Source organism: Woodsholea maritima DSM 17123, from assembly GCF_000382325.1.
Taxonomy (GTDB): Bacteria; Pseudomonadota; Alphaproteobacteria; order Caulobacterales; family Maricaulaceae; genus Woodsholea; species Woodsholea maritima.
Genome location: NZ_KB908060.1, coordinates 54881 through 111812, shown reverse-complemented (window position 1 = coordinate 111812; position 56932 = coordinate 54881). Strand labels below are relative to the sequence as shown.

Below are 56932 nucleotides of genomic sequence, written 5' to 3'. Positions count from 1 at the left end.
CCACGGTTCAAAGGGTTAAGGTTGGACAAGACATCACGAATGGCCTCATCCAATTCGGTGTCCCCGGTTGAGGACATCAAAAGTGCAGAGGTAAAACTCCCGTTGGGATCAATGCGTAAGGAAACTTCAACCCGTCCCCTGGCACTGCGCGTTCGCGGATCACGCTGTAAAGCGCGTGTAATGTGCAAGGTCAGGAAGGCTTCCCAACTGGTCCCCCCGCCGCCGCCCGTACCGAACAAGCCCCCGCCCTGGCCCGCGGCCAAATGAAAGCTATCACTCCCCGCATCAGCATCGCGATTGAGACCAGCAAGGCGTTGGGTGGGCGGGCTCGGCGTTTCGCTGATCACTGGCGTCGGCTCCGGTGTAGGCTGCGGACTAGGTTGCTCGACCTCCTCAACAGGTTCAGGTTCTGGTTCTGGTTCTGGTTCAGGCTCCGGCTCAGGTTCAGGCTCTTCCTCAGGCACTTCGGCCAAAGTGATTTCGTGAATGACGCGCTCGGTCTGGTCCGCCTCTTCAAGGCTTCGCAGCCAAAGGAATGCGGCAATCGCCACCGCGACCAATCCTGCTGCGAAAAGGATCAGTAAAACGCGGTCAAGAAGGCTGGTTTGCGGCTCTTCCATCATGGGTTAGCTTCCCCTCGGGCGTTCACTGACCAGCCCGATTTGGGTAATACCCGCGCGCCCGCACGCGTCGAGCGCTTCCATGATTTTTCCGTACTGCGAGACCCTGTCACCCTTGATCACAACCGGCAGATCAGGCGTTACAGCTTTCAAAATGCGTAACTCCTGCTCAAGCTGCTGCGCGGTCACAGGAAAAGTATCGAGGTAGATCTGCCCACGACTGTCCACCGTGATGGCTTTCGTCGTCGGTGCGGCCATGCTTTGTGCTGAACTCGCCTTAGGCAGATTGATCCGTATGCCCTCAATCGAAGCCGTCGTCATCAGGATGAAGATCACCAACAACACGAAAGTCAGATCGACCATCGGGGTAATGTTGATATCGTCATAGGGTTTGCGTTTTTTCTGAACCTGCATGGCGGCCTCCTATTGCACCGAGCCGTCAAGCTCGGCCCCGTCACGGAAGCTTTCAGCGATGTTCTTCTCCAGCTGATCGATAAAGACCTGATTATCAGCAAGAATATTGTCGAGCTGACCTGTGAGATAGTTGTAGCCAAACAAGGCCGGGATCGCGACCGCCAGACCGGCAACCGTGGCCAGCAAGGCCGCGGCAATCCCCGGGGCAATCGCGGTGACATTCACTTCACCGGCCGCGGCGACGCCTGCGAAGGTGATCATCACACCAAGCACTGTCCCAAGCAGACCAAGAAAAGGCCCGCCGGAGATAGCGATCGTTAGCAGGACCATCCAACGGCCCAAGCGGTGATCTTCCTTCACGGCGCGCGCATTGATTGCCGAGCGAATAGCCGCAACAGACTCCGGAGCTATGGAAAAAGTATCGCAGGTTTGGCCGGTCTGGGTGATGCGATAATTGAGCTCGTCCTGTCCCACGCTGAACAAGCGCGCTAAAGATGAAGACGCATTTTTCTTGGAAAGCTCTAGCCCCGTCAGACCGGCCCGGGCCTTTTTTCCGCGAGCGTGCTCACGATAAACAGTTAAGAAGTGCTGATTTAAACGGTGCGTGCGACCAAACAACAATCCCTTGGAGAACATAATCATCCAAGAAATTAGGGACATAAACCCCAAAAGAATGATCACCGCCCAAGCATCCGGGGTTAGCGCGCCGATCAAAATCCCAAAATAATCATGCTGGGCGGCGTGGGTTTGTTCTGGCTCTGCGCTAAACCCGACAAAGTTAGAACGCGCGCCCTGATTATTGGCCATTAAAGCGATATGGGACACCGAGCGAGCTTGATTGGCGCGATAGATCTCATCGATAGCCCCGATAAAGCCGGATTGACCCTGATATGCGCCGAAATACTCAGCGCCTGAAAAGGCAGGCAGGTCAAACTCAGTTTCGAAAACCACCTCACCGTTGATCTGAAGCCGCAAAATCGTGTCATCGCCCACCAGGGCCAAATGTGACCATTGCCCGACACTGAGTGTTTCATCGACCACCCATTCTTCATCGCCCAACTGCACAACAGGAGAATAGTCGCGCAGAACCAAGCGCAGTGCGCCCTGCTCATTTTGAGTATTTTTGGAGAAGATAAGCTGCTCGCGCGCTTCACCATTCACCTGCGAGGAGGGCTGAGCCTGGATTGAGGGTTCAGCAATTTCATCCGCTTGAGCCGGAGCTTGCGGACGCAGCCACATCGCTACGCTCAACGCGCCTGCTTCGTCATTGATGGCCAAAGTCGGATGGGACTGAACCGCGATCACACTTTGTGACGTTAGCTCCATGCCAGCACCGACCATCCCGGTGAGAACCGGTTGGAGGCCCTGGGCACGAAAAACGATGTCGTTAGCACTTACATCTTGCGGGATACCCGCTTCATCTTCCAGATGCAGGGCATAAGACACATAGCCATCATAAGTTTGGCGCGCACTTTCAACAGAAACGGCCTCATCATTGCCGTAATAAACCCAAAAGTTTTCAACCTGGCCGGGCAAGATCTCTGGCACTTTGACCCACACATAAGCAATTTCGGCCACCCGATCAAAGCGCTCAAAATGATAATCCAACGGCGTGCCATCACTTTGACGTACAAAGCGCAAATCACGGCCATCGGCCTGGGTTTGAGTAAAATCGAGATTACCCGAATGCAAACGCACCAGAACCGTGGCACCATCAACGCGCTCTGACACAGCTTCGATCGCACTGGCATCAAAGGTCATAGCTCGTTTATATGTCCATGCTTCATCCCAGGGGGCCTGCGCCGAAGCACATGCCGCGCCCATGACCCCCAACACACCAGCCATGACAAAAACATTACGTGTGGACATGTTTTTTTCCTTTTTTATCATTGATTTGGCCTTAAAACTCATTCCACACGCGGAATTGGAGACGGAAGTCACCAACATCACGAAGGGTGGTTTGTTCATTTAAGAAAGGACGCGCGAGGGACATCTGGGCGTTAAAGCCCTCAAAGGCGCGCAGCTTCACCCCCAGCCCAAGACTGTAGAGCTCAGAGCTTTCATCCTGGACACTCAGTGGTTCATGAATGCGGACATATCCGCCATCTGCGAAGGCATAGACCCGCAAATCCTGAACCTTCTCCCCAAGACGCTCCGCAAAAGACGGCGTTGTCACTTGAAGTTGAGCGGCAACGCCATCATCGCCGATTTGGAAACTTTCATAATAGCCGCGAACGCTATCAACGCCGCCGATGGCAAATTGCTCATTAGAAATCACAGGCTCACCTGCGTATTGCCCAGATAAAGAGCCTCCCAAGTGCCAATCATTGTCCAGTTTATGGAGATAAGAGATATTGCCGCGCAACGCTGACCAGTTGGCGTTCGCCCCATAGCGTTTATTGCCAAATTCATCGTCACGCGAGCTCAGCCCCCGAAGACCGACTGCCGCTCCAATGCCGAAGGAAAATTCATATCGCGCGGTCTGTTTGGACTGACCATATTCAACCATTAAAGGGAAATAATCGATCGGCGTGCGCGAAGGATTGCCCTCTTCTGCAAAGAGATTTTCTTCAAAATCTTTGTAATCAATGCCGAAAGTGAACTGATGAATGCGCGGCGATGTAGGCTCCCCGCTCACAAGAGAATAAATCCCGCGAAGGCCGAATATATTGCCTTTACCCAGCACATTAATCCCGCCGATAGCAGCCACATCACTGTCGGTATGCACCGCATACCCAACAAAGGTCAGCGGAACGGTCTGTAGCGGGACGACGTATGAGGCCGAGACCACCCAGGATTCTTCGGGTTTTTCCGGACTGAACTGACCTTGAAGATTTAAGCTGTGCCCACGTTGGAACAGATTGCCATAGCTGATCGATCCGGACACTTTATGGCGTTTAGTGTTTGAACTGGCGCGGTCATTAATCTCAATAGACCCATGTAACGGCAGCTCATCTTCTACCAATAAGTCCACATCAACTGTATTCGGCTGCGTACCTGCACGTAACGTCGGAGTGACAAGGCGGTCACGAGACCGATTTAAACCGGCCAACTGAGTAGATACATCATTATAGTTAGGAACTTCACCTTCGCTCAGCGCTGGGATATCTTCGCGAATATCCTGAGGCGAGTGATATTGCGCACCCGCCACGCGCAAACGCCCAACCCGCATTTCAACGACCTGCAGGCGAACAATTCCCCCCCGCACATCCTGGGCAGGAATGATAACATTAACCGTTTCAAATCCCTCAGCGTGATAGGCGTCCATCAAAGATTGACGCGCCGCATCCACATCGCTGACCGGACGTTGAGGCCCCAGATAAGGCATGACAGCCTGCTCCACCTGGGTCCGCGATAAAACAGTATTGCCCTCAACTTGATAATTGAGGATGTCCAAGCGACGTTCTGACTGAACCTCACGAGAGGCAGGCACCTGCCCCCCCTCACCAGATTGAGCCTGGGCGAGCGGGATCGAAAACACACATAAGGCGGCCATGCTGACACAGCTTGCTGCGCGCAAAATCATTTAATTACTCCGTTATCGGATAACTCATTCCACGCAGAATCCTGCGCCAGGGCACAAATGTCCCTACGGATTGAAACGGCGCACCCGCGCCCGATGATGGTGATGATTTAAAATTACTCGGCGTTCGCTTGAGCTGTGCCTATGAACATCGATTCCCCCAGAACTGGCATAACCCGAACACGCTAAGCGGTTCGGATACGACACCGATTTCTCTGTCTCCCCCGAGCCAGAGGACCTTCATTTTCGCAAGGTCAGTCCAAGGACGCTGGCGGGTTGACAATCCACATCACACCAGGCGCAATTTCAAAAAAGCTTCATAAAAAAAAGTCGGAACGAGATCGAAAACCACCTGCCATCCAACATTAACACTATGAAGTTTAATACTAAAACCCCATTGCACGTCCACCGCGTCACAATTGACGCTGAAAGGGGCTATTGCAAAGTGTGGCGTGGCTCCAAGATCAACGCCTCAGACTCTTCACTGATTTCCAAATTATAAATTTCAGCCAAGCTCTGAGCGAAGAGATGGGCTTCGGTGACGCGAAATACGCCACTTAACCGCGCATCCTGCAAAGCCCCCCCCTTGAGCCGGATGGGACGATAACTGTAACGGTTCATTTCCGCCAAGGCTTCAACAAGGGGAGTATTCTTCAAAATCAATTGACCATTCTTCCAAGCCGTCACGACATCCAAAGCTGGGCGGTCCATGGCCAAGCTGGAATGTTCAATATGGCGACGCAAACGATCGCCTGGCTCTAAGGCCACCCGGTCAACGCCCTCTTCACCGCGTGTAACCTCAACAATCCCGCTCAATAAAGTCACGTCAACGCGGTCAACTTCGCGGCGAACAATAAAGGATGTTCCAAGCGCACGGATCTGACTATCGGCGGCATGAACAATAAAGGGGCGCATTTCATCATGAGCGACATCGAAGAAGGCTTCACCGCGTATGACATCTAAACGCCGCTCTGCACCTGAATAAGCAACTTCGATCGCTGTATTGGTATTCAAAGTCACCAAAGTGCCATCTGCTAGGGCGATCTCGCGCTGCTCTCCAATATGAGTGTGATAGCTCTGCGGCTTATCCAATTGCACCAGCCATAGCACCGCCACCACACAGGCCAACAAGGCTAGTCCCGTACGCATGACCAACGGTGAAAACAAAGCCTCGCTCAGTCTGAAGCCCCATCCTGACCATAAAGGTCTTTGAACGTGCACGCGGGACGTAAATTGCGCCTCACCTAGATCAGACCAGACTTGATGAACTTTCGCATAGGCTGGATCATCTTGGCATTTCGACTTCAGAACGGAATCAAATGTCGCCTTATCCGCACGCAAGTCATGCATGCGAACACTCCACAATGCAGCATCATAGAGGTCATTACGCGTTGGGTTATCTGTACGATTACCGCTCACCAGCCATCCATCCATTCCGCAAGAAAGGCAACGCCTTTTGCAATTCTTTTCTCTACCGCACTCACGGAGAGGTTGTGCCTGCGCGCAATCTCTGACAGCCGATCCCCATCCAAACGCTGCGCGCGGATCATATCTTGCGTTAAGGGGTCCAGCCTTTGCAAGCCTGCATTCAGTCGCTCCAGGCGGCGCTTCGATGCATACACTTCATCAGGGCCGGGCGTATCATCGGCAATCGCGTAATCTTCTACCGGATGTCCGGCCATCCCCATGCGTGCTTTTTGTCGCGCCTGATCAATGGAAAGATTAACCGCGGTGCGAACTAAAAACCCTTCGGGTCGTTCTACAATATTGGTTTTTTGATAAACTTCCAGGCGCTCGTACGATTCTTGTACCAGATCTTCTACGGCATCCGCCTCCAGCCCACGCCGAAAAAGGGCGCGGCGAATGCGCTGTAAAGCAGCATCAAGCGAAGACGGCAGGGCCATAGAACGGTCATCCTTAAATTCATGGCCCTGTAATCAGATCACGATGTAATTTTTATGACAACGTATGATATTTAAAAGATCGCTTATTGATTGTCGATTGCATAGGCACACCACCTTTTACTGAAAAAGGCATAAACTACAAGTTGTTATCAAATAAGCTCAAGATAAAAACCCCTCAATGCCTTATAAAAGCACATCGCATTGTGAACGCATATATTTGACAGGTCGCCCGATATCCCCCCTAAGCTTAATCCTGCCTTGCGCACACGCCCACACAAAAGCCCCCAAAGGGCCGTATCTTGTTCAATCTAGACCATTATCCTAGTGCGCATGCGCGTTTAATCTTTTCAGATTTCGCAAACACCCACTAGATACAAAACATGAACATTTTTATCTTTGTTTAGCGAATCACTCACTTCTCAAATCAAGGCATGATCACTGCTATGAAACGAGACGATGACTTAATCAGAAGAATTTTACTAGAAGTCGAAAAAAGTATAGATGAGGGAAGCCCTCCCTTAATGGAAATTCAAGGCGTTAGCAAAGAAGAATTCTCAGGGCATACACGATTGCTGGTCGATGCTGGTTTTGTAGAGGCTAGCGTATATGAAGTATTATCAGGCCCAAGCCCCTTTGCCATCAAAAGATTAACATGGCGCGGACATGAATTTTTAGATTCAACACGATCACCAGATATTTGGAATAAAACAAAAAAAGGCGCGGAAAAAATTGGCGGACTAGGCTTAGATCTCATGCTCGATTTATCAAAAGCCTATGCCAAAGACCTCATCGCCGAGAAACTTGGAATTCAATTATAAAAAACCGGGGCAATGCCCCGGCTTTTTAAATCTCTTATTCCCACTCGATGGTTCCGGGCGGTTTTGAGGTGACATCATAGACGACGCGGTTAACGCCCCTGACCTCGTTGATGATGCGCGTGGCGACCCGGCCCAGGAAGTCATGATCAAACGGGAAATAATCCGCCGTCATACCGTCCACGGATGTGACCGCGCGCAGAGCCAAGACATTATCATAGGTGCGCGCATCGCCCATCACGCCCACAGTTTGCACGGGCAGCAAGACGGCAAAGGCTTGCCAGATCGTGTCATACAGCCCGGCCTTTTTGATCTCTTCGATATAGATCGCATCGGCTTTACGCAGGATATCGGCTTTATCCTTGCTGACCGCGCCGGGAATACGAATGGCGAGGCCCGGCCCGGGGAAAGGATGGCGGCCAATAAAGCTGTCAGGCAGGCCCAGCTCGCGGCCCAGGGCGCGCACTTCATCCTTGAAGAGCTCACGCAGAGGCTCCACCAGCTTCATATTCATCCGCTCGGGCAGGCCACCGACATTATGGTGCGACTTGATCGTCACCGAAGGGCCGCCATCAAAGCTGACGCTTTCGATCACGTCGGGATAGAGCGTGCCTTGCGCGAGGAAATCAGCCCCCCCGGCCTCTTTGGCGTAATGCTCGAACACGTCAATGAACAACTTGCCAATGGTTTTACGCTTTTTCTCAGGATCGCTTTCACCGGCCAGCGCGCTGAGGAAGCGCTCTTCTTCATCGGCATGAACCAGCGGAATATTGTAATGCTCTTTAAACAGGCTGACGACCTGTTCCGCCTCGCCCTGACGCATCAGGCCGGTATCGACAAAGACACAGGTCAGCTGATCGCCAATCGCTTCATGGATCAAGACGGCGGCGACAGAGGAATCCACCCCGCCGGATAAGCCACAAATCACCCGGCCAGTCCCGACTTGCTCGCGAATTTTGGCAATGGCCTCTTCTTTGAAGGCCGCCATGGTCCAATCCCCCTTCAGCCCAGCAATGGTGTGGGTGAAGTTACGCAGGAGCAGCGCGCCACGCGGGGTATGCACCACTTCAGGGTGGAATTGCACCCCATAGAAACGCCGGCTCTCATCCGCAATCGCCGCGAAAGGCGCATTTTTGGACGTCGCAATGGCCGCAAAGCCCTGGGGCAGGCTGGCAACACGGTCGCCATGGCTCATCCAAACGCGCTCTTCATGGCCGATATCGCCAAAGCCCTCAAACAGCGGGCTCTCTTTGACCAGCTGAATATCGGCGCGGCCAAATTCGCGCTCTTCTGAAGCCTCAACCGAACCGCCTAGCTGGGCGCACATGGTCTGCTCGCCATAGCAAATACCCAGCACGGGCAGCCCGCGCGTAAACACGCTGGCATCGGCGCGCGGGGAGTTTTCCCAATGCGTGGAATGGGGCGATCCCGACAGGATGATCGCTTGGGGATTAAAATCGTCAATAAAGGCCGTATCGGCTTTATTATACGGGTGGACTTCGCAAAAGACGCCGCTTTCGCGCAAGCGTCGGGCGATGAGCTGGGTCACCTGACTACCAAAGTCGATGACCAGAACTTTTTCGTGGTGGGAATCTATCTGAGCCATAGCGTGATCTATCCTAAGCGTGCGCAGATGACTAGAGGGGTTTGGCGTTAATATCAAACTTCACGCAGGGACTACCCCCGCCCCAACACGCAGACATAAAACCCATCGGTGCCGGTGCGCGCCGGGGTGAGTTGCAGCGCACCGAAGCGGCCTTCACATGCGGCGATATCCAGATCGCCTTGCTCGGTCAGTTCACCAGTTTCGCGGATTGCCGCTATGGCGGGACGGGGTTTGAACTCTGGATGGGCTTCTAGAAAGCGCGCGATAGGTTCTTCATTTTCCTGCGGCAGGACCGAACAGGTCACATAGACCATGCGCCCGCCCGGCTTGACATAGCGACTGGCCTTTTCAAGCACTTCACCTTGCTCTTCCATGCGGCGCTCAATTGCACGCTCGGTCAGTTTCCACTTGGTATCCGGGCGCCGGCGCCAGGTGCCGGAGCCGGAACACGGCGCATCGACATAAACGAGATCCATCTTACCGACGAGCTCGTTCAAAACCTCATCTTCCTTGCCATCACGGACCTGAACATTGCGCACATCGGCGCGTTTCAGGCGCGGCCAGATGGCGCGCAACCGGCGCCAATCATAATCCCAGGCATAGATCTGCCCGCCCTCCCCCATCAGGCTGGCGAGCGCGAGGGTTTTACCCCCCGCCCCGGCGCAATAATCGAGCACTTGCTGGCCCTGACAGGCCCCAGCGGCAAGCGTTACGATCTGGCTGCCCATATCCTGAACCTCAACCCAGCCCCGGCCATAGGCGGGAATGGCATCGGCGGGCGCAGCCTTGGCGGTGGCATCTTTAGGTACAATACGGATTGCGCCCTTGATCAGCTCACCCGGATCGGCATTGAGTTTTTGGCGCACAGCATGAAGCGCTTTTTCTGGCTCAACCTTGGCCTGATTAACCCGCAGATCCACAGGCGCGCGCGTCGTCATGCCCTGACCTTCGCGCGCCGCATCCGCGCCATAAGCCGCTTCAAAAACCGGGGCCAACCATTCAGGAATATCCGCGCGCGCATACAGCGGCGCATCCTCACCCATGGGCGTATCCATGGCGGTTATTTCCGCTTCGCTTAACGCCTCGGGCGCATGCTCATCGCCTTCAAAGGCACCGGCCAGCTTGGCGCTATCATAGCCCCAATCGCGGCTCAACGCCCCCAGCACCCAGGCGCGCGGCGTATCAGCCCCAAAGCGATAGGCACTGGACGCACGATAGCGTAACGCATCTAGAACCAGCCCAGAAATCCACGCCCGGTCGCCCGATCCGGCAAAACGGTGGGTCTTACCCCAATCGCGCAGCGCATCTTTTGCGGGTTGATGATGGGTATGGATGGCGCTCAGCACCTCCATGGCGGCGGCAATACGCCCAGCCTCACGCATGTTATTAGATCCCGAAAACGGCCCAGACTGCGATCCGCCCGGCCATGACCATCAGGGCGATGATGCCCCCGAAAAAGGCCAAAAACCGCGCCTGCAGATAATTGCTGGTCACGTAAATATAAGTATGAACCAAGCGCAAGATCACATAGATCCAGGCCGCGCCCAGCATGATCAGATCTTGAATGCCCACCACCATGGCCATGATCGCCAGGGCGAAGAAATAGGTGGGGGTTTCAAACTGATTGTTAAAAGCGTTGGAAATCTGCTGGGTCTTTTGGGGATAGTTTTTCTGCCCCAAAAGAATGTCCTTGAGCGGGGCTTCGCCAGAGCGAATCGCCTTTGTGCGGGCGCTGACAGTAATCAGGCCCATCACAAAGAAGAACAAGCATTGTGCCAGCATCGGAGCCAGCAGCGGATAGCGCTCAAGGATCAACATAAACCCACCTTAGCCGATTATGAGGGCGTTGGATAGTTGGGAGCTTCGCGCGTGATCGTCACGTCATGAACATGGCTTTCACGAAGACCTGCATTGGTAATCCGCACAAATTGGGCCTTTTCTTGGAAGTCCTTGATGGTCTTGGCACCGGTATAGCCCATGGCCGCACGCAGCCCACCCACCATCTGGTGCAAGATCGGACCGACAGGGCCTTTATAGGGCACCTGGCCTTCGATCCCTTCCGGAACCAGCTTCATGGAATCTTTGACTTCTTTTTGGAAATAACGATCGGCAGAGCCGCGCGCCATCGCCCCGACCGAGCCCATGCCGCGATAGGATTTGTAAGAGCGACCCTGATAGAGGAAGACCTCACCGGGGGCCTCTTCAGTACCCGCCAACATCGAGCCCATCATCACGCAATCGGCCCCGGCGGCAATCGCCTTGGCAATATCGCCGGAATATTTGATGCCGCCATCGCCAATGATGCAGCCCTCAAAGCCTTCGGCGGCGCGGCGCGCTTCCATAATGGCGGTCAGCTGAGGCACACCCACACCGGCAACCACGCGCGTCGTACAGATCGAGCCCGGCCCGATCCCCACTTTTACCGCATCCGCCCCGACATCAAACAGCGCACGCGCGCCATCATAGGTCGCGATATTGCCGGCAATGATTTGGGTTTCGTTAGACTGGCGTTTAATGCGGGCCACCTGATCCAACACCGATTTGGACATGCCGTGGGCGGTGTCAATGACGATGACATCAACACCGGCATCCATCAAAGCCTCAGCGCGTTCAAAGCCATTATCGCCCACGGTTGAAGCGGCCGCGACGCGCAAACGCCCCTGGGCATCTTTGGCGGCATTGGGATAGGCCTGGGCCTTTTCCATATCCTTCACGGTCAACAGACCGACGCAGCGATAGTCTTCATCCACCACGAGCAGGCGTTCAATACGATGCTTGTGCAACAAGCGACGGGCTTCATCCTGGGTATAGTTGAGGCCCACCGTGACCAGATCGGTCTTGGTCATCAGATTGAAGACCGGCTCGGACATATCCTCGGCAAAGCGTACATCGCGGTTGGTGACAATGCCCACCAGCTTGCCCGGTTGCCCTTTGCTTTCGCCCTCAACCACCGGAATGCCGGAGATTTTCAGACGGTCCATGATCGCGCGCACATCGGCCAGCGTCGCATGGGGTGCGATGGTGACCGGATTGACGACCATGCCGCTTTCATAACGCTTGACGCGGCGAACCTCTTCGGCCTGCTCCTCAATCGTCAGATTGCGGTGAAGAACACCGATACCGCCCGCCTGCGCCATCGCAATGGCCAGGCCCGATTCACTCACCGTATCCATGGCGGCTGATAACAGCGGGGTGTTCAAGGGGATGCGTGGCGTGACGTGCGTGCGCACATCCGCGTCAGCCGGTAAAACCTCAGATGCGCCGGGTTGCAAGAGCACATCATCGAAGGTAAGCCCTTCGCGAATCTCCATGGGGAGACCTCCTTTTCTCTTGCAGCGCCGCAATACCAGACTTTCAGAATTAGGCAAGGGGGCAATTGGATGAAGGACTGCACGCCCCCCCGCAAGCGTGTTAGTTCGAACCCACCAAATACAGGAAAACGAACATCACCGGCACCATGACAAAGGCATAGACGGCCGCAGCGGCGATCCCGAACAGCCAGATCATCAGCGCCATAAAAAGCCCGACATTCAAACAAAATAGCGGCAGGGCGCGATGAGGATCACGGCCGACTTCGCGCAGCATGCCCCCCAAAATCGGGATATGACGCATGAGACGCAGCAGGGTCGGTGTTTTGATCGTGTGTGCGAACATGGCAAGCCTTTCATCAGGTATAAATATGGCCGACCATAGCTACACCAAACCCGATGAAAGTTAGGGGGTAAGAGTGTCGCAGGGCCCGTTAAGCCCTGATTTTACGCCTGTAAATATATGCGCACGACACTCAGGTATTTCGCCCGCTAGCGCGTCAAATCCTGCGCCAACATCAAGGCATTGCCGTCCGGGTCATAAAAAGTCGCGGTGGAGACCATGCCCTCAATCGTTTGCGTTGGGCCGTCAAAACGAACCCCCTCAGCCTCCAGCGCCGCACGCCCGGCCGCAATATCACCAATGCCAAAGACCGGCACGCAATTGCCCGGTGAGGCTTCACTCTGCTCGCCCAAGCCCAAAGTGACGCCTTCCGTGAAGGTTTTCAGCTCACTCCAGCCTGCTTCATCGGCGTGATACAGCACCTCAAAGCCCAACATCTGCCCATACCATTGCGCGCTGGCATGACGATCGCGCACCGATAGCGCGAGCGTGATCGTTTTATCCAATGAAACCACAGCCATCTGACTTCCCTCCATCTGTGAAATTATATATACTATACTTTATGGACATTGATCTTCTTGTCAAGCTGACATCCAGGGCCTGGGCGTTCAAAGCGCTAGCCCTGATCCATGAGGGGATTCCGGCCCGCCAGGCCCCCTTGCTGGCGGCCTCAGGGGCCAGTCGCACGACCTTTGTCAATTCATTGAGATATTTAGAGGATTTGGAGCTGTTGGAGCGCAATCCCGGCCATGGCCACCCCCTGCGCCCGGAATTTCGCCTGACCGCGAAAGGCCTAGCCCTCGCCCCCCTCGCCCATCAGATTGAGCGCCAGATCAAGGATGAAGCCGATGCGGCTTTGATCAGAAAAACCTGGACCCTGCCCTTGCTCGCCGTCACGCACGCGCCCAAAGCCTTCAGCGTCATCAAACGCGATTTAGGCGCGATCACCGACCGCGCCTTGTCCCACACTTTGCAAGAATTATCCGAGCATCACTGGATCGAACGGCATGTGGAGGCGCAGGCGCGCCCGCCGCGCCCCTATTATCACGCGGTTGAGACCGGCGCGAAGATCAGTAAATTGATCAGCCTTCGCGCTTGAAATTCAAGGCCACCAGATAGGTTTCTGAGCTTTCAGAACGGCTTGATTGCGGCTTCCAATGGCGCACTTTTTCAAAGCGGGATTTGAGCTTGGCCAGCAATTCATCCTCCGCCCCGCCTTGGAACACTTTGGCGACGAAGGCCCCGCCGGGCTTCAACGTATCAAAGGCGAAATCCGCCGCCGCCTCAACCAGACCCATAATGCGCAAGTGATCGGTGGATTTATGACCCGTCGTCCAAGGCGCAAGGTCGGACATGATCACATCGGCAGGCCCACCCAGGGCCTCTTTGACTTTGTCCGGTGCGCCCTCTTCGGTGAAATCCAGGGTCATCATAATCGCCCCGTCAATAGGATCCATCTCCAGAAGATCAACGCCCACAACATGGCTAGCCCCGCGCTTTAGCGCGATCTGCACCCAGCCGCCGGGCGCAGCGCCCAGATCGGCGACCCGCGCGCCGGGCTTTAAAAACTTGAACTTATCGTCCAGCTCTTTGAGCTTATAGGCCGCACGCGAGCGATAGCCCTCCATCTGGGCCATTTTGACGTAAGGATCATTCAGCTGGCGCTCCAACCATAATTTGGAGGAGTATTTGCGCCCGCGCGCGGTCTTCACCCGCTCGCGAAATTGCTTGGCCGCGCGCTGATCTCCGCCCTTAGTGACCGGGCCAGACCGCCGACGGCGGCGCTCCTCGCCATCCTCCTCACTCATGCTTCATCCTTCGCTTCACCCTTATCGGTGCCCTTGCGCCGACGTTTGCGCCTTTTGGGTCGCATCAGGTTTAATAATATGCCTTCTCTTAACCCGCGGTCACCGACCCGCATATAAGTGCTGGGCCATTCATCCAGAACCGCTTCTAAAATCGCACAGCCCGCCAGCACCAGATCGGCACGTTCCGTCCCGATACACGGCTCAGCCGCGCGCCCGTCATAATCCTTGGACAACAAGCGCTGACACGCCGCGCGCGCATGCTCAACCGTGAAGACAAGTCCATCAACCTGCGCGCGGTCATAACGTGGCAGATTAAGATGCACGCCCGCCACCGACGTTACCGTGCCTGAGGTGCCGACCAGATGGGCCTTGCCCTCTTCAAACAGGTGACGCATCCGGCGTGCGCCGCGCGGCGGCTTTAACGCCTTGCGTGCGGCCTGGCGCATGGTGTCATACCAAGCTTCACGGTCTTCACCTTCAGGAAATTTCTCCGCCATCGTCACCACACCATAGGGCATGGTCGACCAGCCGCGCATGGGCGGGCGCCCGCCACTATCGGGTCCACCGCGCGCGCGCCATTCAGCCAGATCGACCCAGCACAGCTCGGTCGAGCCGCCACCAATGTCAATGACCAGTGCGGCCTCTTTATCCGTATCAAGAAGATCAATACTGCCCTGAACGGCCAGGCGCGCTTCTTCTTCGGGTGAAATCACTTCCAGCTCGATGCCGGTGGCCTCTTTCACGCGCTTTAAGAAGACATCCCCGTTCGAGGCACGCCGACACGCCTCGGTCGTGACCCAGCGCATCTTGGTGACTTTGCGTTTATTGACGCGTTCCGCGCATACGCTCAGTGCGGCAACCGCACGTTCCATAGCCGGGCGCGACAGCGAGCCATGCGTGGCCAGCCCCTCACCCAGTTTGACGATACGTGAAAACGCCTCAACGACCCGAAACCCCTCTGGCGTACGCCGCGCCAGCAGCATACGACAATTATTCGTGCCCAAATCCACCGCCCCGTAAATGGGATCATTGGACTTGGCACCTTTGGGTCGCCGATCTTTACGACCGGATCGGGCTGTGGACGCGTCACCCGGCGCGTGGCCGGTTGGCTTGTGGCCCATGGCCTGTCACATCCTTCATCCTCACACCCGGCCTTTTAACGCGCAGCAACCCTCCTATATCAAGGCGCGCAAGCGTTTAGTCGGACCCGATGCGAATTTCCATTTGGCCTCAGCTTACGCGCGCTCGGATGATTTAGAAAGGTGGCCTTACCAGACTTTTACAGCCCCGAAGCCCGACCTGGCCCAGATCGCTTGAGCCATAACGGTTTTTACCTCTGTCTAAGATGTGTTTGCTAGAATGACAAAATGATGACTATGAAACAGGCCAAATTTTCGATCGGCGATGTGGTGCGTCATCGCCTCTTCCCGTTTCGCGGGGTGATTTTTGACGTCGACCCAGTCTTCGCCAATAGCGAGGAGTGGTGGCTGTCCATCCCTGAAGAGGTCCGCCCGCGTAAAGACCAGCCCTTCTATCACGTGCTCGCCGAAAACGAGGAGAGCTATTATACCGCCTATGTGTCGGAGCAGAATTTACTGCCCGATGCCGAACATGGCGCGGTCGGTCATCCTGGCACGGCGGAGCTTTTCGAGGGCTTCAATGGAGAGCGTTATCAATTGCGCGCGCGAAACATCCCCGCGCAACATTAACCATCACTGCTGAGTTTATACGGGCCTAAAAGTCTTTCGGGGAGATGGATTAGGTCTTCAGCCATTGATTTCTGGACAGGATACCTAAGCGTGCATGACAGATTGAGTCTAAAAGCCCCAGAAGACCAATGAGGGCCAGCATTTTTCCAGATCTCTAATCCCCGCTCTGGGCGCTAAACCCCGACACGCAGAATAAAAAACACCCCGCCAAGCACAGCCTGGCGGGGTGTTTTTCATAACCACATACGCCTTAAACGTCGGACAAACGCCGCGCGAGATCGGCTTCGGGATCCACCGGATTGGCGGCCGCAGAGCGCAAGGCTTCGCGTAGCTCAAACTCGGTCATCTTCAATAGCTTGGCCATCAAGGGGATATCGGTCGATCCGTCCCCGCGATCAAAGGCCGGCGCGACCAACTCAATCACCCGAAGGTCAAGATTGCGCTGGGATGTCGCGCCATAGCCACTATCCAAATAGGCCTGAAGATAACGTCGCCCGAAACCTTCAAAATCAAACTCGCTCGGTAATTCAGCCATAAGGGCCTCCCTCAATCCACGACACCGTTAGGAGAACCAATACAGCAAATACGTTTAGCCTTCGTAACGCACGACTTCCTGCTCAATCGCGCCAAAAATCGAATGGCCATCCTTATCGAGCATTTCGATGCGAATTTTATCGCCAGGCGTCATGAAACGGGTCTTGGGCGCGCCATCGTAAATCGTTTCAATCATACGGATTTCTGCGATACAAGAATAACCCTTACCGCCTTCGTTGACCGGTTTGCCCGGACCATCATCCAGCTTGTTAGAAATTGTCCCTGAACCGACAATCGTGCCGACGCTCAAAGGACGGGTCTTGGCCAAATGGGCCACCAATTGACCAAAATCAAAGGTCATATCGACATGGCAATCGGGCTTACCAAACAACTCACCATTTAAAGTCGACAACAATGGTAAGTGGACTTTGCCTTCATTCCACGCCTCACCCAGCTCATCGGGGGTCACCGCAACGGGAGAGAACGCGCTCGGCGGCTTAGACTGGAAGAAGCCAAACCCTTTGGCGAGCTCGCCCGGGATCAACCCGCGCAGCGACACGTCATTGACCAACATCACCAGGCGGATCTGATCGCGTGCGGCCTCAGCGCTTAAACCTTGCGGGCCTTCACCGGTGATGACCGCAACTTCGGCTTCGAAGTCACAGCCCCAGCTATCATCGGCAAGCGGAATATCCTCGCGCGGCGCCAGGAAGGCGTCAGACCCACCCTGATACATCAAAGGATCGGTCCAGAAGCTGGGCGGCAATTCCGCACCGCGCGCTTTGCGCACCAATTCGACGTGATTGACATAGGCCGAGCCATCCGCCCACGCGAAAGCACGCGGCAGAGGCGACAATGCATCATGTTCGTGGAAGCGTTCACGCGGGATCGTCTCGCGCTCCAGCTCTTGCGCTAAAGTGCGCAGCTTTGGCTCGCTTAGCGCCCAATCATCCAGCGCAGCCTGTAAAGTGGGGGCAATATGACTGGCGTCGGTGCACCAGGCCAGATCCGTTGAAACAACGACCAAACGGCCATCGCGGGTCCCATTTTTCAAACTTGCTAGTTTCATGGACACATACCTCTTTTCATGACGCGTGAGAGTAAGGGGGCGATGCCGACTGACACCGCCGATTTAAGGACTTTAAGCGACTTCACTGGGGGCGACACGATCAAATGCGCCCTCCGGTGACATCCATTCCAATTCCCCCGTAGCGATGGAAAACCGCGCACCGTGCAAGGTCAAGCCCCGCTCAGCAATCGCTTCAGCCACAAAGGGAAACTCTTTCAAACGCGCGACGGAATACTCCACCGAACGCAATTCCAAATCATTCGACAAGGCGTCGATATCGCTTTCCCCCAAAGCCTCTACACTGGCTTCGCGCGCGGGCAACATCGGCTCCAGCCAAGGCCCGACGAATTCAAAATCCAGCTTCTCAATACCATGGGCACAGGCCGCAACCCCGCCGCATTGGCCATGACCCATAACGAGAATGTTTTTCACTTTCAGGGCCTTCACCGCAAACTCTAGCGCCGCCGACACCCCGTGGCGCCCGCCATCGTGATCATAGGGCGGGACCAGATTGGCCACATTGCGCACAACGAAAAGCTCGCCAGGACGCGCATCAAAAATCTCAGCCGGATCCACACGGCTATCCGAGCACGCTATAATCAAGGTGTGGGGGCTCTGGCCCTTTTCCAACTCTTCATACAGCTCACGTTGTTTGGTAAACCCGTGAGCACGGAAACGACGAAAACCCGCAATCAAGGCCTTCGCGGCATCTGACATAATACGCTCGTTCATAGGTCAGATGTGCCGTATTTTCTCAGATGCCACAATGCGTAATTCACTCAGTCCAGGCTTAGGCCTGGGTGCCCTTCCAAGAATTGACATAGTCAATATTTTCAACCTGGCTTGCCCCCTCACCGATTTCCAACGGATCACGGGTGTCGATCATCACCGCATATTCATCGGTCGCAGGCTTGGACTGGGTCATCATATTTTTCAAGGCTTTTGGATGCGGCCCGTGGGTAAAGCCCGTCGGGTGGAAGGTCATCATGCCCGCATCAATATTATCACGGCTGAAGAAATCACCGGCGTGATAGAACAGCACCTCATCAAAATCGTCATTATTGTGGAAGAACGGCACTTTGAGCGCACCTGGATCGGTCTCAAACGGACGCGGCGCGAAGGTGCAAATCACAAACCGATCCGACAAGAAGGTGGTGTGGGCGCTCGGCGGCAAGTGATAGCGATGGCTCATCAAAGGCCGGATATGGCGCACATTCAAACGCACGGGGTGCAGTTCGCCATGCCAGCCCACAGCATCCAGCGGATTGAACGGATAGGTTATGCGACTAACAGCGTTGCGCTTTTTAACCTCGACAACCCATTCATGATCTTCATCGGCTTGTTGCGCTTTAAACGCCTCATCAATCGCCGGCACATCGAACATCGCCGGATCAAAGATCGCATGCGGACCGACCAAGCCTTTATCGGGCAGGGTATAATGGGTATTCGTTGCTTCGACCATCAAAACAGCCGTCGGCGCGCTGGGGCTCAAGCGCCACATCGTACCGCGCGGCAGGACGATGTAATCGCCCGCCTCATAGGCCAGATGACCGAAGTCGCAATACAGCGCGCCTTCACCCTGGTGGATGAATAATAATTGATCACCATCACCATTGCGCGCCAGCGTGGTCATAGGGCTAGCCAGCTTCCAAAAGCGCATATCCACGGAGTTGTTATATAAGACACGCGGCGCGGCCCAAGGCGAGGTTTCCGCCTTATTCAAAAGGTTCAGATCAAAGGCGCGCGGGCGCAGATCGCCTTCAAAATTCACCCAACCCGTCGGCGGATGTTTATGATGGAGGAAGGCGGCAGGACCGAAAAAGCCCTCTTTGGACATTTCACGCTCATAGGGGCCTTCAGCGGGAAAATCAGCATGGGCCTGACGTGAGGCGAGACCTTCATGACGCGAGGCGTAAATCCATTTGCGGCTCATAGTAATGCTCCTCCAAATCCCGTGTTTGCGACCCATGATGAAGGGCCGTCAGCGATATGAAAGGCAATTTAGTTACATTTGAAACTAATTGGAAGCACTCTTTATACATAAAAAATGCACGAAGGGCAGTCGGGGCCCTTCGTGCGGGGTCAAGCGGCCCAATAGGCACCGCACACGACCAAGATGGAGGAATTTACCGGGCGCGATTAGGCCCCGGCCTTGCAAGCCAAGCTTGCAAGATTGGCTTTCAGAACGCGGTCATCCCCATTAAGGCGTGCTGCGATCTGAAAATCTCGTCGGGCACCGCTCCAATCTTCACGTTGGGCGGCTAAAATGGCGCGGTTATTCCAGGCCTGCCAGCTGTCAGGATTGATAGAAACCGCCGCCTCACAGGCCTGCCAAGCGGCTTGCCACTGGCCTAGCGCGCCATAGCTGGCACACATCGTCGTCCAGGCGGCCGCATCATGATGAGACGCGCGCGAGCCCTCGACAACCTGGGTGGCAAAATGGATCGCTAAATCATAATCGCGATGGGCAAAGGCATTGGCGGCCCCGCGGCTATCACTATCTGCGCTGCGTCGGGCCAGAAATTGCATGTCTTGAGTGGGCGCACAGATGGCGTCTGAGGCCGCATCGGCAGACATCGCCGCCCCCAAGGATACAAGGATTAGACATAAGCTCAAAGACATAACAGCCTCCATAGGTTGCATGACCCATACATATTCATAATTCGGAAAAGAATGAATTGCTGTTTTTTTTAGAGATGCTATTCATAAATGAATGGAAAACTGGTCAGACTACCGCATCTTCTTAGCAATTGCACAAACCGGCAGTCACAGCGCGGCCGCACGCAAGCTGAGTTTAAGCCAGCCCACTGTGTCGCGCCGCCTCGCTCAACTGGAAGACACCCTGGGCGATAATCTGTTTTTGCGCGATCGAAACCGATTGGAACTGACCCCCCTGGGCGAAATCGTCCAAGATCATGCCTTGCGCATGCAGGCTGAGGTCGATGCGATTTCACGCCAGATCATCAGTCAGGACACGCGCTTTAATGGCCCCATCGTTATTGCCGCCTCAGATGGGGTGGGCGGGGATTGGCTACCCTGTGCTTTAAAAGGCTTTCAAGACGCCAATCCGGGTGTGACCCTGCATATCGACATCCAGAACGCCACAACCAATCTGGCCGGGCGCGAAGCGGATATTGCCCTGAGATGGAACGGCCCTGGCCAACAAAACAGCTTAATCGGGCGCAAGATCGCCACCGTGAAAGGCGGGCTCTATGCCGCGAAGGCCTATCTCGATCAAGCCCCCCCGATCGGCGATATTGAAGATTTGATGGTGCACAAGGGGATAGGCTGGCGCACCCATGGCTTCTTTCCCTGGCCCAAAGATGAGGAGAACCATCTGTGCATGCCGCAAACCCTGTCACTGTTGACAGACAACCCCATCACCCATGTCTGCGCCCTGGCGCGCGGCTTTGGCATCGGCGTGACATCCCACCGCAATGCACGCCGATATGGCCTGGTTCATCTGTGCCCCGCCTATACGATTTCACATGATCTGTGGATCGTGGCCCATGATGACGTACAACGAAACCGCCGGATTCGCGCTTGCTTTGATTACTTAATTGAACAAAGTCATAAAGATGCCCCGCACTTTCGTGACGGGGCCCCCTCAATCTTTGCGCCGGATTTTAAACCTTATGGTTCATCAGAATAGATAGAGACCACACGGCCCGTCTGCGCGCTCCACGCGGCACGATACATGCCAGCGGTATTGTAGCTCCACCCCGGCGCGCCATCATAAAGGATGATGATCCCGCCATCCCCGCCCATAACGCCTAATTCATCTTGGATGACGCCATCGGCTGCGGCCTGCATATCTTCACCCGCCAAGGCAATGCGTTGACAGATCCGCGCGGCCACATTCAAGCGAATGAAATATTCTCCTGTGCCCGTTGAGGATACACCGCACGCCCCTTCGGCATAGGTGCCTGCGCCAATGATCGGGCTATCCCCGACCCGGCCCCATTGTTTCGCGGTTGTCCCGCCCGTAGAGGTGCCAGCTGCGGTTAAGCCCGCTTGATCACGCGCGACAACGCCCACCGTGCCAAAGGCATGCTCGCGCTCCATAATGTCCAGCGCGCCCTCTTGGACAGGCATGGGATCAGGCGCACCTTCAGGACGCATTGGGCGCTCTAAGCCCAGCTGATCAACCCGGCGCAGCATGGAGGCCCAGCGCCGCTCGGTAAAAAAATAACTCGGCGCAACAATTTCAAGATCTTGAGATGCAGCAAAATGCTCTGCGCCCTCCCCCATCAGCATAACATGAGGACTTTGCTCCATCACAGCACGCGCGAGTGCGATGGGATGACGTACGCGGGTGACACCCGCCACCGCCCCAGCCTGGCGGTTATCGCCGCGCATAATCGAGGCATCGAGCTCATTATGCCCCTCAGAGGTAAAGACCGCCCCGCGACCGGCATTGAATTTTGGGTCATCCTCTAAATAGCGAATGACGGTTTCAATCGCATCAAGGGAAGAACCGCCTTGGGACAGCACCTCACCACCCAGATCCAGCGCATGATTGAGGGCATCGCGGTAGGCCGCCTCGGTGGCCTCATCCATTTGGCCACGCTCAATCACCCCGGCTCCGCCATGAATGACGATGGACCAGCTTTGCTCCTGGGAATTCTGACCATAGGCTTTGCTAGAACAATGGCCCAGCGCCAAACCGGCCGCCAAGCCCGCAGCGATGGCTATCTGAGTATAGGCTGACATCTGCACTCCCCTCTTATCATTAAAAGAAGAAGAGCACGAAATTCAGGCCACGCCTAGTGCGAAGCCCGGCGCAGTTAAGCGCGCCGACTTACAGAGCTTTGAACTTCACCCAACTGGCCCGCAAAATCAGCCTGAGAGACCAAGCGGTTAAGTTTTTGGGCTGTGGCCAAGCACAATTCGCGGGTGTGATCGGCATCCCACTCACCAACCTCAGTAGAGCCACACGCCTCTCGAAGCAGGCTTACTTTATGACCCCGGTCAACCGCATCATAAAGTGTGGTGGTCAAGCTCATCGGACCGCTAAAGCCGATCATCACGGCCCCATCCGGCCCGCCGCCCTCTAACACACCCTCTAAATCAGGGTGCGCATAAGCAGAAATGCCCGCACGCTTCAGCACCACTTCACCCGGGCGCGGTTCACAGCCTTTAATGGCTTGGGGCAAACCCTCGCCATCGATCAACGGACCGCCGCGGTGCAATTGGGTGTGAACCACAAACCAGTCATGGGCCCGCGCCGCTGCAATCACCTGTCGGCAGGTTTCAGCAATCGCCTCACCGCGCGGATCGGCCCAAGGGCGATGCGGGGTGATAAATTCCTTTTGCAGATCAACGCACAACAAGATCGGAATGTTGAACATCACTTTGCTTATCCTCTCCCTGACGGGTCTTGTGCCCGCTTTTGCGCCCGCTGGCGGCTTGAACGCTGCGCTCAATACTGCCACGGTTCACAGAGCGATCCAAAGGTCCGGGCTTATCCCACTCACCTTCAGGTCGATCTAAGATCAACGCATCTGTGTCCATTGTCAAAGCTTTTGGATGTAAATCGAAGCGTCCCTCAACCTCAAGATAAGCTCTATCCGAGAAGACAAAGGGGGCGCGATGTTCACGATGATGCAAGCCAAAGCGTTTCCAATAGGCTTTCAAATGCTCCTGGATATGCCCTAAAACACGTTGATATCCCTTACGGCGTATGACTTCATAGCCATATTTGATCATTTTGCGCGTAATCCGACCCGAGCGTTCACGCGGCAACATCGTCACCCGCTCTAACTTAGCAAACCCCGCAAACCAGCGAATGCGAAGGGTTCCAACAGGCTCCCCATACAGCTCAGCAATCAAATGCGTTGCCCCGCAAAAATCATTGCCATCATACTCTTCTTCATACGGACAATCCTGCTCGGCCATATAGACCAGCGCGCGGATCATCATGACTTTTTGTAAATCATCTAAGGTGCGCGCAACACGGATAACAACGCCGTCATCCTCCTCAGGAATTTTAAAGAAATCACTCGGCTGCGATCCGTCCATTTTCGCCCCCTAAATTGCCTAAAACTTCATTATCTTGCGTTTGTGGAATCCAGCCCAACCAGGACGCTGGCCCATTGGGCGCATCCAAAGCCGCGGTCATCATCCGCCCCTCGCGGCTGACAGGGCGCGCAAAAATCGGGATATGATTGAAGGCCTTACGCCGCGCCAACGTCACAGCTTTAACCAAGGCGCGCTTAGAGGCTTCGGTGCGCGCGGCCAGGCACCACACATACAGCGCACGCGCGGCCTCGCCCTCTTGGGTCAAATGGTTGAGATCGGGCGCACCGGGGCGTAGACGCCCTGTCATCAAGGCTTCAAACCCCTGCGCATTCAAATATAACAGCGCAATGAAGCCTTCGATGGTCCCGTCCTGCGCTTTACGCACATAAAAACAGCGCTGGGTGCGGTCTTCACAGGCCTGAACAATCTTGGCACTGACCAAACCACCACCCAGCGTATCATCACCAATATCGAGACCGGCTTGAATGTCAGAAAGATCATTCGTGGAATAAAACCCGCCATTGGCGAATATAGAGCGCAATTTACAATTGCGATCTGCATCACCATCCTCTATGCCAAATCTTTCTTTTTGATAGCCCAATTTCGACTCCTTAAAGGTTAACGCACTCTTAAGGTTAAATTGGCTCACTGAGGGGCTATGAAGTTCGAATGATGCCCATGCGAATTTTTTATGCTCACTGAGCGAGGTTATTGTGTTGCGAAACTTGCTTTTTGACTGGGATGATTTGCGGGTTTTCCACGCCTTAGTGAGTGCGGGCTCCATGGGTAAGGCTGCGCGAAAGTTGAATATCGTCCAGCCCACAGTCTCGCGTCGTTTGGAGGCGTTAGAAAGCCGAATTGGGGCACGTCTGGTGACGCGCGGCGCGGATGGCATTGAGCTGACCGATGTGGGTGAACGGGTCTGGGCGCTTGTCCAGACCATGCAATCGACCGCGGATGATATTGAGCGCGTGGCCAGTCAAGCCGACAAGGCCGAAGCCGGGCGGGTGCGCATTCTGGCCCCCGATGGCATCGCCAGTCTTTGGCTCGCGCGTCACCTTTGGCAATTCGTTGAGGCCAATCCGCTGATCAAGCTGGAGATCCTAACCCAATCCGAAGCCAATCCGATACCCGAAACGGACGCCGATATTATTTTGCAAATGAATAAAACCAAGCGCATGCAATATGTTGCTCATGACTTGGCCACTTTGCATTATGTGCCCTTCACCGCGAAGAGCTATATCGACACTTATGGCGCGCCTGAGGGCTTGGCCGATGTGCTTAATCACCGCCTGGGTGATTTGATCTCCTATCGCGACAATCAGGAAAAATGGCCTCAGGAAGCCCAAGCCATCAAGCAAATGATGAAGCCTTCGGTGCTCACGGACAATAGCGCGGTTCTGTTTGAAGCCCTGCGCTCGGGCTCCATCATGGCGATGCTGCCGACCTATACGGCGACATTGGCGGATAATTTGGTCTATCTCGATCTCGACCTGCATATCGCGCTGACGGTCTGGCTGGTTTATCACCCCGATCAGCGCCGCGTCACCCGGGTTCGTAAAGCCCTCGATTGGCTGCGCAGCATATTTGATAGCGCACAATATCCCTTCTTCCGACGTGATTTCGTGCAACCCTCTGACTTTGCCCACGTCGAAACATTGCTGGTGCGCGGAGAACGCCCAAAGCCGCGCCTGCTCTAAGCGTGAATTTGACCTGAGTGAAGATCGCCCTAAATGTGTAATGAGCCTCAATTACGGTGACGCTCGCGATATGACACAAGGGACAGGCCATGCCATTTAAGACACTGACCCATAGCATCATTTTAGCCGCCCTCCTTCATCTCAGCCCCGCCTATGCCAATACCCCCGACATCAGCCCCGAGCCGGTCTCGGGTGAGACCATCATCTTTGATGTCTATCGCGGCGAGGACACCCATTTTGGCACCCATCGCATCGCATTTTCACGCGATGGCCAAGATCTCATCAGTCAGATTGACATTGATCTGCGCGCTGGGATCGGCCCCATAACCGTGTTTCGCTATCAGCATCAATCCACTGAGCGCTGGAGTGATGGGCGCTTGATTGAGCTTTCCAACCGAACCCTCAAAGACGGGGAGGCCTACACCCTTGAAGCCCACCTCACGCCTGAGGGCTTGAGCGTCACCGGCAAGACCCCTGAAGGCGAGCCCGTCTCCGAAGTCTATAGGGCCCCTTTCCTGCCCTCATCGCATTGGCATGGCTATCCCGTGGATCTGCAATCCATGATCAATACCGAGCATGGTACGCCCATGGAGACTGAGATCACCTATCTGGGTCAGGCACAGATCGAAGCAGACGGCCAAATGATCCAAGCCCATCATTTTCGCCTTCAAAGCACGCTCACGCTCGATCTCTGGTATGATATGAATGGACGCTGGGCGGGATGTGCCTTCGAAGCGAGAAACCAATCCATACGCTATGTCAGACGCGCCAACCCCTTGGGTTAAATTCCATCCTATGGCGCGTTGAAACCGCTTGCCCTCTACACGCTTGCGATGCTACGCGCCCTATAAGCGCTGTTCATGGATCATAATCGAACACACAGCGCCACGGGGATCAGGGTGATTTGACCGAGTTTCAATATAGCGACCTGTTGCGCGGCCCAACGATGCAGATCTGGATCCGGATCATGCAATGGGTCTGGATATTCTTGGTCTTTTACATCAATGCCCAGCTGATGCGCGGCGGCTTTGATGACATCCTGGATATTCTACGCTCACCCTATGCCACGCCGCGCGAACGCTTTCAGGCCCGGACCAAAACGGTGACCCGCACCTTGGCGCTGATCCTGGCCGGGATATTTGGGGCCACGCAAATCGCCTTTGCCCTCTGGTTTCAGGGCGGGGTTTTGATTATCCTATGGACCCAAATTTCAAGAGCCTTCAGCGCCTAGCCCCCTTGCTCTTGATCAAAATGCGCTTACGCTAACGTCAAACCAAAAATAAGCGCCCGTTCGCGGTGCCTGGGGAGACAATCATGCGTGATCATCGCTACTCAAAGCCTTTATCCATAGGGGTGTTGGCGGGGCTGTGCGCCCTTGGCCTGCAAAGCTTCAGCTTTGCCCAAACCTCACCCGGCGCTTATATCCAGCCCGCCGATGAGGCGGCCCTGGCGCGTCTGAGCCAAGCCATCCAGATTGAAACCATCACCTATGATGATCAAAGCCGGATTGACTGGCAGAGCTTTACGACCTTCCAAGCCTTCTTGGAGGCCAGCTTTCCCGATCTTCACCGCGTAACGACGCGCGAACGCTTTAATCATTCGGCCTGGCTTTATACCTGGCCGGGCAGCACTCCAAGCCTAGAGCCGATCCTCCTGATCGCTCACCAGGATGTCGTTCCCATTGAGGCGGCGAGTGAAAGCGAATGGACCCATCCCCCCTTCGCTGGAACACGCGCGGACGGCTATATCTGGGGGCGCGGCACCTTGGATATGAAGGGCCATTTGATGGCGGTGATGGAGGCACTGAATACGCTGGCAGCTTCAGGCTATCAGCCTGAGCGCACAATCTTGATCGGTCTGGGCGATGATGAGGAAGTCGGCGGTGAAGGCGCGCGCCAAATCGCGTCCCATCTCAGCGCGCATCACATCCACCCCCTCTTCATCCTGGATGAAGGCTTGATGGTGCTCGATCCCTTGTCCCTCACCGAAAAGCCCGCCGCGATGATTGGCGTGGGGGAAAAGGGCTTTGGCACTTTACGGATCGTGGCTGAAGGTCAATCGGGTCATTCTTCGCGCCCGCCCTTCCAAACCGCGCCCGGACAATTGGCCCGCGCCCTGCTGGCCCTGGAAGAGGTAAAGTTCAAAACCGATCTGGATCCCTTGACCCGCAGCACGCTGGGCGCCATTGCCGATGACTTTGAAGGGCTTTCAGGCCTCGCGATCAACAATCTGTGGCTGTTTGGCCCCATGGTGAAGGGCCAGCTGATGTCTGGCGCGACGGGTCGGGCTCTGCTGTCCACGACCTTGGCCCCGACCATGCTGGAAGGCTCCCCCAAGGCCAATGCCCTGGCGCAATATGCCGAAGCCCTGGTCAATGTACGCTTGCATCCACGCGACACCCCTGAAGGCGTTTTGAGCCTGGTTGAAACAGCCCTGGCAGATATCGAAGGGATCAGTGTCAGCTGGGCCGACATCCCCAATGGCGCGCCCACGCCCAGCGATATCAACTCCCCCGTGTTTGAACGGCTGAAAACCCATGTCAGCGGGCTTTATGAAACCCCGATTTCCATGGCCCCGACCCTGGTCATCGGCGGCACCGATGCGCGAGCCTATCAAGGCCTGTCACCCAATATCTACCGCTTCCAACCGGTCGTGATTTCTGAAGACGATGCGGCGCGGATGCATGGTGTCAATGAACGGATCAGCGAAGATAATTATGGCCGTATGATCGCCTTCTTCAGCGGTCTGGTTCGTGACTTCACCCAAGCGCCGGAATAAAACTTTCCTTGCACGAAATCCTATATTCGTGCTTTGGCTCACACCCTAAAACTGTTGATAACGCCTAGAATAAGTCAGGATTAAGCTGAACTTATTCATTGAGATCAGCATTTTAGCGATTAACCATTCACGCTAAGATTGAGCTGGTCAGACTCAGTGCGTCGTGGTTAAGTGCTGTTGGGGGACAGTATAGGAGTGGGCCATGCAACGAAATCGTTGTATTGAGCTGGGGCTAGCCAGTATTGTCGCGCTATCCGGCTTGGTATTGGGGTTTTCAGAAGTCTCTGATGCCGAATCACATGCTTCGCAAAGTCTTACACATCTCATCCGCAGTGATTGGGATGCAAATTCAGCTATTCGCGCACCGCTTTATCAAGAAGCTCGCCAGCGCTTGAGCCCTGAGGCTGCACGCAGCGCGCAGGCCATTCTCGCCGTGCGTCAGGCCTCTACTCAAACGAGCGCGCGTTATCATTATGATGCGCGCCATTTCGAAGCTCCAGGTCCGGGCTATCTTGAGGTCCGGCAAGATATCTCCACTGGGCAAAACCCGCTCGACACCCGCGCTTTTGCTTCACTTGCCAGCGTCCAGATTGATTATGTCCTCCCGCTCATCAACACGTCTTTGGATGAGTTTACCGATTTAAGCTTCGATGCGCGCTCCGGAATTGGCTTCAGCGCGGATGTATCTGAAGTTACGACCTCGGGCCAACTGGAATTAATCACCCGGCTGGATAAGGAAAAATCCTTCCCCCATTGGTCCCTCTTCGTGGGTGGGGAACGCCAAGCGCTTTTCCTCAATGAAGGCGCTGACTTCTCACTCACAAACGGGCTCAGCTATGAGCATTTCGCCACCGTGGGACGCACTCAAGCCGGCGCGGCCTGGCGGTTTTCCGACTCGAGCAGCCTTAGCCTGTCTTACATGTATGAGGAAACGGCCTTTGCCCTCTCCCCACAGCAAAACTGGGAAGAGGACGAACACTCTGTCGGCTTGGTTTATGAGCGGCGCTGGTGATCAGGTGACTTTGGCATTGGTGAGCTCTTCACGCAGGATGTGGATGGGCTCTTCAATACCGGCGAGCTTATGAACCTGGCGCATTTTCTCCAACATGGGTTGGGTGATTTCATTGCCCGCGGCCAGCAGCAAGCGCCCATCACGGGTATGACAATCCCTGGCCAGTCGATCGCCATGAAGCAGGCGCGACAATGGCACCTCGCGCTCAATCCACACCTTGGCCTGCGCGCCATAATCGGCCGCGCGCAAAGCCGCGCGCACCCGCGCCAGCAAGGCCGGGTCAAAATAATGGGGCTCATCCTCTTTGGGTAACAGCGCCAATAAGCCGACATGACGCCCACCCCCTTCGGAGTGATCCACCGCATAAAGCAGGATGTGCAACAGGCGCGAAAGCTCCGGGATATTGCCCCCTGCCACATCGTCTTTGGGATAGCCTGAACCATCATAATGCTTGCGTGAATAGAGAATGATCTTTGCCACGTCGAAAATGTGCGGGATGTTGGCGACCAGATCATGGGCGGTTTGGGCGCTTTGTGCGACCAGATCCTGTTCGAGCGGAGTTAGCGCCTCGCCCTGATTGCGCTTTTTGATGATCTCACTGGGTAAGGTCATCTCGCCCAGCCCCCACAGGATCGAGGCCATGGAGAGATTGGATTGGGCGGACAGATCAAGCCGCGCGCCCAGCTCCTCGGCCCAGCGCTGTACCCGGCGCGCCCGGCGAAACGCGCCCGGACTGGATATCGCCAGGACATCCATCATCACGCGCACCGCCCCGGCGACGGTCTGTTCCAAAAGATCACGCTCATGGACCAGGCGTTCACGCTCGGCATAAGCCTCTTCAATAGCCGCCATTATCTCTTTAGGGCTGGAGGGCTTATTGATGAATTTGAAGACGTGGCCTTCATTCACCGCCTGCGTGGCGACGGCCAGATTATGGGTACCGGTCAGCATGATCCGCATGGTTTGCGGCGCAATCCGTACCGCATGGGTTAAAAAGCTTGCCCCATCCATTTCCGGCATGCGCTGGTCAGTGACCACCACATCAATATCCGGATCGGTGCGCAGAATGGCCAAGCCCGCATGGGCCTTATCGGCCGTGCGCAAGTCCAAGTCCTTTCGTAAGACCCGCTTGATGGCATTCAAGACATTCGGGTCATCATCAACGAACAAAACCTTGGGCTTGCGCGTCATTTACGCTCGATCCCTTCTCCCTGCCCCGCTAATGCATGGACATCGGATTATGATCGCGCATCATCGCGTCTTTCAGCCCTGCAGCAATATGATGCGCGGGATCGCCTGAGATCTCCGCATCATGCTCAGGGTGAAGCGTGCGTAGCGCCACGACCATCTCAATCGGTAGCGATAAGAGGCTGGCGAGATAGGCCGCAGTTTGTGCCTGCTGCGTTGGGCAAGGTTCACCCTTGGCGTGAGCAATTTGCCCGGCCACGGCCCACAAAAGCCCTGACGTATAGGCCGCATCAATGAGGGTCGGATCGCCATCAAGCTCACTCATCGCTTGGCGACATTCCTTGGCGAGCTCACTGGTCGGCTGAGGCAGGTCAGGATTAACCCGTGAAGGCGGGCCGACGCGGGTAAGGCGCTGATTATCCAGCAAGGAGCGTAATAAATCCGCGCCCAGATGGCGCACAGCCTCATCCACGCTGACGGTGGAAATTGCCGGACCGAAATAGGCCGAATTGGCCAGCTGCAAGACCTGCATCGACAGGGCCGGGTCATTTTCAATCAGGCGAATGATCGCATCGAGATTGAGATTCTCAGCATGTAGCTCATTGGCCAGCACGTCATGGATCTCTTTGGGCGTCCACACGCTGTCGAGATCATCCACGCCCGCCAAATCCAGCTCGGTGCGTAATTGCAGCGGAATATCAATCGCGGCGATCAAAGTCTCCGCACTGCACGGCTTGGGTAAAAAGCGATGGCTCTTACCAATCGTGCGCAAGGTGAGCGTGCGATCGGCTTCACCCGAGAGCACAATGCGCACAGTTTCCGGCATAGCCTCTGAGACCACATCCAGCAGCTCAGCGCCATCCATTCCCGGCATACGCATATCCGACACCACGGCCTTGGCCGGGGTATTGACCAAAATATCAAGGGCTTCTGCGCCACTTTCGGCAAAGCGCATATCCCAGACATCATTCTGCTTACGCATCATACGGCGCAAGGCGCGTAAGACATTCGGTTCGTCATCGACGAACAAGACAATCGGTTTCATTCGCGAACCTCCTTCTCACTTCTTTCTTGTTGGCAGGGCAGACGCAGGATGAAAGTTGCCCCTTCACCCGGTGGGCTTTGGCACTCGATACTGCCGCCATGCTTGGTACAGATAATATTGTAGGTAATGGCCAGCCCCTGCCCGGTCCCTTTACCCACCGCCTTAGTGGTGAAAAACGGATCGAACATGCGCGAAGCCACATCCGGAGCGATCCCCGTTCCGGTGTCAGTGACACGGATTTCCACCGCGTCACCCAGTTCGTCTGTGTGTATTTTCTGAGTTTGTAGGGTTACGACGCCGCGTTCCTGCGGGTCTTTTTCGACAATCGCATCAACCGCATTGACGATAAGGTTGAGCAATACCTGATTAATATCCCCAGCGAGCCCCATGACGCTGGGTAGATTATCTTCCAACAGCAAGGAGACATCGCAGGCATATTTCCATTGATTGCGCGAGACGGCCAAAGTGGTGGTAATGGCGCGGTTGATATCCACGGGCGACATTTTATGACTGCCCGGATGGGAGAATTCTTTGATCGCTTTGACGATAGTGGCGACCTGTTGCAGGCCATGCAGCGATTGGCTGAGGGCGCTGGGCGCTTCTTCCAACACAAAGTCCAGATCGAGATCTTTAAACTGCTCGCGATAGGTCTGAATTTCCGGTGCCTGGGGATCGGCCTTTTTTAAAGCCTCGACCACATCTTGGCTGGTTTTCACAAACTTGATCAAGTCTTGGAAGGACTCTTTTAGAAACTGAACATTATCGCTGATATATTGGATGGGGGTGTTGATCTCATGCGCCACCCCGCTGGCCAAAGTCCCCAAAGATTCCAATTTTTGAGCCTGGCGTAATTCCGCTTCCAAGCTTTGGCGGCGCTTTTCCGCGTCCTTGCGGTCAGTAATATTGCGCGCCACCCAGACCGAGACCTGCTGGCCTTTGAGCTTGGTACGCGACACCGCATATTCCACGGGGAAGGTTGTGCCATCGGTGCGCTTGCCTGTGGTTTCCACGGCAATCTCGCGCAGGCTTTCAACTTTCGACAAATCCCCCTTAACCCATTGAGATTCAGGAATTATTTCCTCAAATAAGTCTGTAACATGTAGACCGGCAAAATAATCTTCATTCAAACGGAAGGTTTTCATGGCCAGTTTATTGGCGTGATGGATGGTGCCATCTTTCCTGACCAGTAAAATTGCCAACAAGGTCTGGTCGAGGGTCGTTTCCAACTGGCGGCGGTGATCTTCAAGAACCTTGGCGGCTTTGGTCAGCGCCAGATTGGTGCGATGCAGCTCGCGACTTTTGGTTTCCAGCAATTGTTCAGCTTCGATCCGCGCAATGGTCTCGCGTTCAAATCGACGCAGCAATTGCTCATAACTCAAACGGGGCTTGGGTGTTTTGTCATCAATATGAAACGCACACATTGCTGACCTCCCTTCCTGCCAAGATCACCAACATCGTGTTTGGCGCGATCGACCAAGTCCAGGGATGTGATCGCCTTTATCCAACCCGACACCCTGGCGGAGGCCTCATCGAGTAGGGCGAAAAATACCTGGATGATAAATCCTTTCATCATGACCCTTCGGGCTAGAGCCCATCTCCACCTCTTGGCCCAGTGTGACGAAGGCAAAACGCCCGGCCTATCCCCATTTGAGGACGGGGCGTATTTTGTTTGCGAAAGATCCGCGCGCGCCCTCACCCGTGTCGCCTCAAATAACCGGGCAAGGTCAAAACCCGCGAGACCAGCTCGCCCTGGCTTCGCACGTCGGTTTTGGCAAACACCCGCTTGAGGTAAGTGCGTGCGCTCGACACGGTGATGCCACTGGTCAGGGCCGCATGCTCGAGGCTCTCGCCCTGCGCCAGAGTATAGGCAATCAAGGCTTCGCTGGGCGTCAGGCCATAAAGCGCGATCAAGGCTTCAGGCGGCGGAGCGCGATTTTGCACCGGATCACTGATCAAAACGACAACCGAGCCTTCGCCTTCGCCAATCGTTTTAATGACCCCGCGATAGGGATCCTCGCCCGAAGGCCGGGTGAAGAGCAAAAACACCGGTGCCCCTTGATCGGCTTGCGCCACCTCATGAATTTTGTTGTGAAGGCGTTGCGATAACAGGGGCTGTGCGGCCCGCAAAATGCCCTGACCATCGCGCAGCAATCCATCTTTGCGCCCTAAGATCTGCTCAGCGGCCCGGTTGGCATGTAGGATTCGGCCCGTTTCGCTATCAACAACAAACACCCCTGTCGACAACACTTCCAAGGCTGCACGGCCAACGCCGCTTAACGATGCCAAGCCGGAGTGTTGGTCCTCTAGGCGCGCTTCAATCGCTTTAATTAAATCGGCAATGGCGCAGGGTTTGGTGAAATATTGCGCAACTAAACCACTATTGAGCGCGCGGACCGCCACCGTGTAATCGCCCGTTCCGGTCAATAAAAAACAAGTGATGGCGGGGTTCATCCCTTTGGCCCGCGTGATTAACTCCAGGCCATCCATGCCGGGCATGCGAAAATCACTGATCAGAACATCGCAAGGGCTAGCTTGCAGGGTCTCAAGTACCGCAGGCGCGGTGTCACACAATGTAAGTCCCCAATGGGGGCGCAAACGCCTTAAAGACCGCGCCAGGGCTTCAGGCACGGCCGTTTCATCGTCGACTAAAATAACACCCGGCCGATATCCCATAAGCACCCAAGGCTGTGGGGCGCGCTAAGCCCCAAAGTCGTCAAAATCTATCGTCATAAGAAGAGTGTCAGACGCGCTTAAAATTTGAGTGAATGCTATCACTAAATTTCTTCAAAATCTCTTCCTGTGCATAAATTCTAAAGCGCAATAAAACTTAAGGTGTTGGCAAAATCGCTTCATACTTCACAGATCACTTAAATACGATCAGGATGCGCAAAATTATCCTGTGTGCTGATTCTTTTCTCTTAGAGTTACTCGCCTATGAAGTCTCGCCTCAACCATATTGAAGCCTCTGATTTATTTGACCAAATGCCCGTTTCAACCATGGTGGCGACGCTGGATCGGGTTGTTCTATCGGTCAACAAGGCTTTTGAAGAGGAATTTGGTTATCGCCGCGAGGATATCCGCGGCGTCGATACGCGCTTTCTCTATCCTGATGATGACGCCCATGCCCAGGCCGCCGTGCGCGTCAAGGCCGCTATGGCCAATCCCAGCCAGTCCTTTTTATTATCGTTTAAGCGCAAGGACGGCAGTACATTTATTGGTGAGTGCCTGATTGTGCCCATTCAGATCGAAGGCGAGGCTCAAGGCTTTTTCGGCATCACCCGCAATGTCAGCCAGGCCGTAAACGCGCAAAAAGCGCTCATTGAGCTCAGCGAAGAGCTGCGCGCCTCCAACGAAGACCTTACCTATTTCGCCCATTCCATGGCCCATGATTTGAAAGAGCCTTTACGCAAAATCTCAGCCTTCGGGGACATGCTGTCTGAACGCTTAGGCCCTCGGCTAGACGATGATGATAAGCTCATGCTCGATTACATGGTTGATGGTGCGCGCCGCGCCCAGACCATGATTGACGCCATGTTTGAATTTGCCCAGGTGGGACATACCCGCAGTAACAATGGACTCCTTCAATTGGAAAGCCTGATTGAAGAGGTCTGTGAAGACCTGGCCTTAAAACTTGAGGTCTCCCGGCCCGTCTTTCACTGTCAGGGCCTGGGGGAAATCCACGCGGATCGTAATTTGATGTGGCGCGTGTTTCAAAACCTGTTGTCCAATTCCCTACGTTATCGCAACACGGCCGAACGCCTGATTATCACCCTGACCCAGCGCAGTATCGATGATGAGGTGGAGATTGAATGGCGCGATAACGGCATCGGGTTTGAGAACGAGCTTTCAGGCATCATTTTTGAACCTTTCCGCCGCGCCCACATCCCTTCATCTGAACGGCCTAAAGGGACAGGTATGGGTCTTGCCATTGTTAAACGCGCCATCACCCATCAAGGCGGGCGCGTCTGGGCCAGCAGTGAGCCGGGCAAAGGCACGACCATCACGATCCGCCTGCCGGTCCATGCGCCCTTATTAGAACGGGATCAAGCGGGCGAACCCCCACTTGATCCTGCCTTTTACCCTAGCGCACAGGCAGGGCAATAGGGCGAAGCGGAGCGGCATCGGCCCCACGCAATTTCAACGAGCCGCCAATGAAGGCAAACTCATAGACCTTATCGCCTGCCTCACCGATTATCCCCTCAGCTGTCGCAGCCTTTTTGCGCTCTATCCCGCGCACAAGGAAAAATCATTGAAGCTTAGGGCTTTGATTGATTACCTTAAACAACCTGCCACAGAATAGAGATCACCATGCCCAATATCGTCTATGTTTTATCTAATCCTGCCATGCCAGGCCTCATCAAAATTGGCTTGACCCAAAATGATTGCACTCAAACCCGTATCAACCAACTTTATACAACAAGTGTACCAGTCCCTTTCAAATGCGAATATGCGTGCATTGTTGAAGACTGTCGAATCGTTGAACGCGCACTTCACACGGCTTTTTCCTCGCTTAGAGTTAACTTAAAACGTGAGTTCTTTGAAATCAGCGCTGAACAAGCCATCAGCATACTCAAGCTACTGGCGCTTGAAGATGTTACCCCGCAAGTCGAAGACGACAACAAAGCCATTCCAATCGATGAAAGGGCCGCCAGAGAAACCTTAGCTCAGCGCAGAAAACCGCGCCCGGTTCAGAATTTCATCGAGATGGGACTTAACATCGGCAGTTCAATTTCCACGCTCGATGGGCAAGGTCACGCCGTCATCGCCTCCGCACGCAGCGTGCTTTATTTGGGCCGTGAGGTCTCTCTGGCTGAAGCCACACGTCAGGTTTACGGTCCTTCTGCCAAATCCAAAGGACAATGGGCCTATGAAGGCAAGGCGCTTGAAGAGATTTACGAAGAAACCTACCCCAGAAACGAAATTTAGAAGGGAAAGAGAATGGTGCCTAGGGGCAGATTTGAACTGCCGACACACGGATTTTCAATCCGTTGCTCTACCAACTGAGCTACCCAGGCCCCGTAACTAGCGGTGTGTTCCGCCCGTCGAGAGCGCGGTTTATAGCCGTAAGTTTTTGGCCTTGTCTATGGCCTTAGGCGGATGGATCGCAGTTCTTTTGCAGTTGAGTGACACTGAGATAGGGTGCCAGCTAGCTTTGCTTTATAGTTATGGGACGAAATCGACACCCTTTCGTCATGGCTTAGGCCGGACCAAGAGGGCATCTTCACAGGATGAAATTCAACCTTAGATTTTTTTGCCCCCGCAGTTTCAGAATCTTAGCCCGATCTGAGAGTCACACTCTGCATTAATAATCCCTCGGCTGGGCAAAGCCTCTTGTCCGAACAGATTGCTAACGCTAGGTCATCCTCTACACAGACCTCATACCATATAACATAACAGGCTCCCCCATGAAGATGTTGCCCCCCCGCCTCCCTCTTCTTGCGCCCTTGCTTAGCGCCAGCGCCTTGAGCGGCCTTTGCCTCAGCCCCGCTTTCGCCCAAGACGATGCGCCAGAGCGTATTGTGGTGCTGGGCAGCCATATTCCCGGTGTCGATGCCAGCCAGCAGCCGGTGATCAGCCTGGACCGCGCCGCGTTGAGCGCCGCCGGACAGGATGATTTAGGTGATGCCCTGGTTTGGTTGCCGGTAATGGGGGGATCGGAGTTCAACGAAGATCCCGGCACGCAGAATGATACCTCCGGCACGTCCAGCCTCAATTTGCGCGGCCTGGGACTTGGCTCCACCCTGGTGTTGATGAATGGCCAGCGCCAAACCGTCGCCAGCGTCTCTGCCGATGATGGCACCAGCTTTGTTGATATGAACGCCCTGGTTCCTGATATTGCCATTGCCAAGGTCGATGTCCTGAAAGATGGCGCATCCCCGCTTTATGGCTCCGATGCCGTATCCGGCGTCGTCAATGTCATCACCCGTGATACGTTTGAGGGTTTTGAGCTGAGCGCCGAACATCGCGCGCCCACCGATTATCAAGGCTCTGGCGCACAAAGCAGTATCGCGGCGCTTTGGGGCCATGATTTTGGCGGCGTGAAAGCCACCGCAGCCTTGTCTTATTTCACACGCGAACCGTTAGAGGGCTATGAAGTGCCCTTCATCGTCGGCACCGGCCTGTCGGCCCTTGGCGGACCGGGGGCTTATAATATCCTGGCCCCAGGCGGCGGATTAGAAGTCCCTGGCACGGTGATTGATCCCGATTGCGCCGCCGCCGGTGGACGCCCGCTGGTTCTGGGTGCAGACAATGCCTTTGGCACGCCGGGCTATTGCCGTTTGGACTATGGTCAGTTTTTCTCCGCCCTGACCGATGAAAGCCGCTGGCAGGGCTATGGCGCTGTATCGGCGGATCTCGCCGGCACCGAAGTCACTTTGCGCGTGTCCGGCGCCACCAGTGAGGTTGAGCGTGGCAATTCCCCCTCTCTTCCTAATCTCAACTTCCCCACAATTTCTGCCAGCCATCCGGGCAATCCCTTTGGCCGCGATGCGATCTGGTGGGGGCGCCCCTTGGGTGAACAGGCCGGGGCCGCACGGCGCAATTTTGACCATGACACCTATCGTATTGGCTTAAGCGCTGAGCGTGATGTCAGCCTCTGGGGTCGCGATTGGACCCTGAATGGCGCCGCGACCTATTCACGCAATGAGTTGACCGCGAGCATCACCGATACCCTCGCTGCGAATTTCAACCGCGCCCTTCAAGGCTTTGGCGGAGCCAGCTGTAGCGGCACCACACCTGGCGATCAGGCGGCGGGATGCTATTATTTCAACCCCTTCGGGTCGGGCTTCCTGGTCACCGATCCCTCTGATCCGCGCTATAATAACCCGGCCGTGCTCGACTATATTATAGGTGAGGACATCCGCACCTCCAAAGCCGACTTGATGGTGTTTGAGGCAATTGCCGCAACGCCAGCCCTGTTTGAGTTGCCCGCCGGTCCGGTGGGTGCCGCCTTTGGTGTGCAAACCCGGCGCGAGACTTTGCGTGTGGATCATGGTGAGGATTTCAACAATGACGACTTCCTCTTCATCATTGGCGGGCCGGATTATTCGGGAGCCCGCGATTCGCGCGCGATTTTCAGCGAGCTTGATCTTCCCCTGAGCCAGAGCGTCTCGCTTAGTCTTGCCGCACGCTATGAGGATAATGAGGGCTTTAGCTCAACCGATCCCAAGGTGGGCCTCAATTGGGTGATCAGTGAAACGACGCGCCTGCGGGCCTCTTACGCGCAATCTTTCCGTGCGCCATCCCTGCACCAGCAAGTCTCGGGCAGCACGACGCTGCAAAGCCTCAATATCGGCACGCAAAGCCTGTTCCGTCCGGTACGAACATTGGGTAATCGTGATCTAGATCCCGAAACGGCGCAAACCTTTACCGCGGGCTTCCTGACCCAGCTGGCGGGCTGGGACATCACTGTGGATCTGTGGCGTACAGAGGTAGAAGACCTGATCGTCAAAGAAAATGCTCAGGCGATCATCACCGCCGATCTGGGCGATGGCACATTTGATGATCCGCGTATCGAATTGACCAATGGGGTCGTGACCCTGGTACGGGCCGCCTTCGTCAATGCCCCGCAAGTGGAGGCGCAAGGCCTTGATCTTGCGTTGGCTTCTCCCGACTATGATCTGGGTCAATGGGGGCAAATCACGGCCCGCGTGGATGCCAGCTATCTCGATCACTTCGAACTGACCGATCCCACCACTGGCAAAACCACCGATGCCAAAGGCCAGCGCAATTTCACCAATTTTGCCCGCTCGGCCCCCGATTGGCGGGTCAGTGCCGCGCTTAACTGGATGAAGGATGCCTATTCGGCCAGCGCCCATGTGCGCCATACCAGCGCCTATGATGATGATGAGAATAAAGGGGCTGAGATCGAGGCCTGGACCGCCTTTGATCTGCAACTGGGCTATCAGCTAGCGATCGAAGGCCATGAAGCCAGCATCCAGCTGGGTGCGCTCAACCTCTTCGATGCAGGCCCCTCACCGGTCAAAACACCGCTGGGCTTTGATACCAAGCTGCATGATCCGCGCGGTCGGGTCGGCTATATCCGCCTGAATTTTACCTACTAGATCTAAAGACAAGCCCCGCTCAAGAGAGTGGGGCTTTTCTTTAAAAACTCACCGTCACCATGCCATAGCCATAAAGGCTATCGCCGGCATCATTGGCGTTTGGGGCCTCTTCACCAAAGCGGCCGCGAATAAACCAAGCGCCGCCGACCTCCAAGCGCACCTGATCTTTGATGGCCCAATAGCGCCAGCGCGTATCGAAATGATGCCCAATAAAGCGCCCTGACGCGCCCGCCGGGTCAACGACGCCCGCACCCGCCCAGGCGTCCTGATTGGCCGCCAGCGACGCCGCCTTCCACACCAGACGCCCATCAAGAGGGCCGTTTTTCACGGTCAGGCGCACACCGGGCGCAGACACATTCGCGCGGCGCAAAGGCCCAGAAATACCGGTTTGACCAAAATCTGTCCGGCGTAGCCCATAAAGCGGGTCATAGCGTTCAAAGTCAGCCGTGTCTGGATCATTGCCACTGGCATATTCATATTCCAACGCTAAGCGCGGGCGCCAGGCGTGATCCCAGCTATAGCCCAGTCCACCATGAAGCGTTGCGGCGCGCACATCACGATCCTCACGCTCACCAACCTGGACAGCGACTTCTAAATCCCAGTCCCATTCGCCGACCTTCGGCGCTTTGACGACGCGAAAGCCCGGCGTATAGAGGCGACGATCAGCCTTCTCCTGTTCGGTAAGGCCAAAGACGAACAGCTCTAAAGCGCTCGCCCCAAAGGCTTCAGGCCTTGTGTAGTGAAGACCGAAAACCTGCTGGTTCCAGTTTTCCTCATCAAAGGCGTGCTGATTATCTTGAAGCCCTGTAAAATCGGCCGGTTGGCGCGCGACAGGCACGGCCAGAAAAGCGCGCCATTGTCCGCCCTCGTCATCTTTCACACTCAGATCTGCCCCGGTAAAGGCATCAATTGTGTTGCGAAACCCATTACGCCCTTGAAAGCGCTGACTGCCCACATCAATCGACATCCGGCCCACCTTAAAGTCGGCCTTCGCCCCGTTGAACAGAGGCGACACATCAAAGCGCGCATAAGCTTGAAGAATATCCGCAGTATTGATCATGCTGGAGGAGAGCGCAGAGCCGCTATCATCCAGATAAACGCGCGAATCTTGTAATTCGATGGTGAAATCGGCAAGCGCCGTCTCGATATCAAACTGTATGAGGGTCCGTCCTGAAAAGGCCTGATCGCTGCCGCCCATCCCGGCGCGAAATTGCCCGTCGAGACTTTCATAGCGCCAGCGCGTTTCACCCGACACGCTCAGCCAGTCTGGCGTGGTCAACGCGTCGTCCAAGCGCCAAGGCTCCTGGGCCTCAACGATCCCGCTCACCCCAAGCACTAAGCCTAAAATACCAAGAATTTTCATAACCTCACCCCAAATCTTACTGGGGATATAACCGAGTCACGCCCATATTTCAACTGTTCGTCAAATAACGAAATGAGCTGATGTATTGACACAACAGCTCACGCGAGCAGGCGCTTGCGCTCAGTCTTGCTTGAAAATTAAAAGATGATCTTAATCAAGCGCGTAGGAAGAGCGCGCTAATCGCACTCTTCCTCATCATGGGTTTTAACAGGCTCACCGGCCACGGCATAATCACCCGCCAGCCAATGGCCCAGATCCGCATCCGCACAGCGTTTGGAGCAGAAGGGACGATAGTCCTTCACACTGGGCTTTTTGCAAATGGGGCAGCGTGGGCCGTCACTCATGCCACCGCCTCATAGGCGCGCTCAGGCTTGGCGTCATCCAAGACCAGCTCAAAGCGTGCGCCCAAACGTGCCGTCATCGCCTTGCGCCAGCCCATCGTGTCGCGATCGAGCCACTCAAACACGGCCTTACCGGCCTTCAACGTCACCATAGGCTTACGGCTATTGGCGCGCGCTTCACGTTCCAACTGGGCCAAGGCCCCCAGCGCACAGCTTTCCACGCTCAATCGTCCCGAAGCATCGAGCAGCACTTCATAGAGCGAACGCGTGATGCGTTGACGTGCCAGCTCCATAATCGCAAAGCGAGACAGGGGCGCGACGTCGATTTTCGCCAAATCACCCCGAAAATTGCTTTTCACCGCGACGTGCAAATTGCTTTGATCGGCTTTTTTCTTCAAGGGCAGGAAATCAATCGCCACCACGCCGCCAATGCCGCGAAGGCGGATCTGGCGACAGGCTTCACGCGCGGCAACCTTGTTAAGCTCCACCGCCAAGCGTCCGGCCCCGCCCTTAGGCTCGCTGCGCCCGGCCGAATCCACATCAATCGTGGTCATCGCCGCGGTCGGCTCGATGATCAAACGCCCGCCCCCTTGCAAGGGCACGTATTTATCAAGGGCCATATCGAACTCGGCATCCATGTCGAAATCAGCCTCCCTCTCCTTACGGATGGGGGCTTCAAACAGGCGCGACAAACGCTCCGCCAGGCTGGGGGCTGGGACAAGACATTCAGGCGCATCACCGCCATGGACCTCATCCAGTTCGACGATATTCAGCGTTGGGCCTTTTTCACCAAAGGCTTCACGCCCGATTTGCACCGGGATTGCTGCGCCTTCATGAATGCCGCTCGGGCGTTGCGCGCCAAAGGGCAGGAAGCCTTCAGGGCCTTTGCCCAGATCACAAAACGCCCCGTTCAGGCTGTCATCAACGGTGCGCACGCGCGCGAGATAAATCTCACCGCGAATGGCGCGGGTCTTGCGTTCACTCCAACGCTCGACATGCAACTCACACACCCGCTCGCCCGAGACCACTGCGGCACGGGTTTCACCTACTCGTTCTTGGACGATGACACGCATACTGGATATCCCAAGCCCATCAACAACTGACGGGTTTCATAAACAGGTAAACCGACAACCCCGGTATAAGAGCCCTGCAGCGACACGATAAAGGCCCCGGCCCGGCCTTGAATGCCATAGCCGCCCGCTTTGCCCTGCCATTCCATACTGTCGAGATAGTCGGCGATTTCAGGCTCGCTCAAGCGCTTAAACGCAATGCGCGTCTCGGCGATCCGGTGCGCTTCACGCCCATCGGGCGCGCGCACACTGACCCCGGTATAAACCCGGTGATTACGCCCAGACATCAAACGCAGACAGGCCTCGGCCTCTTCACGCGTCTCCGTCTTGGGCAGATCACGCCGCCCCACACCGACCACCGTGTCACTGGCCAGAACATAGGCCCCTTGATGATGAGCCGCGCCTAGCTTTTCACGCGCCAAACGCGCCGCCAACGCACGCGGCAGCTCGCCTTTGATCGGGGTCTCATCAATATCGGTGGGCGCAATGTCATCGGGGGGCAAGCCGATCTGGGTCAGCAGATCGCGCCGTCGCGGTGAGGCACTGGCCAAAATAAGAAGGGGTCGATCACCCATAATCATAAAAGCCCACGCTTATTTGAAGCGATAGGTAATCCGGCCTTTAGTCAGATCATAAGGGGTCATTTCCACGAGCACCTTATCGCCCGCCAGAACGCGGATGCGGTTTTTACGCATTTTACCCGCCGTATGGGCAATAATCTCGTGATCATTTTCCAGCTTCACCCGGAAGGTGGCATTCGGCAGAAGTTCGGTTACTTCACCGGGAAATTCTAATAGCTCTTCTTTCGCCATGCAGCTCCTCATTGTGGCTAGCGAACGGACAAACGCAAAAAGCGGCTGACGTGTTCCCACGCGCCGCCTTACGTGTAGGCGCGCCTTATACGCCCTGTCGCCCCATTCGTCGAGAGGCCTTTACTTTAGGCTGATTCAAGCCTTAGGTCTTTAATCAATTGGCTAAGGGTGTCACGCACACTGCGATACGCGGCCAGGCGCACATCGCGGTTGCCACTGATCTGGGCGGGATCGGGAATATCCCAACTTAAAAACCTGGCTTTATGCGCCTCAGCCAGATCGGCAACCTGGGGGGCAATCTCAGACGCGAGGCAAATCACCAGCTGGAAATCTTCATCGGCCATCGCGCCCAGATCGCGCGGCTCAAAACCCGACAGATCGTGGCCCGCCTCCTCCATCACCGCAATCATGAAGCCATCCGGATAGGCCGCAGGCTCAAGTCCACATGAGAGAACTTGGCTAGCCGAGCCATATTCCGCGCGCCACAGCGCTTCGGCCATGGGCGAGCGCACGGCATTGCGCGCACACACGAACAGAACCGGGCTTGGCACGCTCATGTATTGAGGCTCCGGCGTGATAGGGCGCAGATCAGGGTAAACAAGCGCCGCGCGGTTTCAAAATCGACCGTGATCTTGCCTTCCAGACGCTCTTTTAACAGGCTGGAGCCTTCATTATGCACTCCGCGTCGGCCCATATCGATGGCCTCGATTTGGCTGAGGGACGCATCGCGAACGGCCTCATAATAGCTTTCACAGATCAAGAAATAATCCTTGATGATCCGGCGCAGCGGGCCCAGCGCGAACACGAAGGTATGAACCGGATGACCGTCTTGATAGCTGACATCAAAGACCAGGCGCTGATCCTCAACCGCCAGGCGTAGGATATAGGGGCCCGGCTGGGCATCGAGGGGCGCAAAATAATTCGCCTCTAACAGGTCGGCGATGGCGACACGGCGCTCATGCTCCCCTTCCGGGTCGGCGCGCCCGATGGTGGTGCTATCAAGATCCAGCTTGATCAAATGGTAGCCCGCATCACTCACGCCATCACCCTCAATTGTTCACAGGCCCTAATCATCAATCTGGTGTTTGGGCCGCGAGGATGCGCCCCATGGCTCAGAAATATCGGCCAAGATCATGTCGACACATTCCACCGATAAACGCAATTGTCCATCGCCGGAAAAGGTCAAAACCATATCCCCGCCGGGGCCGTCAGCCTCGCCTTCAAAACTGATGGAGAGGAGCGAGACCACACCTTCATCCAGCCCCTGCTTCAAACGCTTGGCCTGGGCCTGTAAAACGCCATGGATTTGCAAGGCAGAGCGTACGCGCAGCCCCGCCCCGCGCTGACCCAGCTCCCCGCAGAAGCGGTTAAAGACCAGGCGGAAGATATGCGATTTTGGCTCATAGGAAAAATCGCCGATCTGGGCGATTGCATCCTGTAAGGCGGCAGAGAAGATGGTGACATCCTCTCCGCTTTCGGCCAGAAGCTTCAAAGGCTTATAGGGCTTTGCCACGTCTATTTACTCTCTATCATTGACCCGGCGGATATCCGCCCCGCAGCGGGATAATTTCTCTTCCAGGCGCTCGAACCCGCGATCAAGATGGTAGACCCGGTTGATCTCGGTCTCGCCCTTGGCCGCCAGCCCGGCTATGACCAGGCTGACCGAAGCGCGCAAATCCGTCGCCATCACCGGCGCACCGGTCAGCTTGGCCGGACCGCGCACCACCGCTTCACGCCCGCGCACATGGATGTCAGCGCCCATGCGCGACAGCTCAGGCGCGTGCATAAACCGATTTTCGAAAATTGTCTCGGTCATGACCGAGGCCCCTTCGGCCAACACCATCAGGCCCATAAATTGCGCCTGCAAATCGGTCGGGAAACCGGGATAAGGCCGGGTCTCGATATCAACCGCCTTGATCGGTGTGGCTGGGTCACGCTCAACCTCCACCCAGTCTTCGCCCTGAGTGATCGTCACGCCCGCCTGTTCCATCGCGCTCCATAAGGCGTCATTATGCTGTGGGCGCACCTGGGTCAAACGCACCTTGCCGCCTGCCGCCGCGGCCGCCAGCGCATAGGTGCCGGTCTCGATACGATCGGGCACCACCGGCCAATGGGCTCCGGACAGCTTTTCCACGCCTTCAATGGTGATGGTAGAGGTGCCCGCGCCAGACACTTTCGCGCCCATCGCGTTCAAACATCCGGCAAGATCGGCAATCTCTGGCTCACACGCGCAGTTTTCCAGCACACTTGTGCCGCTGGCCAAGGTCGCCGCCAACATAGTGTGCTCCGTCGCGCCGACAGACACGAAGGGAAACACCACGCGCCCGCCTTTTAAGCGCCCACCGGGCACTTTCGCCTCGACATAGCCTTCGCTCAGCTCAATCTCCGCGCCCAGCGCCTCAAACGCTTTGAGGTGCAAATCCACCGGACGCGCACCAATCGCACAGCCCCCAGGCAGAGAGACCTTCGCCGCCCCCATGCGCGCCAGCAACGGCCCCAAGACGTTAAAGGTCGCGCGCATCTTACGCACCAGCTCATAAGGCGCGGTGGTATTGGTGATATCCTTGGCATTTAAGGTCAGGACCGAGCCCGCATCCTCACTGGAATGCACCCCCAGATGGGCCAGCAAATGCGCCATGAAACGCGTGTCCGCCAAGCGCGGCGCATTGGACAGCACCAAAGGCTCGTCGGTCAACAGACACGCCGCCATCAGCTTCAGAGCCGAGTTTTTCGCCCCTGACATTGGAATTTCACCATGAAGGGGGTTACCGCCGCGAAGAAGAATGCGATCCATATCAAGCCTCAATCTCTGTCTTAGATCTGTAGATAGACGCGCCCGGCCTGGGACGCGAGGGGGAGGACGCACCCTTCAGCATAAGAAAGGCGAGGTTTCGGTCTTTATGAGGCCGGCTTGGCCGGTTTTGGGGCTTTTCTGCGTCGCAAATTCGCGCGCAACGCCGCCGCCAAGCGATCTTCACGCCCTTCTTTCTTCGGCGCAGGCTTTTTGACGGGCGCGGGCGGCGCAGCGTCCACAGCCCCTTCATCGCTATCGGGATCAAGAGAGGGCTTCGGCATTTTAGGATCTGAGTTCATGGAAGTTTCTGCAGTCGTTTTTTCGTTATTTTGCGTCTGTTTCAGCCCCTTTTACTGACCTTATCTGCAATCAAGGTCAAGCCCGCACTTGGCGGAACGAGAATCATGGGCTATATCGCCCGCCTCGCACAGTGCCGCCGTAGCTCAGGGGTAGAGCGCATCCTTGGTAAGGCTGAGGTCCGGAGTTCAAATCTCCGCGGCGGCACCATTCTCCCCAGTCTTTATATATTAAGATCCTCGCTAAAGCTGCGGGCGCGCGTCACAGGGGCGAATGGATCCCGGCTCAAGGCCGGGAACCCGGTCGGCATTTTCCCATCAACGCGGCCCCGGACTTGATCCGGGGTCCATCAACCCCAAAGGGGTTGCGAGCGCGAATGCGCGCCCGCAGCGTAAGCGAGGATACTAAACAAAATCGCCCCCTCCGGCCTTTCAGGCCACCTCCCCCGCGTCGCAGGGGAGGACTTCATCGTGTTTGTCATCCCGGGCAAACCTAGTGCGACCCGGGATCTATTGAGATTGCCCTTGAGGCCCATAGATCCCGGCTCAAGGCCGGGATGACAGGGTTCTCTTTGTCCTACCGCCTATCGGCTAGTTGAGGGCGCTTTCTTTGCGCTACCGGCTATCGCCTACTTGAGGGCCTCCCCACACGGGCGAATGGATCCCGGCTCAAGGCCGGGAACCCGGTCGGCATTTTCCCATCAACGCGGCCCCGGACTTGATCCGGGGTCCATCAACCCCAAAGGGGTTGCGAGCGCGAATGCGCGCCCGCAGCGTAAGCGAGGATACTAAACAAAATCGCCCCCTCCGGCCTTTCAGGCCACCTCCCCCGCGTCGCAGTGGAGGACTTCAACGTGTTTGTCATCCCGGAGCAGCGAAGCGCACATCCGGGATCTATTGAGTTTGCCATGAAAGCGCATGGATCCCCGATCACGTCGGGGATGACAGGGTTCTCTTTGTCCTACCGCTATCGGCTAGTTGAGGCCAGCCCACGGGCACGGATGACCAAGAGCGCGACACAGGCCCTCGCCTGGACATCCGCATTTAACGCTAAGGCGCGACTGAGACAGCTCTCATTGACTTTATTGCGACGCTCATTCGTGTGATTCTGAACGCGGTATATCTTCGCACCAGACCGCGCGCCCGTGTTAAACACACGCACCGTCATCAGATTTTCACCCCACCTTCACCGTGGCACTTTTATCACATCGCCGCAGCTCATGCGCATTGCGCACATTTGGTGAAAGCATTCATTAATACCATTTACCTTAAACCTCACTCCAGTTTTGTCGTTCAGTGAACACCAAAAATCGCCATTTGGCCAAAGCTTCAAATCTGGAGAGAGGTTGCCATGCGCTTCATCCTTGCCGCCGCCCTCGCGGCTTTACCCCTACTCACTGCGGGCGCATCCGCCCAAATGTCCGAACGTGATCTGGCCATCATCGGGCGCGCGCTTAACTTCGTTGAAGGCGGCCAGCCCGGCCAACGGGTCGTGGCCCTCATCTATGATGATGCCGGCCAAGCCGAAGCCGAGGCCCTTAACGTCGCTATGGCGAGCGGCTACAGCGCCCGTGACATCACCATGGTCTCGCGCATGGTTCCGGCCAGCGAAGCGGCCAGTTCTTTAAGTGGCGTTGATGCAGCCATCCTGCTGGGCGGCGTATCAGGTGGCACCCCTGCAATCGCGCAAGCCGCGGGCTCTAACGGGGTCATGACCGTCTCCGCCAATATGGGCTGCGTCACCAGTGGTCAATGTGTTTTAGGCGTTCAAAGCGCGCCTGCCGTGCGCATCGTGGTCAGCCAATCGGCAGCCAGCGCAGCCTCCGTCAGTTTTGCCACCGCCTTCGCCATGATGATCGAGCAGATCTAACCTCAGACCCCAGAATAAAGGATATTGATCATGTTACGTAAAAGCTTGATGACTTCCGCAGGGGTCCTGATCGCTAGCGCAGCGTGCAACGCCGCCGGTGCTCAGTCCCTCGATTATGATGTGATGACCGAACTCTTCGGCGAGGCCGTCACCAATAGCGCCACAGGTAAGCCACAACGCGCCTCTGAAGTGCCGGCCGCGATGGTGATCATCACCCAAGAGGATATTCAGCGCCTGCCCGAGCGCGACATTCCCGGTATTTTGCGCCATTATGCAGGCGTGGATATGGCGCGATGGACCGCCGGGGCCCAGGATGTGGGTATTCGCGGCTATAACCAGCCTTTGTCGCCCCGCTTATTGGTGTTGATTGATGGCCGTCAGGTTTATCTTGATCACTTTGGCTATACGGCTTGGCGCACCCTGCCCGTTCAGCTGTCAGAAATTCAACAGATTGAGCTGATCAAAGGCCCCCAAAGCGCGCTTTATGGCTTCAACGCGGTATCGGGTGTGGTTAACATCATCACCAAAGATCCGCTGAAACATGACACGAGCTTCAACGTCACCGCCAATACGACCTTTGAAGGCACCGATGAAGTCAACGCCGTCCTTTCCTACAATATGAATGACAAAATTGGTATTCGATTGAGCGCCGGTGTCGGTCAGGAAAAAGAGTATGGGTATAATAATACCTATCTCAATGATGCCGATAACTTCTTCGCGACCTATTCTTATGACGCAGCAGAAGATATCCAACTCTCTGGTACGATGAACTTCCAGTTCGCGCCCAACACTACGGGTATGATTGAACTCTCTCATGCCCATGTCAATCAGATGGACATGCAGCCTAACTTCTTCACCGCCAATGCGCGCTATCGCCTGTTTTCTGCGCGCGGTAGGGTCGAAAGTGATACCGATTGGGGTTTGATCAGCGCTTCTCTCTATCGCAACACCGGAACGCTAACCAGTGTTGGCTCATCCTTCGCGGTGGCAGATCCAGAATATATTCAGCCTTCAAAAAACACCGTCACGGTCTTTCAGCTTCAAGACCTGTTCCAGGTCGGCACCAGCAACACCTTCCGCATCGGGTTCGAGTGGCGTAGCAATGTGCTGGAATCCTCCCCCGATCCGCGCAATGGCGACACGCAATATAAAGTCCTGTCGCTGTCTGGCATGTGGGACCGCGCCATCACGCCGACCTTGCGCTCAACCGTGGCGGTTCGCGTTGATCGCCTGGACCTGGAACGCACCGGAACGGTGGATGATATCTATTGGTTCACCGCTGCAGACTTTGACCGCGAGATCACAGAGCCCAGCTATAATCTGGGCCTTGTCTGGAATAAGGGCGAGATGGGGATTTTCCGCGCCAATGCCTCGCGCGGTGTACAAACACCATCCTTGTCGGAATTTGGCCTGACCCAGCTGACCGGATCGCCTACAGCCGTTAGCATTCTGGATGCCGGTAATCCGCTGATCAAACCGACCATCGTTCAAAACTATGAAATCGGTTGGGACCGCGCCTTGAAAACTTTGGCGGATATGCGCCTGAGTGTGTTCTATCAAAAATCGGAAGACCTTAAGTCCTTCCTGTCCTATCATCCTACTTTGAACCCACCCGACGCCCCAGAAGTTTCAACGCGCTTCGACAATGTCGGCGAATCGAGCGCTTGGGGTATTGAGTTGGATTTGAGCGGTGATGCGCCGTTTAATCTCGATTGGGGTATCAACTACACCTATGAAAAGGTCAATGATGACCTGGTCGGCGTGTTTGGCGTCTTTGATCGCCCCTATTATACCCCGGGCCAAGTGGTCCGTAACCGCTATACCGGGTTCGAAGATTCAACGCCCAATCATAAAGTCAATGCCCGCGTCAACTGGACCAAAGACAATTGGCATTTAGGGGTCTTCGGCAATTATGTTGATGAAGTCACTTATCCTGATCGCTGGCTGATCTCTAACGGCAGAACGTATGACACCGATGTCAGCGCCTATTTGGCCCTGTCCTTCCGGGCCGATTATCGCGTGAATGATCACCTGGCCCTCAATGTCATCGGGCGCAATGTCAATTTCGGCAATGATGGGGTGCGGACCAATCGCGCAACGCGCGAAGAGTCCAGCATCTGGGCCGGGATCTCCGCCGACTTCTAAGTCCGGACATCTTGAAGCTTAACTAAGGGGCAACATCTTGATGATGTTGCCCCTTTTTCCTTGTCGCAAGGTAAAGCTTTATTAAGCCAAAGCTTGAAATTCGTATGACCGATCCCTCACTTTATGATCTCATGCACATCTTAAATGGGGTGAGTGTGCGTGGGGAAGCGTCACGACGCTTTGTAGATGGGTAAACCGTGACTGAAATGGTGACAAATCGGCTGCATGCAGCCCGGCGCCGTGTGGGTGACCTGTCGATCGTTCAACGCAACGAATCCTCATGTCGTATGCTGGATTTACCCTCTGCGCATTTACGCTTCAGCAAAGACGCCGATTACAAGGCGCGCCCGCTGTTCAATTCCCCGATCTTGAACCGCGCCCTGATCCTTAAGCACACACTTCACAATCACGAGCGTGAGTTTTTGCGCCTCAATCGCTTTGTCGGCACGAAAATCATCATTCCTATTTCAGTGGGTGATTTATCGATGGGCGGCTTTACGGCCTTCTATGAAGAATCAAACTTCGCCAATCTGATCCGCGAACCGGCGTGCAAAAACCTGGACGATGATGAGTTTGGCGATGACATGGCACGCCTGGCAGAGATTGCGGCACTGCCGTCTTTTGATCCCTATCTGGCCAGCGAACGCCTGAAGCGTCGCGGCTTTGACGTCTCTGAGCATTATTTCAACGTCACCAATGCTGATCTGGAGCGCATGCGCACCAAGATCGGAGAAGAGGTGGTGCGCCTGGTCACCCTCGCCTTCAAAGCCTGCTTTGAAGATGCCGATATCCATGTCGAGAAACTGGGCGAGTTGCTGTTCGATGAGGGCAATGACCACACGCTGGAGCCTTTACGCCTCGCCTTGAAACTGGATGAGGCAGAGTTCCGCCGCTCCATGTTCGCGTGGAAGGGCTTTCTTTATTACAAGATGCAGCTGGAAGAAACCAAAGACCAGGTCAAGCCGATGATCGCGGAGATGATGAGCCTGGACTTTGCCCCCAGCCATAAGACCAAAGGCCCCCCGCTGGATCGCACGAAGCGCCGGATCGCGAAGCTGATGTATGAACGCTATAACCAGATCAATGAAACGATCATGGTTTATGATGCCGCGTTTCAAGCCTTCACCAAATCCGGACGTCCGGGTCCGTTTCGCACCTTCCTGCTGCAAGCGCCGCGCGTCTTCATTGATACCGGCGAGCGTATGGCGTGCCTGCAACATATTATGGACTTCTGGCGTCGGCATTTCCCGACCAATGCGCCGCGCGAAACCTTATCCTTCGATGCCTGGGTCAATCTGTTTCAAGACTTTGAGCAGACCTTGTCGGGCGATCTGAAGCTGGATGCCTTGAAACGCTCTGATGAAGCCAAGATCGCTCCGGTTGTGCCGACCCCGGAAGTCTTGGAGTTTGATGCCGATGGGCGCGAGGTTGTGCGCTAAGCCAAGCTCAAGCGCGCTTCACGGATAATCCCATCCTGCCCCTTCACCTTGAAGACCAGGGCCGTGTCGCTCTCCAACACCATCACCACATCGCCCCCCGATTGGGGCGTGGCATTGCTGGGCGGCGTGAACCCCACCTCGCCTTGCAGATGGTAGGGATAGCGCGGCCAGTCTGGCCCGAAGGCCGTCTTAGTCCCGCCCTCCACACTGCGCAGCACGGTGGTAAAACTCCCCCCATCGGCACTGGCGCGCAGAGTGAAGGTATCATCGCCCAGCAAACCGATTTCTGCACGCGTCGACCAATTGGTTTTAAACAGCAATGACAAGATGTTAGCGGGCGCTTCTTTATTCAACGTCTTATAAAGATGGCCACTGCCGCCCTCACCGGAGTTTTTCGCCGTCCACAGCGCATTATTGAGTTTGGCCGCAAAGGGATTGGTGTCATCGGCGCTGGTCCCGATACCCAGCTGCGTCAGCTCACCCAAGGCCGTTATCAGGGCATCAACCGCAACCCAGCCCTCAGACGTATTGATCACCAGGCGGTCCTCCTCAGCACAATACGCGCTCATCCCCACTTGCGGCATGAAGCGGGCCCAGGCCCCATCCTGCACCATGGCGATATCGCCCGCCTGCCAGCTCGCCCAAATCTCCCCCGTGGCTCCTGAGGGCAGAATCCAGGCCGCCCCCTCGGTTAAGACGCTGGGTTGATCCATGCGGGTGCGACTTTCCACGCTCACATGCATCAGGCCATCAATGCGGCGCAGCGCCTGATTGATCGTAACGCTCTTTTGCGCCTGGGCGGGCATGATATAGGGTAAGGCCCAGTGATAGCTGTGATCACTCATAGGGTTGGCTCCTCGCGCTGATAACGGGCTTAGGCTAAGCTGCTCCGCATCGGGGACGGATAAGCGCGCACCCAATCCCCGCCTGGAAAAGCATGGCAAGCTTTACCCCGGCGTAGACTGGCCTATAACGAACAACATAAAAATGACCGAGATATTCGGCCCGACCTATCGGACTTACAGGGGATGGCAGCCAGTTGATCTTCGCCGCCCCATACCGCGAAGAAAGGGATAAGGAAATGAGCGCTATCCGCCCCCTGGCTGAGGGATATCCCACGCCTGACCTCGCCCAATGGCGCGCCTTGTGTGACAAAGCCCTCAATGGCGCGGACTTTGATCGCGCCTTGGTGAAACGCACCAGTGATGGCCTGATCCGGGGCCCGCTGAAAACCGCGCAGGATGTGACCTTCACGAGCCCGGAAGCTTCGGCCCGCGATGAATATCTGCCCTGGCATATCCGCCAAGCGATTGTCGAGGCCGATCCCAAAGCCGCCAACGAAGCCGCCCTGACGGATCTCAATGGCGGGGTCAGCGCGCTGGAGCTGATCCTCGATCCCACGGGCCAGGCCGGCGTCGCGGTGCGCCAACGCGCCGATCTGGATAGCGTGCTGGAGGGTGTGGCCCTTGATCTCGCCCCGGTGCATCTGCGCGCGCGCGAACAAAGCCTCGCCTATGGCGCTTTATTCATGGATTACATCTCAGACCTCGCTCAACCGGCTGAGACTTTAGGTCATCTTGGGCTTTGCCCCTTTGATGAGATCGCGCTAAGCGGCTCACTTCGCGGCGATCATGATGACAACCTCAAACGCGCGGTCCATATGGCGCACGAGCTGAGCCGTCTTGCCCCCCAGATGAGCGCCTTGCGCGTCGGGGCCGATCTGGTCTTTGAAGCGGGCGGATCTGAAGCGCAAGAGCTGGCCTATAGCGCCGCCGCCGGAACCGCCTATCTCGCCGCGCTGATCGACGCCGGGCTCAGCCCGGATGTCGCCGCGCGCCAGATCGAGTTCAGCTTCGCCGCCGACAGTGATGTCCATCTGACCATCGCCAAGCTGCGCGCCGCGCGCCGGATCTGGGCCAAAATCGCCGCCAGCTTTGGCGCGGCGGGTGCGGGTCTGGTTCAACGCCAGCACGCCAGCACGGCGGCCCGTATGATGAGTGTGCGCGATCCCTGGTCGAACCTCATCCGCGTGGCCGCCGCCGGATTTGGGGCCGCCGTAGGGGGCGTGGATGGCCTGACCTTGCGTCCTTTAAGTGATGCAATTGGCGCGCCCAATCGCTTTGCCCGCCGGGTATCGCGCAATATGCAAGTGATGTTGATGGAAGAAAGCCATCTGGGCCGGGTCGCCGACCCCGCCGCGGGCAGCTTCTACCATGACAGCCTGTCTGAGGATTTGGCCCAAACCGCATGGGCTCTGTTCCAGGCCATCGAAACTGAAGGTGGGATTCTCGCCGCGCTGAAATCGCAAAGCCTACACACCGCAATCGCCGCCGTGCGTGACGCGAAGGCCAAGGATTATGCCACCGGCAAAGAGACTTTGATCGGGATCAATCAATATCCTGACCTGGAAGAGCGCGCTTTGAGCGATCTAAGCCTTCCCCATGAGATGCCTGCGCGCGCGGGCGATGTGATCACGGCGCAAAGCCCCGTCCCGGCACAGTTCGCGGCGCTGAGCCCGATGCGCTTTGCGGCACCGTTTGAGGCCCTGCGCGATGTCAGTGACACCGCCCCTGAAACGCCCAAAGCCTTCCTGGCCACGCTTGGCAGCTTGGCTGCCTTTAATGCGCGCACCAGCTTTACCACCAATCGCCTGGCCGTCGCCGGGATCATCGCAGAACCGGCCAAAGCGTATTCAGACATTGCGGCCTGCGCCGCCGCCTTCCAGGCCAGCGGCACGCGCTTTGCCGTCATCTGTGGCACGGACAGCGCTTATGACGGCGAAGGCGCAGCGCTCGCCCATGCGCTCAAAACCGCCGGTGCCGATCTCATTTGGATCGCGGGACGCGCGGGCGATAACGAGGCTGAGCTGCGCGCAGCGGGCGTGTCGCACTTCGTCCATCTTCGCTCTGATGCCCTTACAGAGCTTACCGCTGCCCTCACCACGCTGGGCCTAATGCCAGGGGAGGCTGCATAATGACAAAACCTGATTTCACCCAGATTGCCCTGGATGCCCCGCTGGCCCTGGCGCGTGAAGAGACAAGCCGCGCGCCCTTTGAAACAGCTGAAGAGATTGCGATCAAAGCCAGCTATGGCCCTCATGATCGCACCGGGTTGGATTATGTCGATAGCCTGCCGGGTTTAGCGCCCTTTAATCGCGGGCCTTACCCCACCATGTACACCCAGCGCCCTTGGACAGTGCGCCAATATGCCGGCTTCTCCACGGCTGAAGAATCCAATGCCTTTTACCGGCGCAATCTCGCCGCCGGGCAAAAGGGGCTTTCAGTGGCCTTCGATCTGGCCACGCACCGGGGCTATGATTCGGATAATCCGCGCGTCGTCGGCGATGTCGGCATGGCCGGGGTCGCGATTGATAGCATTCTTGATACCCGCCAGCTGTTCGATGGCATTCCGCTCGATCAGATGAGCGTCTCCATGACCATGAATGGCGCGGTTCTGCCGATTATGGCGCTTTATATCGTCGCGGCCGAGGAACAAGGCGTCAGTGCCGATAAGCTCTCCGGCACGATCCAGAACGACATCCTCAAAGAATTTATGGTGCGCAACACCTATATCTATCCGCCGCAGCCTTCGATGCGGATCATCTCCGACATTTTTGCGTATACCGCGCAAAATATGCCGCGCTTCAACTCGATCTCCATCTCCGGCTATCATATGCAAGAGGCGGGCGCGCCCGCGCATATTGAGCTCGCCTACACCATCGCCGATGGTCTTGATTATATCAAAGCCGGGGTCGAAGCGGGCTTGGATGTCGATGCCTTTGCCCCGCGCCTATCCTTCTTCTTTGGCATTGGCATGAATTACTTCATGGAAGTCGCCAAGCTGCGCGCCGCGCGCCTGCTATGGGCCAAGCTGGTGAAGGAACGCTTTGCGCCGAAAAGTGCTAAATCGCTTTCGCTACGCACCCATTGCCAAACCTCGGGCTGGTCTTTGACCGCCCAGGATGTCTTCAACAATGTCGGACGCACCGCGATTGAGGCCATGGCCGCCGTCGATGGCCATACCCAATCGCTGCACACCAATTCGCTCGATGAAGCGCTGGCGCTACCCACCGACTTTTCCGCCCGCATTGCGCGCAACACCCAGCTTCTCCTCCAGACCGAAGCCCACCTTTGTGATACGATCGACCCATGGGGTGGATCCTATTATGTTGAGCGCCTGACCCATGATCTGGCCGCCAAGGCGCTTGATCTGATTAGCGAAGTGGATGAGCTGGGCGGCATGGCCAAAGCCATCGAAGAAGGCACGCCCAAGCTGCGCATCGAAGAAGCCGCCGCCAAGACCCAAGCGCGCATTGATAGCGGTCTTCAGACCATTGTCGGCGTCAATAAATTCCGCTTGGATGAGCCGGAAGACGTGCCCGTTCTAAAGGTCGACAATGCCAAAGTGCGCGAGCAACAATTGGCAAAATTGGCTAAACTGCGTGCTGAGCGTGATGACAGCGCGACAAAAGCGGCACTTGCGGCCCTGGCGGATGCGGCAAAGTCCGGCACGGGCAATCTCCTCGCCCTCGCCGTGGAAGCTGCGCGCGCCAAAGCCACCGTCGGGGAAATGTCGGACGCGATGGAAACCGCCTTCGGGCGCCATCGCGCAGAGATTAAATCGGTACAGGGGGTTTATTTGAAAGCCGCAGGCCAAGACGCCAAAGTCAAAAAAGCCCAAGACGCCGCCCATGCCTTCGCCGAGGCCGAAGGGCGCCGCCCCCGGATCCTGATCGCCAAAATGGGCCAGGATGGCCATGATCGCGGCCAGAAAGTCGTCGCCTCTGCCTTTGCCGATCTGGGCTGGGATGTCGACATCGGACCGCTGTTTCAAACGCCAGAAGAAGCCGCGCGCCAGGCGGTAGAAAACGATGTTCACGTCGTGGCCGCCTCCTCGCTCGCCGCCGGTCACCTGACCCTGGTGCCCGCTTTACGCGATGAGCTGAAAGCCGAAGGGCGTAGTGACATGCTGATCGTCGTCGGCGGCGTGATCCCGCCTGAAGATGTCGCGATCTTGAAGGATATGGGTGCGGCCGCCGTCTTCCCCCCCGGCACCGTCATCGCCGATAGTGCGGTGGAATTGATTGAGCTCTTGCGGGGATAAATTTACGTACGGCCCCGGACTTGATCCGGGGTCTATCCTTAATCCTGTCACCCCAAACTTGATTTGGGGTCCATACCCCATGGCTGTATTCGGCTCTGCTCGCGCAGCACCCCCTTCAAACTCACGGCATGGATGCCAGATCAAGTCTGGCATGACATCTAAGTAGAGGGTGTCATCCCGGATTTAATCCGGGATCTATGCACTTCAAAAGGCAAACTCAATAGATCCCGGATCTCACT

56 protein-coding genes and 2 tRNA genes (1 of these 58 only partly in view) are annotated in these 56932 nt (G+C 56.1%); 18 read left to right on the top strand and 40 right to left on the bottom strand.

What is annotated here, in order from left to right:
* From H151_RS17590 to H151_RS0112575, 6 genes are all read right to left on the bottom strand, one after another.
* Positions 1 to 623 carry the 5' portion of an energy transducer TonB gene (locus H151_RS17590; RefSeq protein ID WP_019962022.1) on the bottom strand. 61 nt of this gene lie to the left of the window's left edge, so only the first 623 of its 684 coding nucleotides appear in the window; it begins with the start codon at positions 621 to 623; its stop codon lies beyond the left edge, outside the window.
* Positions 624 to 626: 3 nt separating this feature from the next.
* The gene (locus tag H151_RS0112595) at positions 627 to 1034 is read right to left on the bottom strand and encodes an ExbD/TolR family protein (protein WP_019962021.1); all 408 of its coding nucleotides are present in this window, start codon (positions 1032 to 1034) and stop codon (positions 627 to 629) included.
* A 9-nt stretch (positions 1035 to 1043) separates the two neighbouring features.
* Complete coding sequence (locus H151_RS16435; protein WP_169336756.1) at positions 1044 to 2903, bottom strand: DUF2341 domain-containing protein; 1860 nt, start codon at positions 2901 to 2903, stop codon at positions 1044 to 1046.
* 31 nt (positions 2904 to 2934) lie between these two features.
* The gene (locus H151_RS16430; RefSeq protein WP_019962019.1) at positions 2935 to 4560 is read right to left on the bottom strand and encodes a ShlB/FhaC/HecB family hemolysin secretion/activation protein; all 1626 of its coding nucleotides are present in this window, start codon (positions 4558 to 4560) and stop codon (positions 2935 to 2937) included.
* A gap of 432 nt (positions 4561 to 4992) precedes the next feature.
* Positions 4993 to 5976: a FecR family protein gene (locus H151_RS0112580; protein WP_169336755.1), complete on the bottom strand. Its 984-nt coding sequence runs from the start codon at positions 5974 to 5976 to the stop codon at positions 4993 to 4995.
* The gene (locus H151_RS0112575; RefSeq protein WP_019962017.1) at positions 5973 to 6461 is read right to left on the bottom strand and encodes an RNA polymerase sigma factor; all 489 of its coding nucleotides are present in this window, start codon (positions 6459 to 6461) and stop codon (positions 5973 to 5975) included. The genes H151_RS0112580 and H151_RS0112575 overlap by 4 nt, the downstream gene beginning before the upstream one ends.
* Before the next feature lie 443 nt (positions 6462 to 6904).
* On the opposite strand from H151_RS0112575, the gene H151_RS0112570 reads away from it, so the two are divergent.
* Positions 6905 to 7279 (top strand): DUF2513 domain-containing protein, encoded by a 375-nt coding sequence (locus H151_RS0112570; RefSeq protein WP_026354001.1) that lies wholly within the window; start codon positions 6905 to 6907, stop codon positions 7277 to 7279.
* A gap of 34 nt (positions 7280 to 7313) precedes the next feature.
* Here the strand turns inward: H151_RS0112570 and guaA are convergent, their stop codons facing one another.
* The 6 genes from guaA to H151_RS0112540 form a co-directional block, all read right to left on the bottom strand.
* Positions 7314 to 8882 (bottom strand): glutamine-hydrolyzing GMP synthase, encoded by a 1569-nt coding sequence (gene guaA / locus H151_RS0112565; protein ID WP_019962015.1) that lies wholly within the window; start codon positions 8880 to 8882, stop codon positions 7314 to 7316.
* 71 nt (positions 8883 to 8953) lie between these two features.
* Positions 8954 to 10264, bottom strand: a complete 1311-nt coding sequence (locus H151_RS0112560; RefSeq protein WP_019962014.1) for an RsmB/NOP family class I SAM-dependent RNA methyltransferase — start codon at positions 10262 to 10264, stop codon at positions 8954 to 8956.
* Positions 10265 to 10268: 4 nt separating this feature from the next.
* On the bottom strand, positions 10269 to 10700 hold the full coding sequence (locus H151_RS0112555; protein ID WP_019962013.1) for an MAPEG family protein: 432 nt from the start codon (positions 10698 to 10700) through the stop codon (positions 10269 to 10271).
* A 17-nt stretch (positions 10701 to 10717) separates the two neighbouring features.
* Positions 10718 to 12193: an IMP dehydrogenase gene (gene guaB, locus H151_RS0112550; protein WP_019962012.1), complete on the bottom strand. Its 1476-nt coding sequence runs from the start codon at positions 12191 to 12193 to the stop codon at positions 10718 to 10720.
* Between the two features lie 100 nt (positions 12194 to 12293).
* A complete protein-coding gene (locus H151_RS0112545) occupies positions 12294 to 12536 on the bottom strand; it encodes a hypothetical protein (protein WP_019962011.1) in 243 nt (80 codons plus the stop codon).
* A gap of 146 nt (positions 12537 to 12682) precedes the next feature.
* Positions 12683 to 13054 (bottom strand): VOC family protein, encoded by a 372-nt coding sequence (locus tag H151_RS0112540; protein ID WP_019962010.1) that lies wholly within the window; start codon positions 13052 to 13054, stop codon positions 12683 to 12685.
* Between the two features lie 41 nt (positions 13055 to 13095).
* Here H151_RS0112540 and H151_RS0112535 point away from each other — a divergent pair, with 41 nt between their 5' ends.
* Positions 13096 to 13632 (top strand): winged helix-turn-helix transcriptional regulator, encoded by a 537-nt coding sequence (locus H151_RS0112535; protein WP_019962009.1) that lies wholly within the window; start codon positions 13096 to 13098, stop codon positions 13630 to 13632.
* On the opposite strand, the gene H151_RS0112530 is transcribed toward H151_RS0112535, so the two are convergent.
* Together H151_RS0112530 and H151_RS0112525 are read right to left on the bottom strand one after the other, a co-directional pair.
* On the bottom strand, positions 13616 to 14341 hold the full coding sequence (locus H151_RS0112530; RefSeq protein WP_019962008.1) for an RlmE family RNA methyltransferase: 726 nt from the start codon (positions 14339 to 14341) through the stop codon (positions 13616 to 13618). The genes H151_RS0112535 and H151_RS0112530 overlap by 17 nt on opposite strands.
* The gene (locus H151_RS0112525; protein WP_019962007.1) at positions 14338 to 15462 is read right to left on the bottom strand and encodes a Ppx/GppA phosphatase family protein; all 1125 of its coding nucleotides are present in this window, start codon (positions 15460 to 15462) and stop codon (positions 14338 to 14340) included. The genes H151_RS0112530 and H151_RS0112525 overlap by 4 nt, the downstream gene beginning before the upstream one ends.
* A 249-nt stretch (positions 15463 to 15711) precedes the next feature.
* Between H151_RS0112525 and hspQ the strand changes: the two genes are divergently transcribed.
* Positions 15712 to 16050: a heat shock protein HspQ gene (gene hspQ, locus H151_RS0112520; protein WP_026353999.1), complete on the top strand. Its 339-nt coding sequence runs from the start codon at positions 15712 to 15714 to the stop codon at positions 16048 to 16050.
* Between the two features lie 250 nt (positions 16051 to 16300).
* Here hspQ and H151_RS0112515 read toward each other — a convergent pair whose 3' ends face one another.
* The 5 genes from H151_RS0112515 to H151_RS0112495 form a co-directional block, all read right to left on the bottom strand.
* Complete coding sequence (locus H151_RS0112515; RefSeq protein ID WP_019962005.1) at positions 16301 to 16585, bottom strand: hypothetical protein; 285 nt, start codon at positions 16583 to 16585, stop codon at positions 16301 to 16303.
* A 54-nt stretch (positions 16586 to 16639) separates the two neighbouring features.
* Entirely contained in the window at positions 16640 to 17653 is a 1014-nt protein-coding gene (locus tag H151_RS0112510; RefSeq protein WP_019962004.1) for a fumarylacetoacetate hydrolase family protein, read from the bottom strand.
* A gap of 72 nt (positions 17654 to 17725) precedes the next feature.
* Positions 17726 to 18370, bottom strand: coding sequence for a carbonic anhydrase (locus tag H151_RS0112505; protein ID WP_019962003.1), 645 nt, complete (start codon positions 18368 to 18370; stop codon positions 17726 to 17728).
* A 73-nt stretch (positions 18371 to 18443) separates the two neighbouring features.
* On the bottom strand, positions 18444 to 19586 hold the full coding sequence (locus tag H151_RS0112500; protein WP_019962002.1) for a homogentisate 1,2-dioxygenase: 1143 nt from the start codon (positions 19584 to 19586) through the stop codon (positions 18444 to 18446).
* Between the two features lie 206 nt (positions 19587 to 19792).
* Entirely contained in the window at positions 19793 to 20230 is a 438-nt protein-coding gene (locus H151_RS0112495; RefSeq protein ID WP_169336754.1) for a tetratricopeptide repeat protein, read from the bottom strand.
* Positions 20231 to 20366: 136 nt separating this feature from the next.
* Here H151_RS0112495 and H151_RS0112490 point away from each other — a divergent pair, with 136 nt between their 5' ends.
* Positions 20367 to 21305, top strand: a complete 939-nt coding sequence (locus H151_RS0112490) for a LysR family transcriptional regulator (RefSeq protein WP_019962000.1) — start codon at positions 20367 to 20369, stop codon at positions 21303 to 21305.
* Here H151_RS0112490 and H151_RS0112485 read toward each other — a convergent pair.
* The 4 genes from H151_RS0112485 to H151_RS0112470 all read right to left on the bottom strand — a co-directional run bounded on the left by H151_RS0112485 (position 21287) and on the right by H151_RS0112470 (position 24275).
* Positions 21287 to 22366: an isoaspartyl peptidase/L-asparaginase family protein gene (locus tag H151_RS0112485; RefSeq protein WP_019961999.1), complete on the bottom strand. Its 1080-nt coding sequence runs from the start codon at positions 22364 to 22366 to the stop codon at positions 21287 to 21289. The two genes, H151_RS0112490 and H151_RS0112485, sit on opposite strands and share 19 nt — an antisense overlap.
* Before the next feature lie 74 nt (positions 22367 to 22440).
* Positions 22441 to 23004 (bottom strand): cysteine hydrolase family protein, encoded by a 564-nt coding sequence (locus tag H151_RS0112480; RefSeq protein WP_019961998.1) that lies wholly within the window; start codon positions 23002 to 23004, stop codon positions 22441 to 22443.
* Positions 22973 to 23674 (bottom strand): GNAT family N-acetyltransferase, encoded by a 702-nt coding sequence (locus tag H151_RS16425; protein WP_019961997.1) that lies wholly within the window; start codon positions 23672 to 23674, stop codon positions 22973 to 22975. The genes H151_RS0112480 and H151_RS16425 overlap by 32 nt, the downstream gene beginning before the upstream one ends.
* A complete protein-coding gene (locus H151_RS0112470) occupies positions 23652 to 24275 on the bottom strand; it encodes a hypothetical protein (protein ID WP_019961996.1) in 624 nt (207 codons plus the stop codon). The genes H151_RS16425 and H151_RS0112470 overlap by 23 nt, the downstream gene beginning before the upstream one ends.
* A gap of 112 nt (positions 24276 to 24387) precedes the next feature.
* On the opposite strand from H151_RS0112470, the gene H151_RS0112465 reads away from it, so the two are divergent.
* The 5 genes from H151_RS0112465 (at position 24388) to H151_RS0112445 (ending at position 29164) form a co-directional block, all read left to right on the top strand.
* Positions 24388 to 25374: a LysR family transcriptional regulator gene (locus H151_RS0112465; RefSeq protein WP_233354578.1), complete on the top strand. Its 987-nt coding sequence runs from the start codon at positions 24388 to 24390 to the stop codon at positions 25372 to 25374.
* A gap of 89 nt (positions 25375 to 25463) precedes the next feature.
* Complete coding sequence (locus tag H151_RS0112460) at positions 25464 to 26159, top strand: DUF6134 family protein (RefSeq protein WP_019961994.1); 696 nt, start codon at positions 25464 to 25466, stop codon at positions 26157 to 26159.
* A gap of 119 nt (positions 26160 to 26278) precedes the next feature.
* Positions 26279 to 26605, top strand: a complete 327-nt coding sequence (locus tag H151_RS0112455) for a hypothetical protein (RefSeq protein ID WP_019961993.1) — start codon at positions 26279 to 26281, stop codon at positions 26603 to 26605.
* 83 nt (positions 26606 to 26688) lie between these two features.
* On the top strand, positions 26689 to 28152 hold the full coding sequence (locus tag H151_RS16420; protein WP_019961992.1) for a M20/M25/M40 family metallo-hydrolase: 1464 nt from the start codon (positions 26689 to 26691) through the stop codon (positions 28150 to 28152).
* Between the two features lie 202 nt (positions 28153 to 28354).
* Complete coding sequence (locus tag H151_RS0112445) at positions 28355 to 29164, top strand: hypothetical protein (protein ID WP_019961991.1); 810 nt, start codon at positions 28355 to 28357, stop codon at positions 29162 to 29164.
* On the opposite strand, the gene H151_RS0112440 is transcribed toward H151_RS0112445, so the two are convergent.
* From H151_RS0112440 to H151_RS0112425, 4 genes are all read right to left on the bottom strand, one after another.
* A complete protein-coding gene (locus tag H151_RS0112440) occupies positions 29165 to 30355 on the bottom strand; it encodes an HD domain-containing phosphohydrolase (protein WP_019961990.1) in 1191 nt (396 codons plus the stop codon).
* A 28-nt stretch (positions 30356 to 30383) separates the two neighbouring features.
* Positions 30384 to 31397: a response regulator gene (locus H151_RS17205; protein WP_019961989.1), complete on the bottom strand. Its 1014-nt coding sequence runs from the start codon at positions 31395 to 31397 to the stop codon at positions 30384 to 30386.
* On the bottom strand, positions 31394 to 32818 hold the full coding sequence (locus H151_RS17200; protein ID WP_019961988.1) for a PAS domain-containing sensor histidine kinase: 1425 nt from the start codon (positions 32816 to 32818) through the stop codon (positions 31394 to 31396). Before H151_RS17200 ends, H151_RS17205 begins: the two co-directional genes overlap by 4 nt.
* Before the next feature lie 271 nt (positions 32819 to 33089).
* Positions 33090 to 34070 carry a response regulator gene (locus H151_RS0112425; protein ID WP_019961987.1) on the bottom strand — a complete coding sequence of 327 codons (981 nt, stop codon included), beginning with the start codon at positions 34068 to 34070 and terminating at the stop codon, positions 33090 to 33092.
* Between the two features lie 261 nt (positions 34071 to 34331).
* On the opposite strand from H151_RS0112425, the gene H151_RS0112420 reads away from it, so the two are divergent.
* Positions 34332 to 35501, top strand: coding sequence for a sensor histidine kinase (locus tag H151_RS0112420; protein WP_019961986.1), 1170 nt, complete (start codon positions 34332 to 34334; stop codon positions 35499 to 35501).
* Here H151_RS0112420 and H151_RS17585 read toward each other — a convergent pair.
* Entirely contained in the window at positions 35479 to 35634 is a 156-nt protein-coding gene (locus tag H151_RS17585; protein ID WP_019961985.1) for a hypothetical protein, read from the bottom strand. The two genes, H151_RS0112420 and H151_RS17585, sit on opposite strands and share 23 nt — an antisense overlap.
* Positions 35635 to 35705: 71 nt before the next feature.
* Between H151_RS17585 and H151_RS0112410 the strand changes: the two genes are divergently transcribed.
* On the top strand, positions 35706 to 36323 hold the full coding sequence (locus H151_RS0112410; protein ID WP_019961984.1) for a GIY-YIG nuclease family protein: 618 nt from the start codon (positions 35706 to 35708) through the stop codon (positions 36321 to 36323).
* A gap of 13 nt (positions 36324 to 36336) precedes the next feature.
* On the opposite strand, the gene H151_RS0112405 is transcribed toward H151_RS0112410, so the two are convergent.
* Positions 36337 to 36412: transfer RNA gene (locus tag H151_RS0112405), tRNA-Phe, on the bottom strand.
* Positions 36413 to 36859: 447 nt separating this feature from the next.
* Here H151_RS0112405 and H151_RS0112400 point away from each other — a divergent pair.
* Complete coding sequence (locus H151_RS0112400; protein ID WP_169336753.1) at positions 36860 to 39460, top strand: TonB-dependent receptor domain-containing protein; 2601 nt, start codon at positions 36860 to 36862, stop codon at positions 39458 to 39460.
* A gap of 40 nt (positions 39461 to 39500) precedes the next feature.
* Here H151_RS0112400 and H151_RS0112395 read toward each other — a convergent pair whose 3' ends face one another.
* The 10 genes from H151_RS0112395 to H151_RS17695 all read right to left on the bottom strand — a co-directional run bounded on the left by H151_RS0112395 (position 39501) and on the right by H151_RS17695 (position 46121).
* On the bottom strand, positions 39501 to 40823 hold the full coding sequence (locus H151_RS0112395; protein WP_019961982.1) for an alginate export family protein: 1323 nt from the start codon (positions 40821 to 40823) through the stop codon (positions 39501 to 39503).
* Between the two features lie 176 nt (positions 40824 to 40999).
* On the bottom strand, positions 41000 to 41167 hold the full coding sequence (locus H151_RS0112390; RefSeq protein ID WP_019961981.1) for a DNA gyrase inhibitor YacG: 168 nt from the start codon (positions 41165 to 41167) through the stop codon (positions 41000 to 41002).
* Complete coding sequence (locus tag H151_RS0112385; RefSeq protein ID WP_019961980.1) at positions 41164 to 42237, bottom strand: ribonuclease E/G; 1074 nt, start codon at positions 42235 to 42237, stop codon at positions 41164 to 41166. Before H151_RS0112385 ends, H151_RS0112390 begins: the two co-directional genes overlap by 4 nt.
* Positions 42210 to 42815: a Maf family nucleotide pyrophosphatase gene (locus H151_RS0112380; RefSeq protein ID WP_019961979.1), complete on the bottom strand. Its 606-nt coding sequence runs from the start codon at positions 42813 to 42815 to the stop codon at positions 42210 to 42212. The genes H151_RS0112385 and H151_RS0112380 overlap by 28 nt, the downstream gene beginning before the upstream one ends.
* A 12-nt stretch (positions 42816 to 42827) precedes the next feature.
* Positions 42828 to 43046, bottom strand: a complete 219-nt coding sequence (gene infA, locus H151_RS0112375) for a translation initiation factor IF-1 (RefSeq protein WP_019961978.1) — start codon at positions 43044 to 43046, stop codon at positions 42828 to 42830.
* Between the two features lie 125 nt (positions 43047 to 43171).
* A complete protein-coding gene (locus H151_RS0112370) occupies positions 43172 to 43603 on the bottom strand; it encodes an arsenate-mycothiol transferase ArsC (RefSeq protein ID WP_019961977.1) in 432 nt (143 codons plus the stop codon).
* Positions 43600 to 44085, bottom strand: a complete 486-nt coding sequence (locus H151_RS0112365; protein WP_019961976.1) for a UPF0262 family protein — start codon at positions 44083 to 44085, stop codon at positions 43600 to 43602. Before H151_RS0112365 ends, H151_RS0112370 begins: the two co-directional genes overlap by 4 nt.
* A gap of 27 nt (positions 44086 to 44112) precedes the next feature.
* On the bottom strand, positions 44113 to 44559 hold the full coding sequence (locus tag H151_RS16405) for a DUF2948 family protein (protein ID WP_019961975.1): 447 nt from the start codon (positions 44557 to 44559) through the stop codon (positions 44113 to 44115).
* Positions 44560 to 44565: 6 nt separating this feature from the next.
* Positions 44566 to 45840, bottom strand: coding sequence for a UDP-N-acetylglucosamine 1-carboxyvinyltransferase (murA, locus tag H151_RS0112355; RefSeq protein WP_019961974.1), 1275 nt, complete (start codon positions 45838 to 45840; stop codon positions 44566 to 44568).
* Positions 45841 to 45944: 104 nt separating this feature from the next.
* Entirely contained in the window at positions 45945 to 46121 is a 177-nt protein-coding gene (locus tag H151_RS17695; protein WP_169336752.1) for a hypothetical protein, read from the bottom strand.
* 151 nt (positions 46122 to 46272) lie between these two features.
* Between H151_RS17695 and H151_RS0112345 the strand changes: the two genes are divergently transcribed.
* The 4 genes from H151_RS0112345 to H151_RS0112330 all read left to right on the top strand — a co-directional run bounded on the left by H151_RS0112345 (position 46273) and on the right by H151_RS0112330 (position 51590).
* A tRNA-Thr gene (locus H151_RS0112345) sits at positions 46273 to 46347 on the top strand.
* Between the two features lie 1140 nt (positions 46348 to 47487).
* The gene (locus H151_RS0112340; RefSeq protein ID WP_019961972.1) at positions 47488 to 48006 is read left to right on the top strand and encodes a hypothetical protein; all 519 of its coding nucleotides are present in this window, start codon (positions 47488 to 47490) and stop codon (positions 48004 to 48006) included.
* A 30-nt stretch (positions 48007 to 48036) separates the two neighbouring features.
* Positions 48037 to 50151 (top strand): TonB-dependent receptor plug domain-containing protein, encoded by a 2115-nt coding sequence (locus tag H151_RS0112335; RefSeq protein WP_019961971.1) that lies wholly within the window; start codon positions 48037 to 48039, stop codon positions 50149 to 50151.
* 197 nt (positions 50152 to 50348) lie between these two features.
* A complete protein-coding gene (locus tag H151_RS0112330; protein WP_156823500.1) occupies positions 50349 to 51590 on the top strand; it encodes a restriction endonuclease subunit S domain-containing protein in 1242 nt (413 codons plus the stop codon).
* On the opposite strand, the gene H151_RS16395 is transcribed toward H151_RS0112330, so the two are convergent.
* Positions 51587 to 52435 carry a DUF2793 domain-containing protein gene (locus H151_RS16395; RefSeq protein ID WP_019961969.1) on the bottom strand — a complete coding sequence of 283 codons (849 nt, stop codon included), beginning with the start codon at positions 52433 to 52435 and terminating at the stop codon, positions 51587 to 51589. The genes H151_RS0112330 and H151_RS16395 overlap by 4 nt on opposite strands.
* A 236-nt stretch (positions 52436 to 52671) precedes the next feature.
* On the opposite strand from H151_RS16395, the gene H151_RS16390 reads away from it, so the two are divergent.
* Together H151_RS16390 and scpA are read left to right on the top strand one after the other, a co-directional pair.
* Positions 52672 to 54564, top strand: a complete 1893-nt coding sequence (locus H151_RS16390) for a methylmalonyl-CoA mutase family protein (RefSeq protein WP_019961968.1) — start codon at positions 52672 to 52674, stop codon at positions 54562 to 54564.
* A complete protein-coding gene (gene scpA / locus H151_RS0112315) occupies positions 54564 to 56693 on the top strand; it encodes a methylmalonyl-CoA mutase (protein WP_019961967.1) in 2130 nt (709 codons plus the stop codon). The genes H151_RS16390 and scpA overlap by 1 nt, the downstream gene beginning before the upstream one ends.
* Positions 56694 to 56932: the final 239 nt, after the last annotated feature.

What these genes read in the sequence shown, in the direction of transcription:
- H151_RS0112595 (WP_019962021.1), bottom strand. Translation starts at nt 1,034, where the DNA reads ATGCAGGTTCAGAAAAAACGCAAACCCTATGACGATATCAACATTACC.
- H151_RS16435 (WP_169336756.1), bottom strand. Translation starts at nt 2,903, where the DNA reads ATGTCCACACGTAATGTTTTTGTCATGGCTGGTGTGTTGGGGGTCATG.
- H151_RS16430 (WP_019962019.1), bottom strand. Translation starts at nt 4,560, where the DNA reads ATGATTTTGCGCGCAGCAAGCTGTGTCAGCATGGCCGCCTTATGTGTG.
- H151_RS0112575 (WP_019962017.1), bottom strand. Translation starts at nt 6,461, where the DNA reads ATGGCCCTGCCGTCTTCGCTTGATGCTGCTTTACAGCGCATTCGCCGC.
- H151_RS0112570 (WP_026354001.1), top strand. Translation starts at nt 6,905, where the DNA reads ATGAAACGAGACGATGACTTAATCAGAAGAATTTTACTAGAAGTCGAA.
- guaA (WP_019962015.1), bottom strand. Translation starts at nt 8,882, where the DNA reads ATGGCTCAGATAGATTCCCACCACGAAAAAGTTCTGGTCATCGACTTT.
- H151_RS0112560 (WP_019962014.1), bottom strand. Translation starts at nt 10,264, where the DNA reads ATGCGTGAGGCTGGGCGTATTGCCGCCGCCATGGAGGTGCTGAGCGCC.
- H151_RS0112555 (WP_019962013.1), bottom strand. Translation starts at nt 10,700, where the DNA reads ATGTTGATCCTTGAGCGCTATCCGCTGCTGGCTCCGATGCTGGCACAA.
- guaB (WP_019962012.1), bottom strand. Translation starts at nt 12,193, where the DNA reads ATGGAGATTCGCGAAGGGCTTACCTTCGATGATGTGCTCTTGCAACCC.
- H151_RS0112545 (WP_019962011.1), bottom strand. Translation starts at nt 12,536, where the DNA reads ATGTTCGCACACACGATCAAAACACCGACCCTGCTGCGTCTCATGCGT.
- H151_RS0112540 (WP_019962010.1), bottom strand. Translation starts at nt 13,054, where the DNA reads ATGGCTGTGGTTTCATTGGATAAAACGATCACGCTCGCGCTATCGGTG.
- H151_RS0112535 (WP_019962009.1), top strand. Translation starts at nt 13,096, where the DNA reads ATGGACATTGATCTTCTTGTCAAGCTGACATCCAGGGCCTGGGCGTTC.
- H151_RS0112530 (WP_019962008.1), bottom strand. Translation starts at nt 14,341, where the DNA reads ATGAGTGAGGAGGATGGCGAGGAGCGCCGCCGTCGGCGGTCTGGCCCG.
- H151_RS0112525 (WP_019962007.1), bottom strand. Translation starts at nt 15,462, where the DNA reads ATGGGCCACAAGCCAACCGGCCACGCGCCGGGTGACGCGTCCACAGCC.
- hspQ (WP_026353999.1), top strand. Translation starts at nt 15,712, where the DNA reads ATGACTATGAAACAGGCCAAATTTTCGATCGGCGATGTGGTGCGTCAT.
- H151_RS0112515 (WP_019962005.1), bottom strand. Translation starts at nt 16,585, where the DNA reads ATGGCTGAATTACCGAGCGAGTTTGATTTTGAAGGTTTCGGGCGACGT.
- H151_RS0112510 (WP_019962004.1), bottom strand. Translation starts at nt 17,653, where the DNA reads ATGAAACTAGCAAGTTTGAAAAATGGGACCCGCGATGGCCGTTTGGTC.
- H151_RS0112505 (WP_019962003.1), bottom strand. Translation starts at nt 18,370, where the DNA reads ATGTCAGATGCCGCGAAGGCCTTGATTGCGGGTTTTCGTCGTTTCCGT.
- H151_RS0112500 (WP_019962002.1), bottom strand. Translation starts at nt 19,586, where the DNA reads ATGAGCCGCAAATGGATTTACGCCTCGCGTCATGAAGGTCTCGCCTCA.
- H151_RS0112495 (WP_169336754.1), bottom strand. Translation starts at nt 20,230, where the DNA reads ATGTCTGCCGATGCGGCCTCAGACGCCATCTGTGCGCCCACTCAAGAC.
- H151_RS0112490 (WP_019962000.1), top strand. Translation starts at nt 20,367, where the DNA reads ATGGAAAACTGGTCAGACTACCGCATCTTCTTAGCAATTGCACAAACC.
- H151_RS0112485 (WP_019961999.1), bottom strand. Translation starts at nt 22,366, where the DNA reads ATGTCAGCCTATACTCAGATAGCCATCGCTGCGGGCTTGGCGGCCGGT.
- H151_RS0112480 (WP_019961998.1), bottom strand. Translation starts at nt 23,004, where the DNA reads ATGTTCAACATTCCGATCTTGTTGTGCGTTGATCTGCAAAAGGAATTT.
- H151_RS16425 (WP_019961997.1), bottom strand. Translation starts at nt 23,674, where the DNA reads ATGGACGGATCGCAGCCGAGTGATTTCTTTAAAATTCCTGAGGAGGAT.
- H151_RS0112460 (WP_019961994.1), top strand. Translation starts at nt 25,464, where the DNA reads ATGCCATTTAAGACACTGACCCATAGCATCATTTTAGCCGCCCTCCTT.
- H151_RS16420 (WP_019961992.1), top strand. Translation starts at nt 26,689, where the DNA reads ATGCGTGATCATCGCTACTCAAAGCCTTTATCCATAGGGGTGTTGGCG.
- H151_RS0112445 (WP_019961991.1), top strand. Translation starts at nt 28,355, where the DNA reads ATGCAACGAAATCGTTGTATTGAGCTGGGGCTAGCCAGTATTGTCGCG.
- H151_RS0112440 (WP_019961990.1), bottom strand. Translation starts at nt 30,355, where the DNA reads ATGACGCGCAAGCCCAAGGTTTTGTTCGTTGATGATGACCCGAATGTC.
- H151_RS17205 (WP_019961989.1), bottom strand. Translation starts at nt 31,397, where the DNA reads ATGAAACCGATTGTCTTGTTCGTCGATGACGAACCGAATGTCTTACGC.
- H151_RS17200 (WP_019961988.1), bottom strand. Translation starts at nt 32,818, where the DNA reads ATGTGTGCGTTTCATATTGATGACAAAACACCCAAGCCCCGTTTGAGT.
- H151_RS0112425 (WP_019961987.1), bottom strand. Translation starts at nt 34,070, where the DNA reads ATGGGATATCGGCCGGGTGTTATTTTAGTCGACGATGAAACGGCCGTG.
- H151_RS0112420 (WP_019961986.1), top strand. Translation starts at nt 34,332, where the DNA reads ATGAAGTCTCGCCTCAACCATATTGAAGCCTCTGATTTATTTGACCAA.
- H151_RS0112410 (WP_019961984.1), top strand. Translation starts at nt 35,706, where the DNA reads ATGCCCAATATCGTCTATGTTTTATCTAATCCTGCCATGCCAGGCCTC.
- H151_RS0112395 (WP_019961982.1), bottom strand. Translation starts at nt 40,823, where the DNA reads ATGAAAATTCTTGGTATTTTAGGCTTAGTGCTTGGGGTGAGCGGGATC.
- H151_RS0112390 (WP_019961981.1), bottom strand. Translation starts at nt 41,167, where the DNA reads ATGAGTGACGGCCCACGCTGCCCCATTTGCAAAAAGCCCAGTGTGAAG.
- H151_RS0112385 (WP_019961980.1), bottom strand. Translation starts at nt 42,237, where the DNA reads ATGCGTGTCATCGTCCAAGAACGAGTAGGTGAAACCCGTGCCGCAGTG.
- H151_RS0112380 (WP_019961979.1), bottom strand. Translation starts at nt 42,815, where the DNA reads ATGATTATGGGTGATCGACCCCTTCTTATTTTGGCCAGTGCCTCACCG.
- infA (WP_019961978.1), bottom strand. Translation starts at nt 43,046, where the DNA reads ATGGCGAAAGAAGAGCTATTAGAATTTCCCGGTGAAGTAACCGAACTT.
- H151_RS0112370 (WP_019961977.1), bottom strand. Translation starts at nt 43,603, where the DNA reads ATGAGCGTGCCAAGCCCGGTTCTGTTCGTGTGTGCGCGCAATGCCGTG.
- murA (WP_019961974.1), bottom strand. Translation starts at nt 45,840, where the DNA reads ATGGATCGCATTCTTCTTCGCGGCGGTAACCCCCTTCATGGTGAAATT.
- H151_RS17695 (WP_169336752.1), bottom strand. Translation starts at nt 46,121, where the DNA reads ATGCCGAAGCCCTCTCTTGATCCCGATAGCGATGAAGGGGCTGTGGAC.
- H151_RS0112340 (WP_019961972.1), top strand. Translation starts at nt 47,488, where the DNA reads ATGCGCTTCATCCTTGCCGCCGCCCTCGCGGCTTTACCCCTACTCACT.
- H151_RS0112335 (WP_019961971.1), top strand. Translation starts at nt 48,037, where the DNA reads ATGTTACGTAAAAGCTTGATGACTTCCGCAGGGGTCCTGATCGCTAGC.
- H151_RS16395 (WP_019961969.1), bottom strand. Translation starts at nt 52,435, where the DNA reads ATGAGTGATCACAGCTATCACTGGGCCTTACCCTATATCATGCCCGCC.
- H151_RS16390 (WP_019961968.1), top strand. Translation starts at nt 52,672, where the DNA reads ATGAGCGCTATCCGCCCCCTGGCTGAGGGATATCCCACGCCTGACCTC.
- scpA (WP_019961967.1), top strand. Translation starts at nt 54,564, where the DNA reads ATGACAAAACCTGATTTCACCCAGATTGCCCTGGATGCCCCGCTGGCC.